This window comes from Tumidithrix elongata BACA0141, from assembly GCF_036349135.1.
In the GTDB taxonomy this organism is placed as follows: Bacteria; Cyanobacteriota; Cyanobacteriia; order Pseudanabaenales; family Pseudanabaenaceae; genus Tumidithrix; species Tumidithrix elongata.
In genome coordinates this window covers 1-42,868 of record NZ_JAZBJZ010000041.1, presented here as the reverse complement: position 1 = coordinate 42,868, position 42,868 = coordinate 1, and the positions used below count along the sequence as shown (strand labels likewise).

Here is a 42,868-nt window from a genome sequence, read left to right as displayed (position 1 = left end):
GTTTTAGGCTCTTTTTTTTCTCCACTTTCTCTCCCTGATGAATTATTCAGGCTAGCATCCACCCTAGTTTTCATGGCAAGAATCGTCGCTGTCCTAGACTCATGTGTTTTGTATCCACTTTACGTTAGAGATCTATTGCTCTGTGCTGCTGAAGCAGGATTATATCGACCGGTCTGGTCAGAGAAAATCCTTAATGATGCAACATCTAATCTTGTGAAGGATGGGAGGATGTTGCCAGAAAAAGTTATAAAATTTGAAAATGCCATCAAAAAAGCTTTTCCTGAAGCAATGGTGGATGTACCTGACGAATTAGTGCAAATCATGCGTAACGATCCAGGAGATAGGCATGTTCTAGCTACATCTGTAATTTCTGAGGCAGAAATCATCGTCACAGAAAATGTGAGAGATTTCAAAGAAAGCGATATTGCTCCTTGGGACAAACAAGTGATGAAAGCAGATAAATTCCTAACTTGTTTGTATGAGCTTTTTCCTGAAGAGATGATTGAAACCGTTGGAAGGCAAGCTAATGCAAAGAAAAAACCTCCAACTAGCATTTCTGAACTTTTGATTATTCTTGAGAAGGGTGTACCTAATTTTGTCAATAACATTAGGTTCCATGAAAAGAAGTGGGAGATTGCAGAAGTCATCCGCAATGTTCTTCAATGCTATGGAAGAACATCTTTAGATGGAAGTAAATATCTGCAAGGTAAGACGTATCGCATTTGGGTAAACAAACAATCTGTTGGAATCACTAAAAAGGAGAGTCAAGAAGATATTGATATTTTACATATTTTGGGTTCCAAAGCAACATCTTGTCTCACAATAGAAGATATTCATGTCTTTGAGAGATTGAGCATAGAAATAGAAAATAATGAAACATAACTTGGGGATTGTTACGTTTTAGTTTGCTTTCAATTCTGAGTTTAGAGTGACTGGAGATTTACAAAAGTTTAAAGAGAAGTAGAGGACATAATTCGCTAAACAAAGCAGTCTTAATGCGTGCTCTCCACCCAGAAACAACTAGCGTAGCTTGAATCTCAATTTCTAGTTCAACTTTAATTCGCATATAACCACCTTTCATTTGGCTTACTATCATCAGCAATCGCAGGTCTTCGATCGCACGTATCTCCATGAGTTGCGCGGACAGATTTTGGCTTCGCCTTACTTTTCTGTGAATAATCTCAATCGCGATTTTGTCGATACCAAGGGATTTTCGCTGGTATTCCAGCGATCGCATTTAGCGACAGTCGAGCAGAAGTTTCCTTACTTTATGCCCTATCTGCATCGCGTCATGCAACCCGAATGCAATGCCTTTTATCTCAATCCCCTACTTCTTAGAACTGGTTCGCGGGTAGATCCGCATATCGATCGCTCTCTGCGTTCCTATTGCAAAACCATTGACCCGCCTGCGGTGGTCAGCGTTCTCTATGTCGAAGTTCCCTCAGAGTTAGAAGGTGGAGAACTCGTGCTGCGATCGCACAAACGGCAGGTCGGCAAAATCTGCCCTCAACAGAATAATCTGGTGATTTTTCAAGGAGATTTGACCCATTCGGTGAATGCTGTCAAAAGTTCAGGGAATCGTCTGAGCCTCGTTTGCGAACAATATAATCTCGAAAATATAGAACTACGGCAAATCCCAGAATTCAAACTAGAATCACGCACGATTCGCTAAGTAATTTCGTTATAGGGATCGAGGCTCGGTTTCGCGCCTATTACTGCGAGTAAAACTGTACAGCCTGCGATCGCCTCAAGCCTAACCTATCAAAAAGCGATCGCTACATACCACATCGCTATAAAGCTCATCTGAATGCTTCGATCCGATCCAAATAGACATTAATCAGCTTGCGATCGATTACTAATGATTCAATCTGCGGCCAGACAGTAGCTAAGAATAAATGAAACTCGCGTTTTCGCATATTTCCAAATCGAAGATGTACCACTTTGGGAGGGGATAAATCGACCATCAACCGATCTGAAAAATCTACATCTTTGGTAACAATGATCAAGTTTTTGTCCTTTGCATATTGCCAAATTTGAGAATCGCTCGGACTATCGCCTAATGTTGAAACATGAATGATGGGCAAAGATGGGGTAAATTGAACTTTAGAGGGTAGGTTCTCATCAAATAGAAACCCATTCATGCCACTTTTCTCACTTCGTAGTGGTTTGCCATCAACTTTGCTGCGAATTGCATACAGGCATAAATATCTTCTCTTTTTAGCGATGGATATTCTTCAAGCACTTCTTCAATTGAATCACCTGCACCTAAAAACTCCATAACTGTTTGTACAGTAATTCGAGTATTAGCGATAATCGGTCTTCCGTTGCAAATATCTGGATGGATAGTTATTCGACTAGGGTGACTTAGCATATTTTGCTTCCTCGCTTTCTAAATTTGTGATTATTGCGTTCAGATAGTCCTCATTTAATTGTTTTAAGTGATATCCACTAGGCTTACCTTTTTTTGCTTCAGCTTCTTTCACAATACATTCTTGCAATTGCTTTAACCATTCAATTTCACTAAGCAATTCCTTGTTTTTATCATCTATGGTTTGATAACGATTCTTTAATGTCAAGAAAACAAAACTTTGGTCATCAGGAACCATAGAAAACAACTTACTTGTAAATGAATGTATATCTATCTCCTTAAATATTGGGACTGTATAATAATCCGAATCCACGGCATTATCCCGACAGACCATCTGATAAAACTTAAGTTGATTACTTGCCATAATATCTAACAGTTTTTTTGCATCATTTGGCAAGCTTTTAATTCTTACTGATTCTTGAATAGAGCTGATATAAGAAGAAAGTTGTTTGAATTCTGGTAAATTAAGGCTTGAAAAAACAGTATCGTTATAGTTGTCATGAAACTTGTTATAAAGTAATGATGATTGCGAGGGAGAAACTTTATTAATTCCATTTAAGTAATCAATATAATCTTTTGCACTGTGTAAAAGGTCTTCTTTGCTTTGATTAATAATCCCTTTGTCGGAAAGATCTAAGAAAATCCCAAATACGTGCTTTACTTCTCCAATATCATTATACTTTTTATCTTTATACTCTGTCTCAACTTCTCTTAATAAGTTCTCGAATTTTTCGTCAGAAAGTTTTCTCCAATAATATAGCTTTTGCCAGTTAGGAGTATCCCGATCATCTGGGAAATACTTGCTTAGTATTTTTGTGGCTAATTCTTCTGCATTAATCAAGCCTTTATCGAAAAAATTTTCCCACCAACCTTCACTTGGGAAAACCTTATCTAAATCAAATCTGGAATACAGATCATAGTTTTCTTTAGCTATGTCTTTTATATTGATATCCTTATCAGTCTCATCTGATTTATCTTTATCTGAATTTAGCGAATTACCTAATGTTGCTTTCAATGATAGTCTTGCACACAGAGATTTATACTCTCTCACTAGCTTGCCAATATCACTGGATTTTATTTTTGCACTGCTAATTTCAATGGAAAATAGTATTAGGAATTTTAATATATCTTTTAATATGTCTGGATTTTCTTTAGTTTTTAGAGGGGAACAGACAAAAATTCTCTTTAAATCTAAAATTATATTTCTTAGAGTTCTTAGATTCTCTCGGTTAGCTTTAGTAACATATAGATCTTTTATGAAATCTATATGATCACACAAAAACTTTTCAATAATTGGTTCTCTTACTTCAGATGCAAAGCTTTTTAGTACATTCTCAAAGTCTGGCAATATATTAAAAGTTTTGCTTACTAATTTTTCCTTAAAATCCAGATAATTTGCATTCTTAGAAATCCTGTTTTCATCTGCAAGGATAATTATTTTTAGATTTTGGTGCTCTACAAATTGATTGATATAGCCTAGTAAATTAGAAATTTCGATACTGCAACGTTCCAAATCATCAAAAATTAGAACTCTTTTATTAGTTTCTCTTTTGTTAGAATCTTTTGGTTTTCTAGGAAGATCAGGTATTTTAATATTCCATGATGCTATATTCTTGCCACTACCATCTAGATCTATTTTAAGAGAGCCCTTCAAAAGGCTTTTAATAATGTTACCTGCTATCTTAACTTGCTCAGAACCCCATAAAGGATGTAACTCTTGAAATATGGCTTCATCTATTGCAGAAAGCGTATCTAGTCCATAAAGACTAACGTATAGAAATTTTTTAGATGATATCTGCTCTTTTCTAAAAAAATAACGCCAAGCTTTACCTACAAAATTGACTTTATGCCAAAGTTCCCATAACAAGAGCAAATCCACAGGATCTTTCCATATATCTATTTCTCTGGGGTTGTTCTTTTTGTAGTATTGCTTAATAAACCAAGTCTTCCCAGATCCCCATTCACCTTTTAATAAAACAGCAGACCTTGGCAATTCAGTTGAACAATAGTAGTCCAGATATTCTTCTATGTGGCTATTAATTGATTTTTTGTCTTGACTCATTTCCGTTAAATGTATTGATTAGTTTGATGTATTTGAGTCTGAATAGAATTTAATTAAGCATTTTATTCCCCAAGTTTTTAAACAAATTTAACTCTTTTTCATTTGCCCTATTTAAAAACTTTGGTAGCCAATACATAGCCTTCTTCACCTGCTGTGGTTGCTGAACCAGCTTACTTTCAGGCAAATTAATCACATATCGCATTCCAAGACAAGGAACTAGATACTTCAGCCAAACTTCAATTTCACTGGCATCAGCAGCTTCTAACCCTCTTTCCAGCAAATCCTGAAAATATTTTTTACTTTTGAGCGTAGAATTAGCCACTCTTAGCCCCTCAGCAATATTTTTCTCAAGCAGCACGCAAACGCGCTCAAATAGTTGCTCTTCTGAATCCATAAAGGCAAACCTATTTGTACCGATCAGCCAAAGCCAACATTGCATCTAGCTGAGAATCAATTAATAGGCACTGCTCCCACGTTACCGATCGCTTAATGAAATGTTGGCGATCAGTTTTAGCTACAGCTTGGATCATGGCTTGGAGACTCACAGCTTAATTTGATGATTTTAGCTTAAATTTTAGGTAGTGTAACTATGCGCTCCCTGCGATCACCTTGTTAGTTTGCCCTGAATGAGGGATGGAAGAGATTGAACTTTGGGAAATCCTAGAGTTCAAACTGGAATCACGCACAATGCGATCGCTCTAACGGGCATTAAAAAGTAAAGTTTATGCAACAGTTGTTAAATACTGTAGAGTTTCTCCGAAAATAGGAATAGTCATCGAAAAAGGAGGCTATTTGCTGATGGACTCCGCACAAAAGCTAGAACAACATAGGCTATGGTTACGCACGGCAGGTAAAAATGGTCAACGTTTTACGGCAAAAGCTGCTGACCTCAGCGCAGCCGACCTGAGTTTAGCCGACCTGAGTTTAGCTGACCTCAGCGACACCAATCTCAGCGCAGCCGATCTCTTTAAAGCTAACCTGAGCGAAGCTAGCCTCAATAGCGCCAACCTGAGTAAAGCCAATCTTTGTGAAGCTGACCTGAGTTTAGCCGACCTTAGTAAAGCGAATCTCAAGGGAGCCAACTTGATGAGAGCTAATCTGATGAGAGCTGACCTCAGAGACGCGAACCTCATGGGAGATAACCTCATAAGAGCCGACCTCAGAGAAGATAACCTCTATCGAGCTAATCTTAGTGGGAGCAATCTCAGTAAAGCCAACCTCAGTGGCGCTAACTTCAGCGGTGCCGATCTGAGGGACGCCAACCTCAGTGGTGCGATCGTAAAAAATTCCATTTTCCGATCTAATCTGGGGATCTCTGAAGTGTTAAAGCAGGATTTAATTAGCCGAGGCGCAATCTTTGAGGATGCTTAAGGAAATTCTCCTATAGCTACTACAGTATTGAAAGCAAGATTGAAATATGTGGATATCCCCAATCCACGAAAAATTTATAGGTGAAATTCTTGACAAATTAGAGTCGCCTGCTGATCTTATAGCCATGGGAATCTGTGCCGCAGGTGTGCAACAAGCCGTGATGCTCGACTAAGGCATAAATTTGCTCTGTTTGCTTGGGGCTAGGTCGCCAAGGATCGTTGTTGTCATAGCCATAGAAAGTCTCTACGGCATCAATCCCCAAGGCAGCGGCGGCTGGAATGAGTTCCTCTGGTGTGCGGCGATAGCGAGCAGGGTGTGCCAAAACCGCTAAGCCCCCAGCACGATGCAGTGCGTGAATTACATTAATGGCTTGGTAATCGATGCCAGCGGTGGTGTGACTTTGCAGGTAAGGCTGCATCACCGCATGGTTGGGATCGAAGTTGTAGCCGAGAATATGCACCTCAGTAAACAAAAGGCTGGCATTGACTTCTACCCCCGTCCACAATTGCGGCAGTGCGGCGCCTGAATGCTCGTTTACCTCGGCATGGTTTTTGAGAAACCTTTGAGCAACATGATAGCCAGCAATGGAGTGGTGATCGGTAATGGCTAGATGGGATAGTTGCAGCGCGATCGCTTGTTCCACGAGATCTTCTGGCTGCATCTTGCCGTCAGAATGAACCGTATGTAAGTGAAAATTAAGTGAATTAGGACAGCTATACAGATCGACTGACGCAAAAATTTGTCTCAATCTTTGCGTAGACATGGACTTTAGATGTGGCTGAGTGTGAGCTACCATAAAATATCTCTACAGTTGCCAATTGTTAATCTATCTTAACCCCCTTAACCCTAATTTTACCCAAATTCTTCTTGATAATTGCTCACCAAGTACCCACCCACAACACACTAAGGATTCTGCACTACAGAAATAAGGGAAAATTAAGTGCAAGCTAGACTTTTATAATTGGCTGAATTCTTAATTATAACTGACAAGTTCGTCGCTGGCGATCGGCGTTCAAATCTAGCCACGAATAGGCAAAATGACTCAGGCAATTTAGTTGGGGATAGGCTTGGTGTACCGCTGCGATCTGCTGTTCGAGCGCGAGGCGATCGGGGCTACTTTGTCCCCAATAGCCCATCAAAATCGGGCAGATCGCTTGGCTACCCGTTGCTTTTTCCATAACCAGCGTAATTTCATCAATAATGCAAGATGCATTGCCGCAAGCGGCATAACTCATGGGTGCCCATTCTGAAACATTTGTAAACGCAAACCAAGGTTGCAATCGCGGATCGACACCATTGCCATAGGTAAGGTGTGCCTTGGGGAAAAATACTGCCCCAGTGGAGATCCCTGCCTCATGCGCAGGTTGACTCACGTAGTCAAGAAATTCCACTACGCCCTTTCGAGCGTGAGCGAGTACTAGTTGCCAGAGTTGCCGATCTAGATCCCCACCACTTGTAACGGGTTGCATTTGGGGCGGCAGCTTCCATAGGGGGATATTGGCAGGAATTTTAAGATTGCCGACGCTGCCATTTTTTAAATAGGCAATCATTGCCTCTTGTCCCTGACCGCTGAGAGCTAGCTCAAACAGTTTTTGCAGCGAAGTATCCCCATAGATCATCAGATCTCGCACGTTATTTACCACCGAGCCACTGCGTTGCGGATAGCGAATGTAGTCAAACACAATGCCATCGGGTCGCCGCTGTGCTACGGCTCTAACTAAGGTGCGGAGGTCTTCACGGGCTTGAGTATTGTAAGGATCGACAAATACATGGGATACCCTTGCCTCCTCTGGGATGCTGCGCGGATCTTGCAGATTACTTTCGCCAAAGCCGTTACGCGCGATCGCACTCTGGCGATCGAACCTAGCAGCATAGCTAGGTCCAAAATTCATGGCAAACAGCCAAGCATAGACAGTAATACCACGACGGTGCGCCCCCGCAATCACCTTTGCCAATAGATCGGCGTTACTTGCTTGACTACCCACCACGGAAGGCCAAACCGTAGGGTTATCGCCAAATGGCAACAAGATCCGTCCGTCGTAAAAAACATTCAAATAAATGCGGTTGTAGCCAAAATTAACGGCATTATCTAAAACCTGATCCAGTTGCCGAGCTTGCAGATCGCAGGGATAAACACGCATCCATACCGCCTGCGTATGGAGCCAACTTTGCTGGCGGCATTGTCTTAACTGGTTGGCATGGGCAGTTACGATTTTCTCGTAATCCTCAGCAGCTTGGCGATCGCCCAGTTGAGCTGCTTGTAATAAATTTGCCTTACGGACAATCTGCTGTGGGTCGATACGGCAAAAGGTGTCAGCATGGGCTTCACTGGCTACAACACTCGTTAAATAGAGAAAACCACTACTGGCTAAACCAGCAATCCCTAGGGAGGCACTACAAGCCACTACAGCACGAACGAATCGGGTTAGGAGAGAAGGCAATGTTTTCGTTACTTTAGTCATTACTAGAGATTTTTGGGTTTTCGTCAAATTTTGCAAGGCTGAATTTTAAGCGTCTATAAACTAGACATCAAGAGCGATGCAAGCATTGAACCATTGATATGAGCTTCTAAGGACAAAGTATTAATCAAGACATATATTCTTCAAAATGTTTTAAGATTATGACTAAGCAACTCAATACGACTACAAAAAATTTTAGGAGATATCTCATATGGCTCTTATACCCATGCGGCAGATGCTCGATCATGCAGCAGAGAATGGATATGGTATCGCTGCATATAATGTCAACAACATGGAGCAGGTTAAGGCAATTATGCAAGCTGCGGCAGAAACTGACAGCCCTGTAATTTTGCAAGCCTCCCGTGGAGCACGTAGCTATGCAGGTGATATTTTCTTGAGACACCTGATCTTAGCTGCGGTCGAAACCTATCCTGACATTCCTGTTGCCATGCACCAAGATCACGGCAATAGCGCAGCAACCTGCTACTCAGCTATCAGTAATGGGTTTACGAGCGTAATGATGGACGGCTCTCTCGAAGCAGATGCCAAAACCCCTGCTAGTTATGAATACAACGTGGCTGTCACCAGTGAAGTTGTTAAGGTTGCTCACTCAATTGGGGTCAGTGTCGAAGGCGAACTCGGCTGTCTTGGTTCCTTGGAAACAGGTATGGGTGAAGCCGAAGATGGTCATGGTTTTGAAGGTAAACTCGACCATTCTCAGCTATTGACCGATCCAGCCCAAGCGGTTGACTTTGTCGAAAAAACCCAAGTCGATGCGCTAGCTGTAGCGATCGGTACTAGCCATGGTGCTTACAAATTTACCCGCAAGCCCACTGGCGAAATCTTGGCAATGGATCGCATTGCTGAAATTCACCGTCGTTTGCCTAACACCCACCTAGTTATGCATGGTTCTTCTTCCGTTCCTGAAGATCTGCTGCAACTGATCAACCAATATGGTGGTGCAATTCGCGAAACCTATGGCGTACCTGTCGAAGAAATTCAACGCGGTATCAAGAGCGGTGTTCGTAAGATCAATATCGACACTGACCTCCGTTTGGCAATTACAGGCGCTGTACGTGAAGCATTAGCAGCAAATCCTGCTGAATTCGATCCTCGTCACTTCCTCAAGCCATCGATCAAATACGCTCAAAAGGTATGTAGCGATCGCTATATCTCCTTTGGTAGTGCAGGTCATGGCAGCAAGATCAAGCCTGCGACATTGGCTGTCTATGCTACGAAGTACGCTAAGGGCGACTTAAATCAAGTCACTCGCGAAGTTGCCAATGCATAGATTTCTCGGACTCAGATAGTAGTTAATTTCATCGAATTGACTGCTTAAACCTGCCGTAGAGATATACAATTTGAGGAAGATTAGAGGGAAATCGATAGGTCTCTAATCTTCCTTTTTGCTTTTGTCGGCTCTACGATTAGCCCGCAATAGGAGCCATCAATGGTTTTAACGACTATGGGTTCAACGACGAGTTCAGAATATCCATCGTTGCTGCAACGAGCGATCGCCATTGCCACGAAAGCCCATGAGGGACAAGTGGATAAGGCAGGCAAGCCCTATCTCGATCATCCCTTGCTTGTAATGGAGCAAGTGAATTCTTTAGAGGAGAAAATCGTAGCGGTTCTGCATGATGCGATCGAAGATTCTGATCTCACGTTTGAGAATCTCAGAAGTGAAGGATTTCCTGAGGTTCTCATAGAAGCGATCGCGGCAATTACCAAAATAAAAGGCGAAACTTACGAAGCTTACTTAGAGCGCGTGATTGCGAACCCGATCGCCTTGCGGGTCAAGATTGCCGATGTCACCCATAACCTCGATCTCGGGCGCATCGCCCATCCGACTGAAGTGGATTTTCAACGCATTGAGAAGTATAAAAAAGTTTTGAGCAAACTTCGCGCGGCGTTACAGTAATTTGCGATCGCTAATCCTTCCCTTAAACCCATAAAGACCGTTTGCCTATATAGGCAAACGGTCTTTATGGATGTACCAATTGAGATGACTAAGACTATTATGCGTTTGCAGCCAAATGCTCGCTTAAGGGGCGAATGCTTACAATTGTGCCACCAGCACGAGTGATGCTCTGCATTTGCTCGTTCATGCGGTTGTAAGGCACGTTCACGAAAACACTGCCACTGTTACGAATTTGAAAGTTATTGTTTTCTGTTTGCTGATTTTGACGCAATCCTGTCACTTCGTAGACAAAGATACGATTATCTGCGGTAGAGGTAGAGCTTATCATAAATACAGATCTTCCAAGTATCAAGTAAAAAAGTTAAAAATGCTGAGATCTCCTACGAGTTCTTAGCAATTAGCAATACCGATCGCCAAGAACTCGTAAGAGGGTTTTATTAGGCAATGGTTACACTTGCAACTTTGCCACCTAGTTTCTTAATCTGCTGGAGCGTAGGTGTTAATTGCTCGTAAGGAACAATAAACTCTTTGTTGCTACGGCGTACTTTAGGATATCTGGGCAGAGAAATTCCTGACACTTCAATCCGGTAGAGACGATCGGTGGAACCTACAGAAGTGCGACCAAAGACATGGTTAGGCATGACACCTTGCTTAGAGGGACGGTAAGCCCATCCTTCACTGCCACCAGAAGCACCGACGATCGCAGAAGCACTATTTTGGGCAAGCTCAGCCGCTAGGCGAGAACTGTTTCCTTCAACTTGCGAGCGATCGCTGTTGGCATAGCCGCGATAGAGGCGAAATATCCGAGAAAAGGCAGTACCAGTTTGACCGACTTGGTACTCAAAGGCGCGGTAGTAAGGCACAATCGCATCGCCAAAGTTTGCTTCGTATTCGGCAGAGTCGATATAGGAATCGATATCTGCATCAAAGCCCTCATTCTGATAGCGATCTAGATGCTCAATTACTTCAGCTTCACTATTGGGTGCGCGTCCCAATAAGTGCTTGAAGTTTAATTCGATGACACGAGTTTGGAAATTTGGATAGAGAAATTTGGTTTTGTACAAGTCTGACTTGGCAACAGCACGGACAAAATCACGCACGGTGATTTGACCATTCTTCAGCAAAGACTCAGGACCGACCAAACGCTCCACTGCCATGATATAGTCATTTCCCAATACATGCCGATAAACCGCATTAATCACGACTTGGGCATCCTCAGGCGTCCAGTTTGGACGGAGTTCAGTTGGGCTGCTATTGCTAAAAGCACTAGTTCCCAGGCGGGAAGCAGCATTTGTAATCACCACAGGCTATTCTCCTTTCTTATTTAAACTTAACTCAGGACAAACTCGAAGCGCTACTTGAGAAACTTCTTTGCCCTGAGTTAAGTGATTGAAATTCTCAATGGTTCGGTGCAGAACGTGTTAGGCAGGAGAAACCTGCGTAATGCGACTGCCACGTTGGGTTAACCTTTGCATTGTAGGTGTGAGTTGGTCGTAAGGAACCAAACACTCACTTACACTACGACGGATTTGAGTAGTCCGTCCGCGATCGGCTTGAGTAAATTGCACCCGATAAATTTGGCCGCGATCGCCGCCGGTTCCACCAGCTAGACCTTTACCAAAGCTTGGAGTGCGAATTGCGTTCGCTGAATTATGAGCGAGATCGCTGGTCAGCCAAGTCGATTTGTTTTTGCCTTGAGCGCGATCGCTATTGGCATAACCACGATAAAGCTGAAACATGCGATTGAAACTCACGGTTTTTTGACCGCGTAGAGTCTCAAATCCTCGGAAATAGGGAACAGTCGCTTCGCCAAAGTTTTCTTGATATTCTAGTGAATCAAAGTAGGAATTTATCTCTGCTTCGTATCCTTTTTCAATATAGAGATTGACGTGATAGCTAATCTCCGCTTCATCAATAGGAGCGCGACCCAAAAGATGTTTATAATTTAATTCAATAAATCGAACTTGGGGAGTTGAAGAAAAAAACTTTGTCCGATAAAGTTCTGACTGAGCTAAAGCTCTGACAAAACCTTGAACGGTGATTATACCCCTAGTCAGCTGAGACTCAGCGCTGATTAAGCGTTCTGACTTCATAATATGGTCGTTGCCGAAAACCTGCCGATAGGCAGCAGCAATAACACTCTTAACATCAGAATCACTCCAACCTGCACGCAGTTCAACTGGAGATGCACTGGCAAACGGCTCAAATCCCAACTGTACAGCTGACATTGAACTTGTCATATCTGAGCTCCTTAATAGTTGAAAGGAAACAATATGCCCAGAACTCTAGAACATTGCAGATATATCGAAACCTTCTGTTAAGAAGTCGAGCACCAACAAGATTCTATTGTTCTGGGCGAGAAGTAACCCTTAGCTTAGGGCGTTGATAGCGTAGTCGATGTAGGCGTTAGCTTCCAAGCCTGCATCTCCAGAGATACCATGACCAGCTTTAACTGACTTCAGAGCTTCTACATACCAGCTAGGAGACAATTCAAAGGTAGCGTTGATTTCAGCTAGACCGCTGATGAGGTAGTCATCCATAGGACCTGTGCTGCCAGCAATTAGGCAGTAGGAGATCATGCGGATGTAGTAACCGATGTCACGAGCGCACTTTGCTTTACCGCGAGGGGTAGAAGCATAGTTGTCACCAGACATAGAAGTGGTGTAAGGGAATTTTGAGTAAACTGCGTTTGCAGCTGCATCAGCTAGGCTTTGTGCCTTGCTGCTCAAAACTTTAGCAGCATCAAGGGCAGCGGAAGCCGTGCGAAGGCGACCATAAGCGGTTTGCATTTCGGTTGTGCTGAGAAAGCGTCCTTGAGAATCTGCTGCTGATACCGCTTCGGTTAAAGTGGTTTTCATACCCTAATTGTCCTCTTAATTGTAAAAATAAAAAGTAGTGAATTTTTAAATGCAGTGAATTGCAAGCAATTCAGGAAATTGACTTCAGGTTGAGTCAACTAATGATTAGCCGACAGCTGCTGCTGCGCGATCGAAGTAACCAGCTACTTCAGCCATCAAGGAGCTGCAGTCGCCACGAGTGATGCCGTTGGTGTCGTTAGCAATAGCGAGTGCTGCGTCTTTCATTTTGGCAACGCCTGCTGCTACTGAACCACCGGGTACGCCCAATGCACTGTAGGTTTCGCGCAAACCGTTGAGGCAACGATCGTCAAGAACGCTGGAATCTCCAGTGAAGATTGCATAGGTAACATAGCGAAGAACGATTTCCATGTCACGCAAGCAAGCTGCCATACGACGATGGGTGTAAGCGTTACCACCTGGTGCGATCAACTGAGGCTGTTCGTCGAACAAAGAACGAGCTGCGTTAGCAACAATTGCCGATGAGTTAGCAGTAATGCGGTTTACAGTGTCCATGCGCTTGTTGCCATCTGCAACCATTGCTTTCAACGCATCGATTTGAGCATCGCTAACAAAAGCACCACGAGTATCTGCCTGAGCAACCACTTTAGTAAAAGCGTCTAGCATTAATAAATCTCCTGTTTTGACATGAATTAAGAAGGGATTCCAAGCCAAGCTGTTGATTTGGATATTGAGCTAAGAGATTTAGCGAACGATGCAGACGACCGTTTGCGAATTACTTCGCGATGGGAAAGAACTAATTAGCTTAGTCCTAACATTGCCTGATGGTTCAGCACAACCAATTACAAAGCTCGATAAATTAATATAAAAATTATTAATGTTAAATATCCATCACAAATAGATTTCAAAGACTCATTAGATGTTTCATCTAATTAACCTAAGTAACCTAACCCTTGACTGTCAAAGTTTTGGGTTCAGTGGCTTCTGGATTAATGCTGATTAAAGCAAGCTATTTGTGCAAACTTTGTGCAAATTTAAGTACTTCCACGATTTAAATAATTAAATAATATTAAGAAGAGCCTCTACCTTTTGTGTATCAATCGCTTCAGATATTTTTGAATTGATTTATTCTGTTAACGTATCTTCGCATTTGGTTTCACTTCTTAACACTTTAAGGATGGCTCTTTGAGCTGACTGAGAATAAATACCTACATACTGCCAAGTCTCAATGCTTTATTACTTCATTCCTCAAACAAAGGTTTCGATAGCGAGAGTCAGCCAAAACATTCTGTCGAAATCTCTAGGCAACATAGTCAAAGAGCATAGTATTCATGTAACGTTCAGCCCATTCCACGCCAAATGACTTTTCTAAAACTCGGCGAGTCTTATCATTCTTTTGTTGCTTTTGGCAATAATACCGTTGTCCTGCAAGGACTCCATCGATTTCAAGTTTTGCGGTCAAAGGTGTTGTAGCGATCGCCAGTTGACAATGCAAGGTTAAAAAGGCGCGCACGCGCGATAAAAAAGTTTTTTCTTCTTCTCCGACTGGACGCACAAACAGACAGAACTCCGAAAAGATATCTCCCCACTCTGGCAAGTCACGCGGTTGGGAGAAGGCTGCTGTTGGGAGATTTGACAGGGCATCATGGTAACTCTGAGGTAAGGTGCGATCGGAATGAATGGGGGATAGATCGGCGATCGCGGCACTGATGCCAGCTTTCCCACCCACTAAATCCGCCCCAAAGATTGGAATCGCATATTCAGGATTAGGAAACATGACGCAGTGCAAAATATCTAATCCATTCCCAACTTTAGCGAGTTCTAAATGAAGTTTGCGAAACTGAGGTGTCTGATAGCAATGATTTTCAATCACTAATCGTTCTCCTTCCAGAGAACCCTCAATGTATCCTAAATCCCCTGGAACTTGGTAGGGAGATAACTCTAGGTATTCCCTCCACACATCTTCAATACAGTTGGCTAAATGATGAATCAGAGGATATTGTTGTTCGCGCAGTGAAGATTGCATAGATGGAGCCATGCGTTTTTATCCTTTTATTTTTAAAGACAGCATTGTTACTTTACACTGACTTATGGTCTATTCAAAATCTGTGCGATCGAGAAATAATGTGAAAATATAGTTGAGAATCAGTACGATTCTACCCACGCACTCACACGCTTCAGACGATTGAGAATTCGATTTGCAAGGTCTTTTCCCACGACAGGTTTGCACAAATAGTCATCAGCACCAGCACTGAAGGCGAGGTTTTGCGTGTTCATGTCCGTCATGATACTTAAAAATAAAACAGGTAAGCGCCGCCAAGTTAAATTGTTTCTTAGAGCTTGGCAAAGTTCAATTCCATTAATCTGAGGCATATTTACATCTAACACCAATACGTCAGGCGACATTGCTTCTAACACAGACCAAAATTCCAATGGATCTGCCAAGGTTGTCACGCTAAATCCCCAGGGTTCTAGGAGTTGCGGCAGCGATCGTAGGTATTCAATATCGTCATCCACAATCATGACCTTGGTTCCCATGTTAGAATCGCCTACTGGAGATGATGAGGGAGCGATGGAAGCGATCGCTGCGGCAGGCGCATGATGAATCGAGTTGGTGTTTTGAATTGCCTGCTCTAAGGCAAGGAGTAAAGCTGACAGCATTTCTACTCTTTGCACAGGCATGGGTAGCTGACTCCCTAGCAAACCTTCCAATTGATGGGCCAGTTGCATTCCTAGCGTTAACCCGAGTGTGCCTAGAGTGCCTGCCAGTTTATGAGCTGTTTGTTGCGCTTGAGTTTGTAGTTGTTGGTTACATGTACCAGACTGTAACGATTGCAGCACATGTAAGAGTATCCCCAATTGCTCTAGGCATTGAGACTTGCTTGTGCTCCAAAGCTGATTTAGGAATGCCAAATATTGCGCCTGCTGCTCAGAGGAGCGATCGCCGATGATTCCTGTGACTTCACTTAGAGGATTTAGCGGTTCCATCTCCGAAGATGTCGTAACCTCAGACGGGTCTTCCCCTTGCGGTTCCTGTGCTTTTAGGCAATAGCCACGACCATGAACAGTGGTGATGAAATCTGCTGGAGCGCCCACTGCTACTAGTTTTTGCCGTAACCGTCGAATATGCGATCGCACGGTTGCTTCAGATGGAAATTCATCCGATGACCATAGGCGATCGAGAATCTCATCCGCACTAAGTAAATGCTGGCTGTCTCGCATCATGAGTTCTAATAATTCATACTCTTTATTCGTAAGCGTGAGGGGTTGACTATTGTAGGAAACTTCACAGGTACTGGGATTGAGGAGTAAATCGCCCCAAGTGAGTAGAGGGAAAGAATTTACTTGACTCCGACGCAGCAATGCCCGAATGCGAGCGATTAGTTCTGGAGCATCAAACGGCTTGACTACATAGTCATCTGCACCTGCATCTAGTCCATTTACCTTAGCCGTACAGGAATTTTGAGCCGTAAGCAGAAGAATTGGCGTTGTATATCCTTCTGCCCGAAAACGTTGACACAAACGAATACCATCTAACTTAGGTAACATGATGTCTAAGAGAATCAGGTCATACTCAAACGTTGCCCCATAGGTCCAACCCGTTTCGCCATCTTTCACAACATCGACAATATAGTGCTGTGCTGTCAGACTCTTTGTTAATACGGTAATTAGTACCTCATCGTCCTCTACGAGCAATATCTTCATAGTTATAACGACCAGTCGAGCAGTTTGACAATGCGATCGGGCAGATAGAGGGAATTAAAGGGCTTGGTAATTACACCGCTAACACCCAAATCACTAAACTTTTTCTGGTCGGAAGTTTGGGCTTTGGCAGTTAAAAAAATCACAGGAATCTCTGCGGTTTCAGGGTATGAATGCAGTGCATGAAAGGTAGCGATGCCATCCATCTCTGGCATACTTGCATCCAACAAAATTACATCTGGTCTTTCGGTACGAGCCATTTGAATGCCTTTGGAACCTGAGCTAGCTGCCAGCACTACCCAATCTGTCGTCATTTGGATACCAAATTGCACGACAATTTGAATGCTTTCTTCATCATCCACAATCAAAATCCGTTTGGTTGGCATAGTCTCTCAACCTTTAGCGATGAATTATGCATTCAATAATGGCAGGGTAAAGCAGAAAGTACTGCCTTTCCCTAGTGTACTCTCTGCCCAAATTCTACCCCCATGGCGTTCGATAATTTTACGGCAGATCGCAAGCCCCAAACCAGTCCCCCCTTTTTGCCGTGATATGGATGAGTCAACTTGTTGAAATGGTTCAAAGATGCTTTCAAGTTTGTCCGATGGAATTCCTTGCCCCTCATCACGAACTCGGAACAACAATTCTTTTACTTTCTCATCTATTGCATTCTTATAGTTCTCATGGGTTTCAGCGGTTAGCCAAACAGTACGATCGAGTGATGAGAATTTGATCGCATTACTGAGAAGATTCGTAAGTACTTGCAAGATGTCATCGAAATCAACCCAGATCTGAGTATCCATAGGCTTTACAGCCAAAACAACCTGATTTTGTTGAGCCAAGGGCTGCATGATCTCTACGGCTTGAGCCATCAAGGTAGAAGCATGATGGGCTTGCTTTTCTATTTTCACTTCGCCAGACTTGATGCGCTGCAAGTCAAGAACGTTATTCACTAACCGAACTAACCGTTCGGTGTTTTCATCAGCAATTTTTAGCATTTGCTGTCCATCCATAGATAGTGTTCCCAAGTGTCCTGTTGCCAAGATCTTGAGCGCACTATGGAGAGATGTTAAGGATGTTCGCAATTCGTGACTAACCACAGCGATCAATTCGTCTTTCATCCACTCATCTTGTCCCTGAATAAACAGCTTTGATGAGGAGTCTGGTCTACGCTTCTGAATTGCTTGATGCGAGTCCGATCGCTTATGTTTAGACATAGATCACCAATAATTTAGGAGAGAACATCCTAGGGAGTGAGTAGAATCAGTTGCTGTCGTTGCAGCGATCGCACATCTTCTAAACTCGCATCTACGGATTGTAAGATTTGCTCGACGTTTTTTTGATTGCCATCACAAGCAAGCAGGAATTTCCATTCCAAATCACTGATGCTAATAATTTGATAGTCTTGATTAAAAAATTTCTGACTCTCACGCCAGCCTTGAATGCAAGGACTTGGCTCTGGTGTTGCAGAGAGCAATTCAGTATCAACGTTCCAATCTTTTTTTGAGATCGGGCTGCGACCTAGAAAGAATTCATAATGGGTAATTACGGATGGATCTAATACTTCAATCAGACGGTAACGTTGGCGATCGCTCAAATTTTTAGCTCTCTCAACCAGTTCTGGCGCTTTACTAATCAATCGGTCTAAATCCCACACCTTTGGGTTAGAAAAGCCAAGGAACTCTAACCCCGAAGCATCAATTAACTCAAACACCGTATTGATGTTGTAATCAATTTCTTGGGGATGCACATACATATCAGCAAAACAAGCATCCCGTTGATTTTCCCACGACCAGCGCTCTTGCTCCCGTTTACGCAACCGATTATCTTCCGGCAAAGAAGCGAAGATTTGGCGTCCTACGGATACACCATCCGCATAATCTCCACGTTTATCTCCTTGCAGCAAAGCGATCGCTTCCTGCATTAACTGAATTTCCCAGCGACCCAGCTCGCCATAGACAAAAATATGCAGCAACCCACCAGGCACGAGCTTTTTTGCCAATGCCTGAATACCCCGAATCGGATCGGGAGTATGGTGCAATACTCCCACACTGTTAATCAGATCGAATTCTCCCTCTAGCTGATCCGCATCAAACAAATTCAGATGATGGAATTCTACCCTTGTCGCGCCTGAACGCTGACAGCGCTCTTTTGCTACCGCCAATGTACCTTCGCTCAGATCGATACCCACAACAAATGCCTCGGGGTTAAGATGTACCAGATACTCTGTACTAACGCCCGATCCGCAGCCAGCATCAAGGATACGAACCTTCGTTTTAGATGGCTTTTGTCCCGTACAAAAATTAGAAGCTGCCAGCCAATTCCATCGCCAGTTATAACCAGGTGGTGGCTCATCTAATAGGGGCTCTGGGGGAAAAGGATAAGTGTTGTAGAGGCGGGCAACGGCGGCGCTAATCGTTTGGGAGTCTGGCATAATGTATTTCTTAGGCTAGTGCTAGATTGATGCTAACATCTTCGGCTACTACCTTTGCAGCGATTTGCGATCGTTACAGATTAACCATAGATCGATTGAATAAAGCAACTTGATATAATTGTTACAGACCGATCGAGTCAGCATCGATACTCTGCTTAATAACTTCTCAGCAATCTTGCCGTTTAGACATTCCAAGAAACCGCAATGCCAGCAAAATTACAAGTAAAACCTGACGATTGTTCTCCATTGGGGCAATTTGTGCTTCAATACTTAGAAGAGCAGGGAATTAGCATGAATCGTCTGGCTGACTTGTCAGGGGTTCCTCAACCTCGTTTGCGAGGAGCCTGCTTTAAGGGAACCTGTCCTACCCCCGAGACCCTCAGGAAACTCGCTAGAGTCATGGGTAAACGGCACTTAGAACTTTATACCTTAGCTTACCAAGGCAGAATTGACCACCTTCCACAAGACGCGGCTGATAGCTCGCTGGATCTCTTGATGCAGGATCTACTTGAAACTGCCCAAGAGCTAGGATTAAAAGCACCTAAAGTTCGTCCCTCTCGCGCAAAGATCTGTAGAGCTTTACTGGAATTGGGCTTTTGGGAAGAGAAAGATGAAGGTGTGAAACAAACTAAGCTTTAATGCCAAACTGTTCGTCACCAGATAATCTTCAAATACAGCTTTTAAATTCATTCTGAATTCTAAAAGTAAGGCTTAATTTATGAATTGGTATTAAGGATTAGAGCACAGTTTATTTAACGTGAATTTGGGATAAGGTATTGAGAACGCAACACAGGGTGTACAAGCGTTCTGGGCGAGCACGCACAATTCGTAGGGGCAGCGGATGGTATGTGCCTGCCCTGATTTGCTGGATAAATGGGATTTTGGGTGGAGAATTTGGCATTTACGGCATCAATAGCTCAGATAAAGGGTTTCAGCTCTTCTTATCCCGAACTGACGTTATTTAGCCAGAGTTTCGGCCTGCCTGCTCCATAAGTCAGCACCTATTAAAAAAGCATAAGGATAAGAAGTTGCTCTTACCCTTATGCTTTTTACTCTTAGACTAGATAGAAGATATCTAACTAGTTCGTAGGATTACCGACGAGGAAGTGATTTCTCGATATCGATGTTTAGAGATGAGATGCGTTGAGCTTGTCCTCCGCGTGGACTAATGCTCTGTGCCATGTCAAGGAAGGCAGAAGGATTGCCTGCGGTATAAGTTTTGGCAGGATTGTAGCTGCGTACAGTAGATTGCCAAACAAATTGAGGGAAGCCAAACTTAGCGCGATAGTAGGCATCGTAGCGAGGAGACTTGATGTTAAAGGGTCTCTCACCAATTGTCTGGCTGGGAAGAATTCTACGACGGTGATAGGGAACTGTATCGTAGCCAAAGTTGCTCAGGTATTCTTCGCTGTTGAGTAGTTCATCAACAAAACCTGCGATACCTTTTGTCATGACTACAGCAGACCAAGCGATTTTTTCGCGTTCGCCATAGACATCACGTCCCAATACCTTTTGCACGGTGTGCTCGACAAAGCGATAATTGCTGTTGAGCTCGTAGAAGCTGGTTCTGTAAGTGTTAGAAAGCAACAAGCCACGAATAAAATCGCGTACTGTGATTTGACCACCACGGAGTTGGGACTCAAGAACGGGCTCGCGATCTGTGGCGAAAGCATGGAAGAAGATTTGGCGATAGGCTACATCGATCAATGTACCCATATCGGAAGGGGAAAGAATGTTATCTGTTGAATAGATCCTAGGACTTTCATCGGTAGGAACATCAAAATTCTTAACTCTTTGGTTTGGAGAAAGAGGGGCGTATTCTAAAAGAGGAATTGTCACAGCTACGAAATCTCCCTTTGCTTGTAAAAAATCTTAAAAAGTTATTTTTGATTTTATAGGAATGGGGGTGTCATTATTCGATCTAGTTTGATAAAGATTACATAACTTAATCAATATATGTAGTTTTATGTGCGCCCAACTTTATCAAACTACATATAGCTTAGGTTCCGCAATCTTACGCATTACTGGTCTTTTGAGCGATCGCCTCTGCCAACTCTCGATAACGGCGCGGATCGCCCTCAGCCAACATAAACCGCTCCTGTTGCTTGCGATCGCACAGTTTTTCTAGAATATTCTGCCAGTCTTGTGCCGATAGGGGTGAGGGACGATCCTCTATTTTTACTTCTGGCTGTGTTTGGAGTTGCTGCTGTGCCAGCCAGACCCGCGCGCGCACTGCTAAACTCGCATCATTCGTAGCCATTTGCTCAAACTGAGCCTGAATTTGCGATCGCCACTCAGGATGCGTTGTGGTAATCGCTTGAGCCAGTGCCTGCAACCCTACAACGGCTGAATAGCGTACAACCCATTCTTCATCCTGTTGAGCGACAAACAGCAAAGCATCCAGAGCTTCTGCCTGAGCTATTTCCAACAGATGATCTGGAAACCAGTACCACTTCATCGTACCTAGTCCTCTGGTCGCAGCCCGCCGAGCGCTGAGCGCAAAGTCAGCCGTTGCCACGCCCAATAAGGTCACTAGCCCTCTAGGGTCGCCAATTCCTGCCAGTGCTCGAATTGCCCAAGCTCTGGCAGTGTAGTTATGCATATCTAGTAGATCTAGCAGTTCTGGCACTGCTGGCTCACCCAGTTGAATTAGACCATCGACCGCTGCCACCGCTGCGCCTGGATTGTTATAACTGAGGGTAGCAATTAAGGTCGGAATAGCTTCATTTAGTTGAGCCGATGCCAAATTTTGTACCGCTTCAATCAAAAGTTTAGAAGAATCTGCTTCTTCTACCGCCCGAATTAAATGGTCAATGCGATCGGTCATGGGGGGAATTAATAAAGTCTAACTTCTACATTCTCACTCTTTTTGCTACAACAATTCGTCCATGAGCGTCATGACTTGTATTGCCCCTTGGGATAAATTGCGTGGGGTAGCGGACTGCACTTGTTTTTCTAACAAACCCTTGAGCGAAATCAGCTTCAGGCTATTTTCTGCTAAAGTTTTTGCGATCGCTTCCGCAGCAGGCAAATAGCCGATCGCACCCAAGTCTGCTAAAACGGCACGGCGTAGTTGCAAGTCATTGTGGGAAAGAGCTTGCACTAGGCGATCGCCATACTGATTAGCAACTTGGTCGTCCGCTGAGAGTTGGTACATGGCTCGGGCAGCAGCATTCTGAATGCGGGGAATCCCGTGATCTAAAAACGTAAGAATGCAGGGGATGGCATCGATCGCCCCTAAAGAGCCCAAAGCTTCTAAAATTGCGTCAAAGGGCTGGGTCAGATAAGGGGGTTCGTTGGCTGGAAGCGTGCCGGGGACTTGGTTGTTTAATAACTCAATTAATCTGGGAATAGAGGTTGGATCCCCCAATGCCTCTAAAGCCTGTGCTGCGGCTTCCCGCACGTAAAAATCAGAGCATTCCAACGAACGGATCAATGCGGGGACGGCTCGGCGATCGCCTAATTTCCCCAATGCTCTCGCAGCGTTACGTCGAAGCGGATAGCCACCCGCATCCGTGCGATCGTCTTCATCTTCTAATGCGGCGATCAATACATCAATAACTTCTGTGGCATCCGCGCGAAATCGACCCAACCACCAAGCGGCATAGACGCGCAATCCCAGATCTTTGCCCTGAAGATTGGCGATCGCCTGCTCAACGGTTAGTTGGTTGTCGTTGGGAATGCCAGATTCATTGTCCATAGAGCAAATCTATCTATCGGAAACAAGCACTTATCATCCCATATTCTAAAACTAACAGGATCCATAGCAGAAATTTCTAGGGTTATAATTAGCAGTCAAACGGGATCGGTCGCTAGCATTTCACAAAAAATAAATAGAGAATTTAGGATTGTGCCGTTATGCGTTTTAACACCACGATGAAAACTGCCTTCACGATCGCGAGCTTTGCCATAGTTGGGTTGAGCCTTACACCGAGTCCCTTCAAAATTGATGCTGTTTCTGCTGAAAATGTTGCCCCATCAGCACTTAACGAACAACTGCTCCAACAGGCTACTTCTACCAATCCCACGATTTCTCAAAGTGCGATCGCGACACTGCGCAGCCAAGGCTATGCTGGCATAGAGGCATTTTGGCAAAAATATCAAACCGAATTTCCCCGCAACCCACAATTGCGATCGGTCTTAGATGCGATCTGCAAGCAAAAAGACTGCGATATGTCTCGTCTTTATTGGTACACAGACTTAGAAGCTGCCAAAGCCGCTGCCAAAGCTAGTGGCAAACCGATTTTATCCCTGCGTTTACTGGGTTACTTAGACGAAGAACTCAGTTGTGCCAACAGCCGCTTTTTCCGAACAGCGCTCTACCCAAATTCTGAGGTTTCTGCTGTACTCCGCGATCGCTTTATCTTGCACTGGCAATCAGAGCGTCCCGTACCCAAGCTAACCATTGACTTTGGCGATGGACGTAAGCTAGAGCGCACGCTTACAGGCAACAGCATTCACTATGTTTTAGATGCCAATGGCGATCCCGTTGATGCCATCCCCGGACTCTATAGCGCTCAAGCATTTTTAGAAAATCTCCTCTTGGCAGAGCAGATCGCTAAGCAGTCCACAAACTTGTCAGGTAGTGCAAAATGGCAGTTGATCGGCAACTATCACCGCGATCGCCTTGCCGCTTTGCAAACGAAATGGAATAAAGATCTAACTAGACTGAGGCTACCGATCCAGCCTTTGATTCAGTCCGCCGCTCCAGTTGACCGAACCAATCCTCCTAGCGCTGAGGTTGCAGGACGAATTCCTATAGGAAAAGCGTTGGTGGAGTTGCCAGTATTACGCCGTACCACCGTTGCTGCACCCACAAAAGAGCAAGCACCCAATACGAAACTCAGCGATGCGAACTGGGAGCGATTATCTAGCCTATATCTCGGTTCCTCTAGCCTTGATGCCAATAGTTTGAAGGTGGTAGAGCGCAAACTATCTAGCCAGCAATCACTGCCTGCCACAGTAGCTAATTTTGAACGGGCGATCGCACAAGATACCGTTCGTAATGAATATCTATTTCACGCCCAAATTCACGATTGGTTTGCGAATGGCACAAGTACAATGCACCTACAAGCGTTAAATCAGCGCGTTTATGCCGAGCTTTTCCTAACCCCTGCCAACGATCCTTGGTTAGGGCTAGTTCCTACCAATGTCTACACAGGGATTAGCGCCAAATAGCAACATCACCCCCCTCTGTAACTACCTACTTGCTCGGAATCGGAAAACCAGTTTCCTCCTTTTGACAGGAGGATAGCTTGGCTGAGCCATTAAAAGTTGCCTATTGAAAGATGAAATTTCTTTGTACTTACTTAATCCGCATCAAAGTTTGGGCGCCGGGAAAATAAGTAGCCCAAGCTTTAGGGTCGGGGTAGTTGATCCAGTTAGCACGCGATACGACAAGTTGCAGTACCATTGCGGCTTGATCCTGATTTTGTGCTGTAATCTTAACAGATACATCCGAGACCAAAATTTCTCGATCGAACGTCATTTGGGCAGCGGTTCTAGCCAGTGTCTCGGCTTTGCGTATTAATACTTCAAAGCTTTCCCCATCTCGAATCGATAATCGCAAATCTACATCCTTATGCTCTGCCCAAGTGGGTAGTGTTGTAGAGAGCAATATTGTGGGAATTAGCGTGATAAAAGCGGCTACGTTTGCCAGAAGTTTAGTTTTCATGTTGACCCTGACTAAAAAATAGCCAAAATAATAGCAAATATTTGAAAAGAATATGTCATATTGTCTGCTATTGAAAAAGCAATATATTTTAGTCAATTATTTCGTCTAGCTGAAGGTTTGTGTAGGGGCGCTATGTCAACAACTCAAGTTCGTAACCTCATCGAAGAAATTAATAATTTATTGAGTCGTCCAATTGGCTCAGTGTCTAGAGGGTTGTCTCCTGAAACACTTCAGCAAAGAGAGCAGCTTAAACATTTGCGATCGCAACTCGAAAGCGCCACAGAAGATCAAGATCTCAGCGAGTTAGAGCGAGAATGCAATCAACTAATTAGTCAAATTAAAGGGGAAGTTCAACCATTACAAGTCCAGCCCTTACAAATTGATACGCTCAGACTAAGTAGACTAGATAAACTAGATATACGTCAGAAATTATCTGAACGTGTGCCTGGACGGCGGGACGCATCTCCACTTGGGGAAGCGGCGATCTTTCCCATTTCTCAACCATCTTTTTTGCGCAATAACTCTGACTTGATTAAGGAGGGTAGCATCATGGCTAACGACACACCTGAATCAAATTTGCCTAGTATGAACGAGCAAATTGTGGCGATCGTACAGCACACAATTCAGCAAACGATTCAACAGGCAGTGCAACAGTCGGTACAGCAATCTGTCGAGCAGAGTCTCAAACAAGCGCTCACGGTAGAAAGGGCAGTTATTGTCAATGAAATTTCTGCTAACTTAAAATCATTTGTCGATACACAACTCGATATCCAACAGCGATCGCAAGCCAACGAAGAACTACAAATTCTCGATCGCAAAAAGCAAGATCTTCGCCAAGAAATTGCCAAACTGGAGGCTGACCGCCAAGCTTGGATGGCACAATTTGCCCAAATTCAGCGATCGCAGCAAGAAGCCTTAGCACAATCACTTCAAGAAACGCTCCATGAAACCGTTACACAAACGGTTAGCCAATCTTTAAACCCACTTTTAACCTCGCTAAATCAAGAGTTGGTACCCGATCCCGATGAATCTGAATCGGCTAGTCCTGACCTGTCGAGTCCAGAGTTTGTGCAACAGGTACAACAGCAAACCGATCGGTTCCTATTAAACTTGGATGCAATGTTCAATGCGACCTTTCGTTCTTTGGAACAAAATATCCATAGCTACAAGGCAACGATAACCGAACAACTCGACCAAATGCAGACCTTGGAGCAGCAAGGCAAGAGTTTGATCGATTCTCTCATCGAACATGTGAGCGAACATGCGAGCGAACATACCAACGCAGTAAATCAAGCTCATGCTAGTGAAATTCCTCCCTCTGTAGAACCAACTCCAGTTGCATCAGCGATCGCCGATCTACCCTCTGATATCGATCCGCGCTATTTCAATACTACACCTGAGTCCATTGATGAAGCCTTAGTGAGTACTTTACTTGCAGGTGGTGATGCTACTAGCCTCTATCCTGAGGTTGTCTTGCAGGAAATGTACAATGCTGGCATGGAAGTTCTCCCTAGCAATCCTATACTTCAAAATGTAGTACCCGAAGAAGCCAGCAAATTTGCCGATCGCCTCCAAGAAGCTCAACTGCGAGCCCATGACTTAGAGCCAGTAATCGTCGAAGACTACTCAGATGCAGAAATTCAAGTCATCGACCCTGACTTCGATCCAAACGCTGTAACCCAACCCTTCGATCTCATTGGTTTGACGGATAGCGTGACAGCACAGCATTTGTCGGATTCTGAGATTGAAGCGAGTCTAGAGATTCCTCCGCAAGCACGAGAAGAACAAGCACAAGAAGAAATAGTTTTCGCATCAGCAAGCCTATCAGAGCAAGATTTATTTTCCCAAGAACCAAGCGGAGATCTGCCACCCTCAAATGAGCATCCCAATGAAGATCCTGCTCTTTTAGAATGGCTAGATAGTCGTCCAGAGTCCCAACTACCGCCAAAACCGTTAGCAAATGACGATGATGAAACCGATCTTACAGCTTGGCTCAACCATAAATCCATTACATTCTCTGCCAGTACTCGGGCTGATGATGCCAAAAAGTTAGGTCGTCCCAACGACACAGACAATGCCGAAAGCTCAGATGAATCTTTGATTCTATTGCCAGATGCTCCTGCTAGAACCCCCGATGTCAGTCAGTGGATTAATGATTCGTTGATTCAAGATCTAGCTGCTGATTTAGAAAATCTTGAATCGGGTAAGGGGTTTAGCCCTGCGATCGCTTCTAATCTCAATCAAGTCATTCGCAATACACCTTTTGCTGCAATCTCCTCGGGTGTCATTGAGCCTCCACGCCAACCTGTGATTCAACTGAGTCAATCGTCTCCTATCGAACCATCTTCAAATGCATTGGAATCGTCGATAGAACAAGATTTAGAATATTTGGAAATCCCTCAAATTGTTGAGAATCCTGAGGATCTTTATGTCGATTCCCTAGAGACCGATGATTGTATATTGCAAGAATCTACGGATTCTTCGGAAGCACTGATTCACGAGCTATTGCAACCTGAGCCATTGCCGCTCAATCCAGAGGTGGAAGCTAATCCCTTTATTTCACCTCCTATTAGTCAAGATAGTTCTGAGCTTTCACCCTTTGACTCAAGTACTTTGTCTGCTCCAGAGTCTAGATTTACAGAATCTAGTTCTCCAGAAGCTGCCAATCTAATCGATGACCATACTTCTGATGTTAGCCCTTTTTCGATTGGCGATCGAGATGATTCCGCCGCCCTGTTTGTGGAAGAAACTCCCAGCCACGCTGAAACTCAAATCACACCTGCTCCCATAGAAGCCTCAGCTCCACATCCTCCGGATGATGCGGAATCAATTTTCGCTGAAGTACTTGCCAGCCAATCGCAGGGAAAAACATCGATTAATACAGTGACGGATGAGTCAGAAGATGAAATTGATGCGCTCTTCTTAGGCTTGCCAGGAATAAGCGGTCATGAAAGCTCTTCCAAACCAGTCTCTGGTGTAATTACAAGTGCAGCAAAGAAAATATTTAACGATACGCTAGAGGCAAAAAATTCTGCGGCGGCATCTTCCGATTCAAAACCATCAACTCCTATTCAGTCTGCTTTAGAGACTGAAGTAAATCCTTCTTCTGATGCATCTGAGCCAGTTGCTAGTGCCGATCTAAGTTCAGATTTAAGTTTAGGTCTAGATCGAGAATTTGAGAAGGTCATGAATGAGCTAGAAAATGATATTAATCGAGGCTTAGATGCGGGACATAGCTCGGAGATAAAGGACAAGATTGAAGTGGAATCCTCTCAAGCAAATCCACTGGAGAGCGAATCGGATGCATCCGATTCTTCGGCTTCTTTGGCGATTGATGAATTTGACGAGTTAGCTCTCATGATTCAGTCTCAATCTAATCCGATCGACTCCTTAACCTCAGAACCTAAGACAGTAGAGGATATCCTTAGTATCTCTGAGGAATTTGAAACGGTTTTGCAAACACTTGCTTTTGAGCAGCTAAGCGACCAGTCTGAGGAAGCTAGCTCAGAAGAAGTTCAAATTACGGATTCTTCAGCAGATGAACCTCCCCTCAGTTTGAGCTTAGACGATCTAGATGGCTTAGGTATAGATGGCTTAGGTATAGATGGTTTAGGTGATGATTTAGGTATAGATAGTCTTGATAGCTTGGGGAATGATTTAGAGGCTCCTTCGTCACCAGCTTTGGTAGATAGGTCTGAGGCAAACCCTTTAGTAGACTTAAAGACTGATTCGGAGGAGGATGATTTCACCCATTTCCTAGACGATCTTGAGGCTGGTTTGCCCTATCCATCTTTTCCAAAGCAGTCTTCTACAGATGCTGTTAAAGATTCTTTAGCCTCTAATCTAACGACTCAAACGATATCCAGCCCAGAGGAAGAATTATCGGCTGAAGATTTTTTTGCATCTTTAGGTGATGATGACTCCAGTGATAGTTTTGACAGCGCTCTCAATGAGTTTGCAGACAGTGTAGATAGTGATATGCCTGATAGTGATTTCCTCAAAACACTAGAAGAGGAACTACTTAACTCTGATTACGACCTGCAATTAACGAATTTTGCTGACTTTGACGATGGTGCCGAGCAGTTGGATAATTCGTCGTGGGAACAGTTTGTTGAGAAGGCTACAACTTCATCGGGACTTGCTATATCAGACAACAGCGATGACAATTTAGACACAGTGCTATTTAGTCTCGATGCGATCGACTTTCAGTTTGAGAACCAACCTGATTTACTTGCAAAATTGGATTTCAAAACAGACGAACGTCCAATGGAAGAGCGTACGCTTGATGTAGAGTCACAGGTGATCGAGTCAGAGAGAGTTGTACCCATTCCACCTGAGCCTCCTGAACCACCCTACAGTATTAACGATACTTGGTTCTTGGGAGTTGATTTTGGCAGTGTTTATATGCGTGCCAGTTTGGTGAATGCTAACACGGGTAGAGTATATCCACTCACCTTGACCAAGGAGGGCGAAAATCTTTCTACACAGATTTTGCTAAATACCGATCTCAGCGACGCTCGCAGCACAGATGATGCACTGAAACAATCGCCAACCGTAAATATTGCTATTTCTCACTTTAAATCTTTTCTCAAGCTAGGCTTACCCTATAGAGGTATCAGTGCTTGGCAGCCAATTTTACAGTGGTCTCATACCCAGCAAATCACGCTCAAATGGCTCATGACAGCTTTGCAAAACTTTTTGGGCAAGATTCAGACAGAAGCTACCCACGCCAAGTTAACCGATGCTAGCGAGATTTTGCAAAATCTGAGTGGTGTGATTTTGGGACATCCGCCCGAATGGTCGGATACTTACGTGCTCAACCTCAGAGAAGCTGTCTTAAATGCAGGGTTGGTAAATCAAGCCGAACAGATCATGGTGATAGACCAAGCGATCGCTCCCGTTTTATCGTTTCTTCATCAAAATCAATCACTTCAGCAAATTACCTTGGCGATCGATGCTGGAGCCGTTACAACCAGTCTCTGTTTAATTAAAGCTTTGGGAGATCCAATCAACCGATCGCATATTTATAGCCGTAGCATTGATTATGCTGGTCTGGGCATCAATCAAGATATTGTGACGCAGTTGCTCTATCCCCATTGGCAAATTGTGACCAATCCTGCACGCGAATCTTGTAACTTAGAGCATTTGACCTTGCCCGATCCGAGCGATCCCGCTCCTGCCCAAAGGGCTTTACTACAACAGACCCTGCTGAGTTCGCCGATAGGACAGCAACTGCTAGAATTTGCCGAACAAATCAAGTTGGATCTCTTTAGCCATCCCGATCGGGTGCAATGGAGTCGCGAACTAGAGGGGCAGCCGCTCACCGTACAGCGTCGTGAGGTAGAGAGCCAAGTTTTGCAGCCATTTATTCAGCGCCTCAATCGTGAGTTAAATCTCCTGTTGAGCATTGCTGGCATGACAGGCGAAGATGTTGCCGAAGTATGGCAGTTAGGCGGAACTATGGCATTTCCTTCACTCTCACGGTGGTTGGTACAAAAGTTGCCCTTTGCCAATATGACCACACTGCCAAGTTCTACTGTGGCAAATGGTCTTGCGATCGCGCCGCTTTTCCCACAATTGCTAGACATTTCACGGCAACAGTACTCAGACTATTTTCTATTGCAGGAAATTTGTCGGTTAAATCTAAAAGAATCCCTGACACCCAAGAGTCTCTTACAACAACTTCAAAATCGAGGCATTAATATCAAAGTCTGTCGCGATCGCATTTTGACCCTGTTGCAAGGCGATATTCCCAATGGTTTATTTCCTTGGCTAGAACCAGAAAAAGAGCTGGTACTTTCCGATCCAACCCTTGTCAACGAATTATTTACAGGTAGGCTGTTTGAGTTGGAAACCGATGGCTCTTACAAACCCAATGTCTTGAAGTTTCAGCAACTCAGCAATTACCTTCATGCAATTTTATGTACGATGCGTCAAACCCTTAATGAGCCCTTGGTCTTTCCAGATTTTAAGATCGCAGTGCAGTCTTAAGCATAAGTAGGAATCCTATACCTATTAAAAAGTCCAGACATTGTCAGGTCTGGACTAGATGAGATTTAAAAGTACCAGCATTCTAGGTAATATCAATGCAGAACCTACGACGACGGCAGCGATCGCGGATACTAAAACTGCGCCCGCCGCACAGTCTTTAGCTACCTTTGCCTGTTGATGATAGGTTTTTCCAACAGTCAGATCTACAACTGCTTCCAATGCTGTATTAAGTAGCTCCATCATCAAGATTGCCGCGATCGTCAAACTAATGATTGCAAAGTCAACCTTGGGTAACTGTATGTACAAACTCAGCCCTAAAACCAAAACACCCATGACGAGATGAATGCGGAAATTGCGTTGGGTTTTGAATGTATAAGCAATCCCTTCACCAGCAAATTTAAAACTGAGACGTAAACTAGTGGCGACCTGCAATGAGGGAGTATGAAAGACAGGAAGATTTGAAGATTTTAGATCTAGCAAATTTGGATCTCGTAAATCTGGATCTGAGGTTGGCTCTGAGAGGTGAGCATTGTCTTGACTAGTTTCGGAGAGGCTTGGGTCTGAAAAACTTTGAGATGTAACGTTAGCTGCCATAAATTTATTTGATTTAGATTTAGCAAGCGAAATGACGTTAGAGAGAACAGAACTGCGTTACAGAGATTTTGTCCAACATGTCTAGATTACCTTCAGTCACACAATTGGTCTAGTATTTTCATGGTCAAAAGCCTAGCTCGATCGCAAATCCGTTACGGCTTCGAATACCTCGGCATTGCGTAGCGATCGCAACATCGCATCTTGCTGTGCCAGCATGCTCTCTAAACTTTCTCGATCTGGATGATCCCATCCCAACAAATGTAGCAATCCGTGGGCTGCTAGCCAAGCAAGTTCCTGCCTAACACTATGCCCCTGCTCGGCAGCTTGGCGCTGAGCAGTGGTGACTGAAATAATAATATCGCCTAGATAGGTAGGTTCGGAATAGGGCTCACTAAGTGTCTCATCAATGAGCTCTTGCGGTACAACAGGGACATCGGCCTCAAGGGCGGCAAATGCTAAAACATCAGTCGGGCAGTCTAGCTGTCGGTATTGAGCATTTAACTTTGCAATCTCAGCATCATCTACGATCAGCAAAGTCACCTCATATTCCCCTACTGCCATGATGTCAGGTGTTAGAGAATCTGCCCACACACCAAACCAGTCTTGCCAATCTTGCTCTTTGACAGGCGAGCGATCGGCGATCGTGGCATCAATATCTACGATTAAATCAATACTCAAGAATCACCCAAAAAATTAATGAAAGACAACTGCAAGCCCTACAAGCAGACCCATCACACCCGCTGTAGTTAAGGCAAAATGAAACAGAGAAGTACCTCGTTTTTTTACCATGTTCCGCATCGCTAGTTTGACATAGCTCCCCTCTTTCTCCTCTGCCTGATCTTTGCTGGCTTGGGTAAAGGGAACATTTGGAGGAGGAGAGTCAGGCATCATGGGCGATTTATCGGTTTGAATATACTTGTTAGATCTTAACTAAACTTTATCACTAACCACTCGATGCGCTTAAAAATGGAATTCTCAGTTTTGGGGATTTTTAAAACTGAATATTTTAAATAAAATTTAAGTAAAATAATACCCAAAACATGAATCTTTACACTATTTGTTCTCAAAACGCATGGATTTGATAGGGGTTCCAGAATATTCGGTCAATATTTAGCAGGTTTGCTTATTGCATTAAGCCTGAATTAAAGTGACAATTAAAGAGTTAGAGGCTGTGCTAATCAATATATATTTAAGGAGCACAATGTTATGGCAGTTGAAAAGGTTAACTCATCCTCAAGTCTAGCTGAGGTGATCGATCGCATCCTTGACAAGGGAATAGTCATTGATGCTTGGGTCAGAGTTTCATTGGTGGGGATTGAGCTTTTATCGATTGAAGCTAGAGTTGTTATCGCTTCTGTAGAAACTTATCTTAAGTATGCAGAAGCCGTTGGTCTGACTACATCTGCAGCTGTACCCGCAGCCTAAGTCCTTAAATATTAGATTGCAAAATCTTGCATTCTAATGGTTAAGAAATAGTCGATCTCACTCCAGTTAGCTATTTAATTTAGCTACTCGTATTCAAGCAAAGATTCTATCTCATAGCTATCTTTGCAACTTAGGGGGGGGACGTGTTTGTGCGTTCCCTTTTTGGTTTTTCCATTCGTGATGCTCGAGGCTCCATCGTGTAAATGATGGGTAGCGAAGGTTCTCTAACGTAGAATTGAATTGATTGAACGATGTCTGGGGGAGTATTTAAGAATATATGCAAGGATTTAGCAAAAGCACGTAAAAGCGCCAGAAACATGAGCTTTACTGTGGATCTTCATCAATGAACGCTCAAAATATTATTTAAAAAGCTCTAAACCGAGATATATCCAAATTCAGTAAGTATTGAGGATAAAACGATGGCTTCTCTAATGCAGATGTTCGCTGAAGCAAGACAAAAAAGATTAGAAGAAAGAGCGGAGTTTATAGCTGAGTTTCAGCAGGAGCAGCAGGCTAGAGCGCAGCAACTTCAAGCTCAGTTTGCTGCCCTTGCCGATGAATTAGCCCAAGCAAGACAAGACCGTTTAGAACTTGAGCAGTTTCGCCAAGAGATGGCGGCTGAGAGTCAAGAAGAACGCTTCCTAGAGTATCAAGTGCGCTCAAGCGAAATCCAATCTCACTTGAGTGAAATCCGACAGACTCGCCTGATCTCCGCTAAAAATCACAGAGTGCAGAGATTTCAAGAAGTATCCACAAGGGCAAGCAAAACCCGATCGCAGCTCAGCCAGATCCAAAGAAGTCGATTGATGTCGGCAACGGCAAAAGCTGCCGCTCGGTTAAATCAAGTCGCCGATCGCGCTGATGCCATACGATCTCACTTAACGCAACTAACAACAATTCGCACAACCACGGCTGCTCAAGCTAGCCAAGCAAGGCATCGTGAAGTCCAACTTCGGACTGCGACGACAAGGCTGCAAATGCGGCAAGCCCAACTCCATCGCACGCAACAGGCAATACAAGACCAAGAACAGCGATCGGAGCAATTTGCACAGTTTGCGGCTGATGTCCAAGGGCAGATTCAACAAACCAGTGGCGATCGCTTTGTGATGGCTGAGACGCTCAACCAGAAATTATCTGATTTTCACACTGAACTGAAGCAGTCTGTATGGGGCGGGTTGAATGATGCAGTGGGAGCCGTAACTGAGGTACAAAAAGAAGCTACGCCGTCCATACCAGAAGTTCCTGTTGTTCCTACCCCTATGGCTAATGTTGCTAGCAATATAAATGCCAACAGAAGAAAGGCTTCACGTCCAAAGCCCAAAAGCTTTGCGAAAAAAGTGATTGAGACACCTCCTGTCGCAGTTCCTCCAAAGCCTATCGAAAATGCCCCTGCAAAAATGCCAGACGTTGTCACTAAGGTAAATGAGGTTTTGCCTGATGTCCCCGTCAAATCTGTCAATAAAGTGGAGCAATTTATCCATGATTATGTGGCGAATCTGGCTGATGGGAAAACGTTGCTGCAAGTGATTAGCGATCGCGACACAGTAAGAGATCTATTGGCTCAAGGAGCAAATCAACTCAAAGTCGATCCGTCTGACATTCTCAATGCACTGTTGCAAATGGCAGAGGGCATTGCAAGTAACGCCTAGCTCTTCTTCTCAAACCCACTAAAGCTTGAAAATTGAACTAGCCTATTTCTCCCAACAAAAAGTCATTCTACTGGTTCTCCAAGCAAGATGTATAGGTGTTTAATTTTCGTTCTTTAACGAAATCGTAAATCTTCGTTTTCATGTTGTCGAGCCCTCGTAGTCCCTTAATTCCTAAATCCATGACCACAGTTCTCCAAGCAAACCCGAGACAATTTGTAAGCACAGAATTTACAAAGCAGATAGTTCGTCGGGCTTTACGCTATTTGCAATCAGGCTTTGCGATCCATTTGCGCGGCCCCGCAGGTACAGGGAAAACCACCTTAGCCATGCACCTAGCGGGGCTGCTTGGTCGTCCCATGGTTTTGATTTATGGCGATGAAGATTTACGGTCTTCACAATTAATTGGTTCTTCATCGGGGTACACGCGCAAAAAAGTTGTAGATAACTACATTCACTCAGTGCTCAAAGTCGAAGACGACATGCGTCAAAGTTGGGTAGACTCCCGACTGACTTTGGCAGCAAGGGAAGGCTTTACGCTCATTTACGATGAATTTAATCGTTCTCGCCCTGAGGCAAATAATGCGCTCTTAAGCACGTTAGAAGAAAAGCTGATTGTTCTACCACCAGATAGCTCTCAATCTGAGTATGTGCGAGTCAATCCTTTATTTCGTGCCATCTTTACCTCTAACCCCGAAGAATATGCTGGCGTTCATCCCACCCAAGATGCACTGCTCGATCGCATGGTTACCATTGATATTGGCGAAGCTGATATTGATACTGAAAAGCAAATTTTGGTCACCCGCGTAGGTCTAGATCGAATACAGGCATTAAAGCTACTGAATCTAATTCGCAGTTTCCGCTACAAGGCAGAGCAAACCAAAACATCCAGCCTGCGTGTTTGTCTAATTATTGGGAAAATCTGCCAAGATCATGAGATTCCCGTATCGGGGCAGAATGCCGATTTTCGTGCGCTCTGCTTTGATGTGTTACTGTCTCGTTATGGCAAGTCTGCTCAAATCGCAGAAATCCTAACTCATTTACTCGATCAACTCCCATAATGACTCAAGCAATTAAAAGCAGTGTCAATGGTTCTTCCCTTGCTGACATCCTAGAGCGAGTCTTGGATAAAGGAATTGTGATTGCAGGCGACATTACCGTATCGGTTGGTAATGTGGAATTATTGAGTATTCGGATTCGCCTTTTAATTGCTTCTGTTGATAAAGCTAAAGAAATTGGGATTAACTGGTGGGAATCAGATCCTTACCTATCCAGTCGTAGCCAAGAGTTAATGGTGGCAAATCAACAACTCTTAGAACGGATTACCCTTCTAGAAAAAGAGTTAGCATTAGTTAAACAAGCCAGCTTGCCTGAAGCTGAAGAGAAGTAAGACTTAAGTGTTTTCCATAAGGGATTTGCCATAAAGTTAAAGTCACAATCTTGGCTTTGACCCAATTCGACATCGCTCACCGCCACCCGCTCAGCCAAAACTTTGAGACGCTGATTATAATTCTGGCGAACAGTTTCCTAACATAACTGCAACTGCAAAATCATTGAGAATCGTAACGTTGAGTCAAGATTTACAGTCTGACATCATTGAGAATAAAAGAATCTTTTAAAGTCACCCCCTAGTGACTGTCAATCGATTTTCAAACCTTTGATTAATCTTAAGGTCTGCGATCGCAGACAGATTAATGTATCCAAAGTTACAAAATACCAAGAATATGATCCCTACTATGTTTTTTGGTAGATTAAAACCCCCACTAAAAAGTCTTTAAGGATATAGCATGGCTAAGACTCCCCAAGATGTCTTGAGAATGATCGAAGAACAAGACATCAAGATCATTGACCTCAAGTTTATTGATATGCCAGGTATCTGGCAGCACTGCTCTTTTCATCGTAGCTTGATTGACGAGAGCTCCTTTACGGAAGGTGTTGCCTTTGATGGCTCTAGCATTCGCGGTTGGAAAGCAATCAATGCATCCGATATGGCAATGGTTCCCGATCCAGACACAGCTTGGATCGATCCGTTTATGGAAGTGCCGACACTGAGCATGATTTGTAGCATTGTCGAGCCTCGCACCAATGAGCCCTACGATCGCTGTCCTCGCGTAATTGCTAAAAAAGCAGTAGAATTTCTTGCCAGCACTGGACTAGGCGATACAGCTTTCTTTGGTCCAGAGCCTGAGTTCTTCATGTTTGATAGTGTCGAATACGATCAAACCATGAACTCCAGCTATTACAAAGTTGACTCGGCTGAAGGGCTTTGGAATACTGGACGCACTGAAGCAGGCGGCAATTTAGGTTACAAAATCCGCAACAAGCAAGGTTATTTCCCCGTTCCACCTCTAGATTCTTTTCAAGATATCCGCACCGAAATGCTGCTGACTATGGCAGACTGCGGCGTACCGATTGAAAAGCACCACCACGAAGTTGCCACTGGCGGTCAAGCTGAGCTAGGCATCAAGTTTGGCAAGCTGATCGAAGCTGCCGATTATGTCATGACCTACAAATATGTGGTCAAGAATGTCGCCAGACGCTATGGCAAGACAGTTACCTTTATGCCTAAGCCAATTTTTGGTGACAATGGCACGGGCATGCACACCCACCAATCGATTTGGAAAGACGGTCAGCCCATGTTCGCTGGTGACAAGTATGCAGGCTTGAGTCAAATGGCATTGCACTACATCGGTGGCTTGCTCAAGCATGCCCCTGCACTGTTAGCAATTACGAACCCCACAACCAACTCTTACAAGCGTCTCGTACCAGGGTTTGAAGCTCCCGTTAACCTTGCCTACTCTCAAGGTAACCGCTCCGCTTCTATCCGCATTCCACTGTCTGGTACCAATCCTAAAGCCAAGCGTTTAGAGTTCCGTTGTCCTGACCCCACTTGCAACCCCTATCTAGCCTTTGCGGCAATGTTGATGGCTGGAATTGATGGGATCAAGAATCAAATCGATCCTGGCGAACCTCTTGATGTGGATATCTACGAACTATCCCCTGAAGAACTCGCGAAGGTTCCTTCTGCTCCCGGTTCTTTGATGGAGTCCCTTGAAAATCTCAAGAACGACCATGACTTCTTACTAGCTGGCGGTGTATTCACCGAAGACTTCATCAATACTTGGATTACCTACAAGTTAAACAATGAAGCCATTCCTATGAATATTCGTCCTCACCCTTACGAATTTAGCCTGTACTACGATTGCTAAAATTGTAGTTTTTATTTGTATTTTATCGAGCCGTCTTTCGAGACGGCTTTTTTGTTTCGCCTTTTATGTAGGTGCAACAGTGCTAAAGGCCAAATACCTTTTCAGCCAAATATTTGGCGATTCGTTCCGATGCACCCCCTGTTCCCATGCGTTGTTCGCCATTACTTACAGCCAGTTGAAAATAGTCAGGATCTTGCAAAATTTTTGTGACCACATCGGCAACTCTAGAAGGCTTATCCACCAAATTAATCGAGCAGCCCAGTAACCTTGCCTGATCTTCGGCAAATTGGCGCGTAAACTGAGGGCCACTGCCCGCGATCGTGATTACGGGCTTCCCTAAACCCACCAGTTGCTCTGTTGCTGTACCTGCCATCGCTAAACCTAAATGGCATTGATGCAGACAATCACTGAATCCATTAGATACCAGTTTGAGCTTGGCATTTTGCATTTTAAATGTGACTTCATCTAGTCGCAGCCAACCTTTTTGCATGAGAATTTGAGACAGAATATCAACATCCAGATCGGGGGCGATCGCCGCTAGAAAATTTACTGTATGGGGGATCGCTCTTACCAAAATTTGAGCGCAGAGCAAAAGGCTGTTCCAATTCTCATAGGCTTCAGGGGGGCGAGAACCCGGCAAAATCGTCACTGCCCATTCATCTGGGCCAACGCCAAAATCTAGACCTTTGGGTTCTAGCCCATCCATCATGGGATTCCCCAGATATTGAACGGGTAGGCGAAATTGTTTGTTTAATAGATCGGCAGTCAATTTATCCCGCACAAATACGGCTTTACAACGGCGACTTGCCATGAGTGATCGCTCCCAAGGGAAAAAATAAGAGCCGCCCCAAGGCTTGGGCACACCATACAAACTACTTTTTTGATCTCGCCAGAAATATTCTGATTTTGCCGTTGCCACAAATACAAAGTCACATCCACCAAATAGCGAGGGGAGCCAAGCGAACAACAAGGGAACGATATCGCCCACAGCAAAAACCAGGCGCTTTTGCTTCTTATTTCTCGACCATTGCCAAGCTACCTGCAATTGCGTCCATGTCAGTTTGAGTAGGCCACTGCGCATATCTTTGTAAAGATGCTTGCTATCCATGCGCACAAATCCTCCCGAAGGCATGGCTTGGGTAGCTTGCTCGACAATGGGAAGATTCTGATTGCGATAGGCATGACCCACACCAACCAGAGGCAGTGCGATCGCAGAGATGCCTAATTGCTCAAGTTCTAAACAAATTCTGGCAGCAATCTGATCTTCTCCATGACCATTGCTAATACATAGAATTTCCACGTTCTTTGAATTCCCTAAGCATCCCAAAGTTTGCTGATATTCTTCTCCAATCTTGCCTCGGCTTCCTCAAAAACTTGGGCAGAGTTTTCTAGCATCTCACCTTGATGTAGCTCTAGAATTTTTGTGGATAGCGAGATACGGTTACGGGACTCATCGACCTCCATGACCACAACCTTGATCGTTTCCCCTTCTTTAAATACAGAAGTAATGTCGCTGACATACTTTTGACTGATTTCTTTGACGTGCAGCAGTCCTGATACGCCACCAAAATCTACAAAAGCCCCGAAAGGTCGAATACTGCTGACCTTACCTGTCACCAACTGACCTTTCGTAAGTTGACTCATGGCAGAAGCCTGTGCTGCCAGTCGGTTGGACAAAATTAGTTTGTTGCGACTCTCATCGATTTCGACTAGTACGACGGGGATCGTCTTGCCGATCAGACCTGTAAAGTTGTTTTTATCTACGAGATGCGATCGCGGAATAAACCCGCGCAACCCCTCTGCCTCAACCACAACGCCCCCTTTGTTGGCATTCACCACTCGGCAGTCAAACACCTTGGACTCGGCTTGATAGGTCAGCAAAATATCCCAAGCTAGTTTCATTTGCAGGCGACGAATGGACAGCTTTACCTCGCCATCTTCGTTTTGCTCGCGAATAATTAAGAATTGTTGCTCAGTCCCGATCGGCAAGGTTTCTGATAATCGTTTGGTCGAACCCAATGAAGCTTCATCAATGGGTAAGAAACCTAGTGATTTTGCCCCAATATCGATGTAGCTGCCATCACTCTCGTGCTGGACGACTTTACCAGTAACGATTTGTCCGACGTTAAATTCATAGTCGTGGGCAGCTAGGGCATTGGCAAAATCACTAGCAGAGAAGGACTGAGAAGATCTTTGGACACTCATGAAGTTATAGACAAGCGTTAATTTTCCTTAAGTTTACCTATTCTAGACTGATTCTCTCACTGCAATGTCGGATGCATTAGACTAGAAAGCACAGCACTCAAATTAAGATCGCAATTTTAAGGAGCAATCGACAGTGAGGTTCTCTGCAAAACGGACATTTTGGCAAAGAGTTCAGACTCTGATTATCGGTGTGGTTGTGTGTCAAAGTGCAATCACCTTCATACCGAGTGCTGCAAACGCAGCGAAAGACGGAGAACAGGCACAAATTAGCTATAGCGAACTGCTGACCAAGGTTAAAGAAAACAAGGTCAGTAAGGTAGACATTGATAGCACGCAATTATCTGCCGATGTCGAATTTAAAGATGGAACCAAGGTCAAAGTTGACTTGTTTGCTAGAGATAGCAACGCCGAACTGATGAAGACTTTGCGCGAGGGCAATGTTGATGTTGCCGTGAAATCACCGCAACAACCCACAATCCTATGGCAGTTAGCCAGTACCTTTTTTGTACCGATTGTGCTGATTTTGCTCCTGTTTGTGGTGCTGCGTCGTGTGAGTAATGCCCCAGGTGGCCCCACCCAAACTTTAAATTTTGGCAAATCAAAAGCCAGATTTTCCCCTGAAGCAAAAACAGGCGTGATCTTTGATGATGTCGCTGGGGTTGATACGGCAAAAGAGGAACTGCAAGAGGTCGTGACTTTTCTCAAGCAGCCCGAACGGTTTACAGCCGTGGGGGCAAGAATTCCTAAAGGCGTGCTTTTAGTGGGCCCTCCCGGAACTGGGAAAACCCTGCTGGCAAAAGCGATCGCTGGCGAAGCGGGTGTACCCTTTTTCTCCCTATCTGGCTCTGAGTTTGTGGAAATGTTTGTGGGTGTCGGGGCATCGCGGGTGCGCGACCTTTTCCACAAAGCCAAAGAGAATGCCCCTTGCATTGTATTTATTGACGAAATTGATGCCGTCGGCAGACAGCGCGGTGCGGGAATTGGCGGCGGTAACGACGAACGGGAGCAAACCCTAAACCAACTGCTCACCGAGATGGATGGTTTTCAGGGCAATACAGGTGTGATTATCATCGCTGCTACCAACCGTCCTGACGTTCTCGATAGTGCCTTGCTGCGTCCTGGTCGGTTCGATCGCCAGATTACCGTGGACTATCCCAGCTACAAGGGACGTTTAGAAATCCTCAAGGTTCACGCACGCAATAAGCGCATTGATGAAAATGTCTCGATTGAGACGATCGCCCGTCGCACCCCCGGTTTTGCTGGGGCAGACCTAGCCAATGTCTTAAACGAAGCCGCCATTCTTACGGCTCGTCGGATGAAAGAAGCGATTACCGAGCTAGAGGTTGCCGATGCGATCGATCGCGTCACGATCGGCATGACCATGAAGCCCCTACTCGATAGTGTCCAAAAGCGGTTGGTTGCGTACCATGAAGTTGGTCACGCCCTGTTACAAACCCTACTCAAGGATGCGAATCCCTTGGATAAGGTCACAATTATTCCGCGCTCTGGTGGGGTGGGTGGTTTTTCTAAGGCTCTACCTTCGGAGGAAATGGGGCTAGAGAGTCGCTCAGCGATTCTTGCCATGATTACCATTTCTTTAGGGGGACGTGCTGCGGAGGATGTGATTTTTGGTGACTCTGAAGTTACCATCGGTGCATCGAGTGACTTTGCCAATGTGGCGAGGCTAGCAAGGTTAATGGTGACGCAACTAGGCATGTCAGAGCTAGGTTTGGTAGCACTAGAAGGTCAAAACAATGAGGTGTTTTTAGGTCGAGACTGGACACCCCGTTCTGAATATTCGGAAGAGATTGCCAGCAAAATTGATAAGCAAGTACGCACGATCGCAAAGCAATGCTATGACACTGCGTACAAAATTATCAAGGAAAATCGCGACCTCTGCGATCGCCTCGTGGATACTTTGTTAGAAGTGGAAACGATGGATGGTGAAGAGTTCCGTAAAATCGTGGCCGAATATACGGAAGTACCCGAAAAACAAATGGAAGCTCTGAAGTTTTAGTTGAGATCCCTCGTAGAGACAATTCATGAATTGCTTCCATGAGGGATTGCTTTTGATCACAGTTCACGAATTACCCTATGACCGCGATCGCTTACCTTGGCCCCTCTGGAACCTATGCCGAAGCTGCGGCTTTAAAATACCAAGCCCTTTATCCACACTTACATCCAGAATCCAAGACATCACCAATCCTCTGTCCCTATCCTTCTATTCCCAAGGCGATCCAAGCTGCTGCTTTAAAGGAAGTCGATCTAGCGATCGTGCCTGTCGAGAATTCCATTCAAGGTGGTGTGACAATGACCCTCGATAGCCTTTGGCAATGGCATCAACTTCAGATTCAGCAGGCACTCGTATTACCGATTGAGCATGCACTGATTACGCAAGCCAAAACACTCGCAGACATAAAGGTTGTCTATTCTCATCCCCAAGCCCTAGCGCAATGCCAGCATTGGCTAGAGGAATTTGTTCCCCAAGCTCAGTTAGTGCCTACCGACTCAACGACTGAGGGGTTAGAGGTTGTGTCAACGGATTCTACGCTGGCGGCGATCGCTTCGCAACGCGCTGCTGAGATGTATAAGCTCCCTACACTTGCCTGCCCAATTAACGATCATCCTGACAACTGCACCCGATTTTGGGTTTTGGGTCTTACCCCTCCTACAACCAAAGGTAGTCATACCTCTCTTGCCTTTAGCGCTCAGAGAAATTTACCTGGTGCATTGGTCAAGCCCTTGTCGGTATTTGCCGATCTCGGGATTAATTTAAGCCGCATTGAGTCTCGCCCCACGAAGCGATCGCTGGGTGATTATGTCTTTTTTATCGATATCGAAGCCTCTGTAGAGCAACCCTTTGTCCAAGAGGCATTACAAGACCTCGTTCCTTTAACCGAAACCTTAAGAATCTTTGGTAGCTATAGCATTGCCGACTAGCCTACATTATTCATGAGAACCCAAAAGAGAATAAAAATCAAGAAAAAAGGA

General features: G+C 44.4%; 40 protein-coding genes. 15 read left to right on the top strand and 25 right to left on the bottom strand.

The genetic code is table 11. From position 1 onward, the window contains the following. Both V2H45_RS11840 and V2H45_RS11835 read left to right on the top strand, forming a co-directional pair. Window positions 1–882, top strand: an 882-nt coding sequence (locus V2H45_RS11840; protein WP_330483860.1) for a PIN domain-containing protein, incomplete at its 5' end; no start/stop codon positions are given. A gap of 199 nt (window positions 883–1,081) precedes the next feature. Then, window positions 1,082–1,672, top strand: coding sequence for a 2OG-Fe(II) oxygenase (locus V2H45_RS11835; protein ID WP_330483859.1), 591 nt, complete (start codon window positions 1,082–1,084; stop codon window positions 1,670–1,672). Window positions 1,673–1,799: 127 nt separating this feature from the next. Here V2H45_RS11835 and V2H45_RS11830 read toward each other — a convergent pair whose 3' ends face one another. Genes V2H45_RS11830 through V2H45_RS11815 form a run of 4 tightly spaced genes read right to left on the bottom strand, consistent with a single transcriptional unit; the run spans window position 1,800 to window position 4,824 of the window. Further along, the gene (locus V2H45_RS11830; protein WP_330483858.1) at window positions 1,800–2,141 is read right to left on the bottom strand and encodes a DUF5615 family PIN-like protein; all 342 of its coding nucleotides are present in this window, start codon (window positions 2,139–2,141) and stop codon (window positions 1,800–1,802) included. Further along, entirely contained in the window at window positions 2,138–2,371 is a 234-nt protein-coding gene (locus tag V2H45_RS11825; RefSeq protein WP_330483857.1) for a DUF433 domain-containing protein, read from the bottom strand. The genes V2H45_RS11830 and V2H45_RS11825 overlap by 4 nt, the downstream gene beginning before the upstream one ends. Further along, window positions 2,355–4,430 (bottom strand): P-loop NTPase fold protein, encoded by a 2,076-nt coding sequence (locus tag V2H45_RS11820; protein ID WP_330483856.1) that lies wholly within the window; start codon window positions 4,428–4,430, stop codon window positions 2,355–2,357. Before V2H45_RS11820 ends, V2H45_RS11825 begins: the two co-directional genes overlap by 17 nt. Window positions 4,431–4,479: 49 nt before the next feature. Continuing rightward, a complete protein-coding gene (locus tag V2H45_RS11815; RefSeq protein ID WP_330483855.1) occupies window positions 4,480–4,824 on the bottom strand; it encodes a hypothetical protein in 345 nt (114 codons plus the stop codon). A gap of 404 nt (window positions 4,825–5,228) precedes the next feature. Between V2H45_RS11815 and V2H45_RS11810 the strand changes: the two genes are divergently transcribed. Then, window positions 5,229–5,801: a pentapeptide repeat-containing protein gene (locus V2H45_RS11810; RefSeq protein ID WP_330483854.1), complete on the top strand. Its 573-nt coding sequence runs from the start codon at window positions 5,229–5,231 to the stop codon at window positions 5,799–5,801. Between the two features lie 97 nt (window positions 5,802–5,898). Here V2H45_RS11810 and V2H45_RS11805 read toward each other — a convergent pair whose 3' ends face one another. Beyond that, window positions 5,899–6,564: a PHP domain-containing protein gene (locus V2H45_RS11805; protein WP_330483853.1), complete on the bottom strand. Its 666-nt coding sequence runs from the start codon at window positions 6,562–6,564 to the stop codon at window positions 5,899–5,901. A gap of 214 nt (window positions 6,565–6,778) precedes the next feature. Next, window positions 6,779–8,263, bottom strand: coding sequence for a family 10 glycosylhydrolase (locus tag V2H45_RS11800; protein ID WP_330483852.1), 1,485 nt, complete (start codon window positions 8,261–8,263; stop codon window positions 6,779–6,781). 208 nt (window positions 8,264–8,471) lie between these two features. Between V2H45_RS11800 and fba the strand changes: the two genes are divergently transcribed. Both fba and V2H45_RS11790 read left to right on the top strand, forming a co-directional pair. Then, complete coding sequence (gene fba, locus V2H45_RS11795) at window positions 8,472–9,551, top strand: class II fructose-bisphosphate aldolase (RefSeq protein WP_330483851.1); 1,080 nt, start codon at window positions 8,472–8,474, stop codon at window positions 9,549–9,551. 159 nt (window positions 9,552–9,710) lie between these two features. Further along, window positions 9,711–10,181 carry a GTP pyrophosphokinase gene (locus V2H45_RS11790; protein ID WP_330483850.1) on the top strand — a complete coding sequence of 157 codons (471 nt, stop codon included), beginning with the start codon at window positions 9,711–9,713 and terminating at the stop codon, window positions 10,179–10,181. Between the two features lie 97 nt (window positions 10,182–10,278). On the opposite strand, the gene V2H45_RS11785 is transcribed toward V2H45_RS11790, so the two are convergent. From V2H45_RS11785 to V2H45_RS11740, 10 genes are all read right to left on the bottom strand, one after another. After that, window positions 10,279–10,509: a phycobilisome linker polypeptide gene (locus V2H45_RS11785; RefSeq protein ID WP_330483849.1), complete on the bottom strand. Its 231-nt coding sequence runs from the start codon at window positions 10,507–10,509 to the stop codon at window positions 10,279–10,281. Between the two features lie 109 nt (window positions 10,510–10,618). Continuing rightward, window positions 10,619–11,485: a phycobilisome linker polypeptide gene (locus V2H45_RS11780; RefSeq protein ID WP_330483848.1), complete on the bottom strand. Its 867-nt coding sequence runs from the start codon at window positions 11,483–11,485 to the stop codon at window positions 10,619–10,621. Between the two features lie 117 nt (window positions 11,486–11,602). Then, on the bottom strand, window positions 11,603–12,421 hold the full coding sequence (locus tag V2H45_RS11775) for a phycobilisome linker polypeptide (RefSeq protein WP_330483847.1): 819 nt from the start codon (window positions 12,419–12,421) through the stop codon (window positions 11,603–11,605). A 129-nt stretch (window positions 12,422–12,550) separates the two neighbouring features. Beyond that, window positions 12,551–13,039, bottom strand: a complete 489-nt coding sequence (locus V2H45_RS11770) for a phycocyanin subunit alpha (protein WP_330483846.1) — start codon at window positions 13,037–13,039, stop codon at window positions 12,551–12,553. A gap of 105 nt (window positions 13,040–13,144) precedes the next feature. Next, on the bottom strand, window positions 13,145–13,663 hold the full coding sequence (locus V2H45_RS11765; protein ID WP_330483861.1) for a phycocyanin subunit beta: 519 nt from the start codon (window positions 13,661–13,663) through the stop codon (window positions 13,145–13,147). Between the two features lie 634 nt (window positions 13,664–14,297). Beyond that, window positions 14,298–15,035: a phycocyanobilin:ferredoxin oxidoreductase gene (locus V2H45_RS11760; protein WP_330483845.1), complete on the bottom strand. Its 738-nt coding sequence runs from the start codon at window positions 15,033–15,035 to the stop codon at window positions 14,298–14,300. A 107-nt stretch (window positions 15,036–15,142) separates the two neighbouring features. Beyond that, window positions 15,143–16,702 carry a response regulator gene (locus V2H45_RS11755; RefSeq protein ID WP_330483844.1) on the bottom strand — a complete coding sequence of 520 codons (1,560 nt, stop codon included), beginning with the start codon at window positions 16,700–16,702 and terminating at the stop codon, window positions 15,143–15,145. A 2-nt stretch (window positions 16,703–16,704) separates the two neighbouring features. Then, window positions 16,705–17,085, bottom strand: a complete 381-nt coding sequence (locus V2H45_RS11750; RefSeq protein ID WP_330483843.1) for a response regulator — start codon at window positions 17,083–17,085, stop codon at window positions 16,705–16,707. A gap of 24 nt (window positions 17,086–17,109) precedes the next feature. Beyond that, window positions 17,110–17,916: a sensor histidine kinase gene (locus V2H45_RS11745; protein ID WP_330483842.1), complete on the bottom strand. Its 807-nt coding sequence runs from the start codon at window positions 17,914–17,916 to the stop codon at window positions 17,110–17,112. Between the two features lie 29 nt (window positions 17,917–17,945). Beyond that, window positions 17,946–19,133, bottom strand: coding sequence for a class I SAM-dependent methyltransferase (locus V2H45_RS11740; protein WP_330483841.1), 1,188 nt, complete (start codon window positions 19,131–19,133; stop codon window positions 17,946–17,948). A 204-nt stretch (window positions 19,134–19,337) separates the two neighbouring features. Here V2H45_RS11740 and V2H45_RS11735 point away from each other — a divergent pair, with 204 nt between their 5' ends. Next, window positions 19,338–19,772 (top strand): helix-turn-helix domain-containing protein, encoded by a 435-nt coding sequence (locus V2H45_RS11735; protein ID WP_330483840.1) that lies wholly within the window; start codon window positions 19,338–19,340, stop codon window positions 19,770–19,772. A 453-nt stretch (window positions 19,773–20,225) separates the two neighbouring features. Here V2H45_RS11735 and V2H45_RS11730 read toward each other — a convergent pair whose 3' ends face one another. The 3 genes from V2H45_RS11730 to V2H45_RS11720 form a co-directional block, all read right to left on the bottom strand. Then, a complete protein-coding gene (locus V2H45_RS11730; RefSeq protein WP_330483839.1) occupies window positions 20,226–20,972 on the bottom strand; it encodes a phycobilisome rod-core linker polypeptide in 747 nt (248 codons plus the stop codon). A 175-nt stretch (window positions 20,973–21,147) separates the two neighbouring features. Beyond that, window positions 21,148–21,960, bottom strand: coding sequence for a HEAT repeat domain-containing protein (locus V2H45_RS11725; RefSeq protein ID WP_330483838.1), 813 nt, complete (start codon window positions 21,958–21,960; stop codon window positions 21,148–21,150). Window positions 21,961–22,005: 45 nt separating this feature from the next. After that, window positions 22,006–22,833, bottom strand: coding sequence for a HEAT repeat domain-containing protein (locus V2H45_RS11720; RefSeq protein ID WP_330483837.1), 828 nt, complete (start codon window positions 22,831–22,833; stop codon window positions 22,006–22,008). A gap of 158 nt (window positions 22,834–22,991) precedes the next feature. On the opposite strand from V2H45_RS11720, the gene V2H45_RS11715 reads away from it, so the two are divergent. Next, window positions 22,992–24,311 (top strand): hypothetical protein, encoded by a 1,320-nt coding sequence (locus V2H45_RS11715; RefSeq protein WP_330483836.1) that lies wholly within the window; start codon window positions 22,992–22,994, stop codon window positions 24,309–24,311. Window positions 24,312–24,438: 127 nt separating this feature from the next. Here the strand turns inward: V2H45_RS11715 and V2H45_RS11710 are convergent, their stop codons facing one another. Next, window positions 24,439–24,807 carry a hypothetical protein gene (locus tag V2H45_RS11710; RefSeq protein WP_330483835.1) on the bottom strand — a complete coding sequence of 123 codons (369 nt, stop codon included), beginning with the start codon at window positions 24,805–24,807 and terminating at the stop codon, window positions 24,439–24,441. Between the two features lie 132 nt (window positions 24,808–24,939). On the opposite strand from V2H45_RS11710, the gene V2H45_RS11705 reads away from it, so the two are divergent. Next, window positions 24,940–30,798: a hypothetical protein gene (locus V2H45_RS11705; protein WP_330483834.1), complete on the top strand. Its 5,859-nt coding sequence runs from the start codon at window positions 24,940–24,942 to the stop codon at window positions 30,796–30,798. A 54-nt stretch (window positions 30,799–30,852) separates the two neighbouring features. Here the strand turns inward: V2H45_RS11705 and V2H45_RS11700 are convergent, their stop codons facing one another. The 3 genes from V2H45_RS11700 to V2H45_RS11690 form a co-directional block, all read right to left on the bottom strand. Then, complete coding sequence (locus tag V2H45_RS11700; RefSeq protein WP_330483833.1) at window positions 30,853–31,392, bottom strand: diacylglycerol kinase family protein; 540 nt, start codon at window positions 31,390–31,392, stop codon at window positions 30,853–30,855. A gap of 132 nt (window positions 31,393–31,524) precedes the next feature. Further along, entirely contained in the window at window positions 31,525–32,070 is a 546-nt protein-coding gene (ybeY, locus tag V2H45_RS11695) for an rRNA maturation RNase YbeY (RefSeq protein ID WP_330483832.1), read from the bottom strand. Between the two features lie 15 nt (window positions 32,071–32,085). Continuing rightward, entirely contained in the window at window positions 32,086–32,280 is a 195-nt protein-coding gene (locus V2H45_RS11690) for a DUF3285 domain-containing protein (RefSeq protein ID WP_330483831.1), read from the bottom strand. A gap of 318 nt (window positions 32,281–32,598) precedes the next feature. Here V2H45_RS11690 and gvpA point away from each other — a divergent pair, with 318 nt between their 5' ends. The 5 genes from gvpA (at window position 32,599) to glnA (ending at window position 37,672) form a co-directional block, all read left to right on the top strand. Beyond that, window positions 32,599–32,817, top strand: a complete 219-nt coding sequence (gene gvpA / locus V2H45_RS11685) for a gas vesicle structural protein GvpA (RefSeq protein ID WP_330483830.1) — start codon at window positions 32,599–32,601, stop codon at window positions 32,815–32,817. 419 nt (window positions 32,818–33,236) lie between these two features. Continuing rightward, entirely contained in the window at window positions 33,237–34,466 is a 1,230-nt protein-coding gene (locus V2H45_RS11680; RefSeq protein ID WP_330483829.1) for a coiled-coil domain-containing protein, read from the top strand. 179 nt (window positions 34,467–34,645) lie between these two features. Continuing rightward, window positions 34,646–35,524, top strand: a complete 879-nt coding sequence (gvpN, locus tag V2H45_RS11675) for a gas vesicle protein GvpN (RefSeq protein ID WP_330483828.1) — start codon at window positions 34,646–34,648, stop codon at window positions 35,522–35,524. Continuing rightward, a complete protein-coding gene (locus V2H45_RS11670; protein ID WP_330483827.1) occupies window positions 35,524–35,853 on the top strand; it encodes a gas vesicle protein in 330 nt (109 codons plus the stop codon). Before gvpN ends, V2H45_RS11670 begins: the two co-directional genes overlap by 1 nt. Before the next feature lie 397 nt (window positions 35,854–36,250). Beyond that, window positions 36,251–37,672 carry a type I glutamate--ammonia ligase gene (gene glnA, locus V2H45_RS11665; RefSeq protein ID WP_330483826.1) on the top strand — a complete coding sequence of 474 codons (1,422 nt, stop codon included), beginning with the start codon at window positions 36,251–36,253 and terminating at the stop codon, window positions 37,670–37,672. Between the two features lie 82 nt (window positions 37,673–37,754). On the opposite strand, the gene V2H45_RS11660 is transcribed toward glnA, so the two are convergent. Together V2H45_RS11660 and V2H45_RS11655 are read right to left on the bottom strand one after the other, a co-directional pair. After that, a complete protein-coding gene (locus tag V2H45_RS11660) occupies window positions 37,755–38,972 on the bottom strand; it encodes a lipid-A-disaccharide synthase-related protein (protein WP_330483825.1) in 1,218 nt (405 codons plus the stop codon). Window positions 38,973–38,986: 14 nt separating this feature from the next. After that, a complete protein-coding gene (locus tag V2H45_RS11655) occupies window positions 38,987–39,877 on the bottom strand; it encodes a S1 RNA-binding domain-containing protein (RefSeq protein WP_330483824.1) in 891 nt (296 codons plus the stop codon). 133 nt (window positions 39,878–40,010) lie between these two features. On the opposite strand from V2H45_RS11655, the gene ftsH reads away from it, so the two are divergent. Then, the gene (ftsH, locus tag V2H45_RS11650) at window positions 40,011–41,894 is read left to right on the top strand and encodes an ATP-dependent zinc metalloprotease FtsH (RefSeq protein WP_330483823.1); all 1,884 of its coding nucleotides are present in this window, start codon (window positions 40,011–40,013) and stop codon (window positions 41,892–41,894) included. Between the two features lie 77 nt (window positions 41,895–41,971). Beyond that, a complete protein-coding gene (gene pheA / locus V2H45_RS11645) occupies window positions 41,972–42,817 on the top strand; it encodes a prephenate dehydratase (RefSeq protein WP_330483822.1) in 846 nt (281 codons plus the stop codon). Window positions 42,818–42,868 lie beyond the last annotated feature (51 nt).

Excerpts from the sequence above, each read along its gene's own strand:
- V2H45_RS11830 (WP_330483858.1), bottom strand. The coding sequence starts at position 2,141 with ATGAATGGGTTTCTATTTGATGAGAACCTACCCTCTAAAGTTCAATTT.
- V2H45_RS11825 (WP_330483857.1), bottom strand. The coding sequence starts at position 2,371 with ATGCTAAGTCACCCTAGTCGAATAACTATCCATCCAGATATTTGCAAC.
- V2H45_RS11820 (WP_330483856.1), bottom strand. The coding sequence starts at position 4,430 with ATGAGTCAAGACAAAAAATCAATTAATAGCCACATAGAAGAATATCTG.
- V2H45_RS11815 (WP_330483855.1), bottom strand. The coding sequence starts at position 4,824 with ATGGATTCAGAAGAGCAACTATTTGAGCGCGTTTGCGTGCTGCTTGAG.
- V2H45_RS11810 (WP_330483854.1), top strand. The coding sequence starts at position 5,229 with ATGGACTCCGCACAAAAGCTAGAACAACATAGGCTATGGTTACGCACG.
- V2H45_RS11805 (WP_330483853.1), bottom strand. The coding sequence starts at position 6,564 with ATGTCTACGCAAAGATTGAGACAAATTTTTGCGTCAGTCGATCTGTAT.
- V2H45_RS11800 (WP_330483852.1), bottom strand. The coding sequence starts at position 8,263 with ATGACTAAAGTAACGAAAACATTGCCTTCTCTCCTAACCCGATTCGTT.
- fba (WP_330483851.1), top strand. The coding sequence starts at position 8,472 with ATGGCTCTTATACCCATGCGGCAGATGCTCGATCATGCAGCAGAGAAT.
- V2H45_RS11790 (WP_330483850.1), top strand. The coding sequence starts at position 9,711 with ATGGTTTTAACGACTATGGGTTCAACGACGAGTTCAGAATATCCATCG.
- V2H45_RS11785 (WP_330483849.1), bottom strand. The coding sequence starts at position 10,509 with ATGATAAGCTCTACCTCTACCGCAGATAATCGTATCTTTGTCTACGAA.
- V2H45_RS11775 (WP_330483847.1), bottom strand. The coding sequence starts at position 12,421 with ATGACAAGTTCAATGTCAGCTGTACAGTTGGGATTTGAGCCGTTTGCC.
- V2H45_RS11770 (WP_330483846.1), bottom strand. The coding sequence starts at position 13,039 with ATGAAAACCACTTTAACCGAAGCGGTATCAGCAGCAGATTCTCAAGGA.
- V2H45_RS11765 (WP_330483861.1), bottom strand. The coding sequence starts at position 13,663 with ATGCTAGACGCTTTTACTAAAGTGGTTGCTCAGGCAGATACTCGTGGT.
- V2H45_RS11760 (WP_330483845.1), bottom strand. The coding sequence starts at position 15,035 with ATGGCTCCATCTATGCAATCTTCACTGCGCGAACAACAATATCCTCTG.
- V2H45_RS11755 (WP_330483844.1), bottom strand. The coding sequence starts at position 16,702 with ATGAAGATATTGCTCGTAGAGGACGATGAGGTACTAATTACCGTATTA.
- V2H45_RS11750 (WP_330483843.1), bottom strand. The coding sequence starts at position 17,085 with ATGCCAACCAAACGGATTTTGATTGTGGATGATGAAGAAAGCATTCAA.
- V2H45_RS11745 (WP_330483842.1), bottom strand. The coding sequence starts at position 17,916 with ATGTCTAAACATAAGCGATCGGACTCGCATCAAGCAATTCAGAAGCGT.
- V2H45_RS11740 (WP_330483841.1), bottom strand. The coding sequence starts at position 19,133 with ATGCCAGACTCCCAAACGATTAGCGCCGCCGTTGCCCGCCTCTACAAC.
- V2H45_RS11735 (WP_330483840.1), top strand. The coding sequence starts at position 19,338 with ATGCCAGCAAAATTACAAGTAAAACCTGACGATTGTTCTCCATTGGGG.
- V2H45_RS11725 (WP_330483838.1), bottom strand. The coding sequence starts at position 21,960 with ATGACCGATCGCATTGACCATTTAATTCGGGCGGTAGAAGAAGCAGAT.
- V2H45_RS11720 (WP_330483837.1), bottom strand. The coding sequence starts at position 22,833 with ATGGACAATGAATCTGGCATTCCCAACGACAACCAACTAACCGTTGAG.
- V2H45_RS11715 (WP_330483836.1), top strand. The coding sequence starts at position 22,992 with ATGCGTTTTAACACCACGATGAAAACTGCCTTCACGATCGCGAGCTTT.
- V2H45_RS11710 (WP_330483835.1), bottom strand. The coding sequence starts at position 24,807 with ATGAAAACTAAACTTCTGGCAAACGTAGCCGCTTTTATCACGCTAATT.
- V2H45_RS11705 (WP_330483834.1), top strand. The coding sequence starts at position 24,940 with ATGTCAACAACTCAAGTTCGTAACCTCATCGAAGAAATTAATAATTTA.
- V2H45_RS11700 (WP_330483833.1), bottom strand. The coding sequence starts at position 31,392 with ATGGCAGCTAACGTTACATCTCAAAGTTTTTCAGACCCAAGCCTCTCC.
- V2H45_RS11690 (WP_330483831.1), bottom strand. The coding sequence starts at position 32,280 with ATGCCTGACTCTCCTCCTCCAAATGTTCCCTTTACCCAAGCCAGCAAA.
- gvpA (WP_330483830.1), top strand. The coding sequence starts at position 32,599 with ATGGCAGTTGAAAAGGTTAACTCATCCTCAAGTCTAGCTGAGGTGATC.
- V2H45_RS11680 (WP_330483829.1), top strand. The coding sequence starts at position 33,237 with ATGGCTTCTCTAATGCAGATGTTCGCTGAAGCAAGACAAAAAAGATTA.
- gvpN (WP_330483828.1), top strand. The coding sequence starts at position 34,646 with ATGACCACAGTTCTCCAAGCAAACCCGAGACAATTTGTAAGCACAGAA.
- V2H45_RS11670 (WP_330483827.1), top strand. The coding sequence starts at position 35,524 with ATGACTCAAGCAATTAAAAGCAGTGTCAATGGTTCTTCCCTTGCTGAC.
- glnA (WP_330483826.1), top strand. The coding sequence starts at position 36,251 with ATGGCTAAGACTCCCCAAGATGTCTTGAGAATGATCGAAGAACAAGAC.
- V2H45_RS11655 (WP_330483824.1), bottom strand. The coding sequence starts at position 39,877 with ATGAGTGTCCAAAGATCTTCTCAGTCCTTCTCTGCTAGTGATTTTGCC.
- pheA (WP_330483822.1), top strand. The coding sequence starts at position 41,972 with ATGACCGCGATCGCTTACCTTGGCCCCTCTGGAACCTATGCCGAAGCT.